The 57,040-nt window shown below is 65.4% G+C and carries 53 protein-coding genes and 1 tRNA gene; 20 read left to right on the top strand and 34 right to left on the bottom strand.

From position 1 onward, the window contains the following. The first annotated feature begins 187 nt into the window (after window positions 1-187). Both HMI58_RS13785 and fdhA read left to right on the top strand, forming a co-directional pair. Window positions 188-661 carry a DUF4383 domain-containing protein gene (locus HMI58_RS13785; protein WP_171620542.1) on the top strand — a complete coding sequence of 158 codons (474 nt, stop codon included), beginning with the start codon at window positions 188-190 and terminating at the stop codon, window positions 659-661. Between the two features lie 191 nt (window positions 662-852). Continuing rightward, window positions 853-2,070 (top strand): formaldehyde dehydrogenase, glutathione-independent, encoded by a 1,218-nt coding sequence (gene fdhA, locus HMI58_RS13780; RefSeq protein ID WP_171620540.1) that lies wholly within the window; start codon window positions 853-855, stop codon window positions 2,068-2,070. A gap of 82 nt (window positions 2,071-2,152) precedes the next feature. On the opposite strand, the gene HMI58_RS13775 is transcribed toward fdhA, so the two are convergent. Continuing rightward, window positions 2,153-2,569: an acyl-CoA thioesterase gene (locus tag HMI58_RS13775; RefSeq protein ID WP_345890625.1), complete on the bottom strand. Its 417-nt coding sequence runs from the start codon at window positions 2,567-2,569 to the stop codon at window positions 2,153-2,155. A 325-nt stretch (window positions 2,570-2,894) separates the two neighbouring features. On the opposite strand from HMI58_RS13775, the gene HMI58_RS13770 reads away from it, so the two are divergent. Continuing rightward, on the top strand, window positions 2,895-3,611 hold the full coding sequence (locus tag HMI58_RS13770) for a transglycosylase family protein (protein WP_171620537.1): 717 nt from the start codon (window positions 2,895-2,897) through the stop codon (window positions 3,609-3,611). 112 nt (window positions 3,612-3,723) lie between these two features. Here HMI58_RS13770 and HMI58_RS13765 read toward each other — a convergent pair whose 3' ends face one another. From HMI58_RS13765 to HMI58_RS13740, 6 genes are all read right to left on the bottom strand, one after another. Further along, window positions 3,724-6,093 (bottom strand): Tex family protein, encoded by a 2,370-nt coding sequence (locus HMI58_RS13765; RefSeq protein WP_171620560.1) that lies wholly within the window; start codon window positions 6,091-6,093, stop codon window positions 3,724-3,726. 40 nt (window positions 6,094-6,133) lie between these two features. Beyond that, window positions 6,134-7,231, bottom strand: a complete 1,098-nt coding sequence (locus HMI58_RS13760; protein WP_171620535.1) for a hypothetical protein — start codon at window positions 7,229-7,231, stop codon at window positions 6,134-6,136. 30 nt (window positions 7,232-7,261) lie between these two features. Next, window positions 7,262-7,564 carry an SHOCT domain-containing protein gene (locus tag HMI58_RS13755; RefSeq protein WP_171620533.1) on the bottom strand — a complete coding sequence of 101 codons (303 nt, stop codon included), beginning with the start codon at window positions 7,562-7,564 and terminating at the stop codon, window positions 7,262-7,264. 11 nt (window positions 7,565-7,575) lie between these two features. Next, window positions 7,576-8,013, bottom strand: coding sequence for a DUF6325 family protein (locus HMI58_RS13750; protein ID WP_171620531.1), 438 nt, complete (start codon window positions 8,011-8,013; stop codon window positions 7,576-7,578). 132 nt (window positions 8,014-8,145) lie between these two features. Continuing rightward, window positions 8,146-8,820: a hypothetical protein gene (locus HMI58_RS13745; protein ID WP_171620529.1), complete on the bottom strand. Its 675-nt coding sequence runs from the start codon at window positions 8,818-8,820 to the stop codon at window positions 8,146-8,148. Window positions 8,821-8,950: 130 nt separating this feature from the next. After that, window positions 8,951-9,985, bottom strand: a complete 1,035-nt coding sequence (locus HMI58_RS13740) for a hypothetical protein (RefSeq protein WP_205208185.1) — start codon at window positions 9,983-9,985, stop codon at window positions 8,951-8,953. A 73-nt stretch (window positions 9,986-10,058) separates the two neighbouring features. Here HMI58_RS13740 and HMI58_RS13735 point away from each other — a divergent pair, with 73 nt between their 5' ends. From HMI58_RS13735 to HMI58_RS13720, 4 genes are read left to right on the top strand one after another with little or no spacing between them, the layout of a single operon-like run. Then, on the top strand, window positions 10,059-10,529 hold the full coding sequence (locus HMI58_RS13735; RefSeq protein WP_171586726.1) for an SRPBCC domain-containing protein: 471 nt from the start codon (window positions 10,059-10,061) through the stop codon (window positions 10,527-10,529). Window positions 10,530-10,581: 52 nt separating this feature from the next. Continuing rightward, on the top strand, window positions 10,582-11,712 hold the full coding sequence (locus tag HMI58_RS13730) for a type III polyketide synthase (protein WP_171620527.1): 1,131 nt from the start codon (window positions 10,582-10,584) through the stop codon (window positions 11,710-11,712). 42 nt (window positions 11,713-11,754) lie between these two features. Next, entirely contained in the window at window positions 11,755-12,408 is a 654-nt protein-coding gene (locus HMI58_RS13725) for a class I SAM-dependent methyltransferase (RefSeq protein ID WP_205208191.1), read from the top strand. Further along, on the top strand, window positions 12,401-13,528 hold the full coding sequence (locus HMI58_RS13720) for an NAD(P)/FAD-dependent oxidoreductase (protein WP_171620523.1): 1,128 nt from the start codon (window positions 12,401-12,403) through the stop codon (window positions 13,526-13,528). Before HMI58_RS13725 ends, HMI58_RS13720 begins: the two co-directional genes overlap by 8 nt. 27 nt (window positions 13,529-13,555) lie before the next feature. Here the strand turns inward: HMI58_RS13720 and HMI58_RS13715 are convergent, their stop codons facing one another. The 3 genes from HMI58_RS13715 to speB form a co-directional block, all read right to left on the bottom strand. Then, a complete protein-coding gene (locus HMI58_RS13715; RefSeq protein WP_225668179.1) occupies window positions 13,556-14,170 on the bottom strand; it encodes an FMN reductase in 615 nt (204 codons plus the stop codon). A 110-nt stretch (window positions 14,171-14,280) separates the two neighbouring features. After that, window positions 14,281-15,954: a thiamine pyrophosphate-binding protein gene (locus tag HMI58_RS13710; RefSeq protein ID WP_171620519.1), complete on the bottom strand. Its 1,674-nt coding sequence runs from the start codon at window positions 15,952-15,954 to the stop codon at window positions 14,281-14,283. Next, window positions 15,955-16,962, bottom strand: a complete 1,008-nt coding sequence (gene speB, locus HMI58_RS13705; RefSeq protein ID WP_171586720.1) for an agmatinase — start codon at window positions 16,960-16,962, stop codon at window positions 15,955-15,957. 352 nt (window positions 16,963-17,314) lie between these two features. Between speB and HMI58_RS13700 the strand changes: the two genes are divergently transcribed. Beyond that, window positions 17,315-19,123 (top strand): amino acid transporter, encoded by a 1,809-nt coding sequence (locus tag HMI58_RS13700; protein ID WP_171620558.1) that lies wholly within the window; start codon window positions 17,315-17,317, stop codon window positions 19,121-19,123. Window positions 19,124-19,127: 4 nt separating this feature from the next. On the opposite strand, the gene HMI58_RS13695 is transcribed toward HMI58_RS13700, so the two are convergent. Beyond that, window positions 19,128-19,706 (bottom strand): helix-turn-helix domain-containing protein, encoded by a 579-nt coding sequence (locus HMI58_RS13695; protein WP_171586719.1) that lies wholly within the window; start codon window positions 19,704-19,706, stop codon window positions 19,128-19,130. 186 nt (window positions 19,707-19,892) lie between these two features. Here HMI58_RS13695 and HMI58_RS13690 point away from each other — a divergent pair, with 186 nt between their 5' ends. Beyond that, window positions 19,893-21,431 (top strand): sodium:solute symporter, encoded by a 1,539-nt coding sequence (locus HMI58_RS13690; protein WP_171586718.1) that lies wholly within the window; start codon window positions 19,893-19,895, stop codon window positions 21,429-21,431. Between the two features lie 80 nt (window positions 21,432-21,511). Here the strand turns inward: HMI58_RS13690 and HMI58_RS13685 are convergent, their stop codons facing one another. Continuing rightward, window positions 21,512-22,174, bottom strand: a complete 663-nt coding sequence (locus HMI58_RS13685; RefSeq protein WP_171620517.1) for a GntR family transcriptional regulator — start codon at window positions 22,172-22,174, stop codon at window positions 21,512-21,514. 144 nt (window positions 22,175-22,318) lie between these two features. Between HMI58_RS13685 and HMI58_RS13680 the strand changes: the two genes are divergently transcribed. Continuing rightward, window positions 22,319-23,671, top strand: coding sequence for an SLC13 family permease (locus tag HMI58_RS13680; RefSeq protein WP_171620515.1), 1,353 nt, complete (start codon window positions 22,319-22,321; stop codon window positions 23,669-23,671). 86 nt (window positions 23,672-23,757) lie between these two features. On the opposite strand, the gene HMI58_RS13675 is transcribed toward HMI58_RS13680, so the two are convergent. From HMI58_RS13675 to HMI58_RS13660, 4 genes are all read right to left on the bottom strand, one after another. Then, window positions 23,758-24,999, bottom strand: a complete 1,242-nt coding sequence (locus HMI58_RS13675) for an AI-2E family transporter (RefSeq protein WP_171620513.1) — start codon at window positions 24,997-24,999, stop codon at window positions 23,758-23,760. Window positions 25,000-25,033: 34 nt separating this feature from the next. Further along, complete coding sequence (locus HMI58_RS13670) at window positions 25,034-26,740, bottom strand: long-chain-fatty-acid--CoA ligase (RefSeq protein ID WP_171620511.1); 1,707 nt, start codon at window positions 26,738-26,740, stop codon at window positions 25,034-25,036. 82 nt (window positions 26,741-26,822) lie between these two features. After that, window positions 26,823-27,167 (bottom strand): DUF202 domain-containing protein, encoded by a 345-nt coding sequence (locus tag HMI58_RS13665; RefSeq protein WP_171620509.1) that lies wholly within the window; start codon window positions 27,165-27,167, stop codon window positions 26,823-26,825. 9 nt (window positions 27,168-27,176) lie between these two features. After that, window positions 27,177-27,572: a DUF202 domain-containing protein gene (locus HMI58_RS13660; RefSeq protein WP_171620507.1), complete on the bottom strand. Its 396-nt coding sequence runs from the start codon at window positions 27,570-27,572 to the stop codon at window positions 27,177-27,179. Between the two features lie 285 nt (window positions 27,573-27,857). Between HMI58_RS13660 and HMI58_RS13655 the strand changes: the two genes are divergently transcribed. Further along, a complete protein-coding gene (locus HMI58_RS13655; protein WP_318779225.1) occupies window positions 27,858-28,955 on the top strand; it encodes a VIT1/CCC1 transporter family protein in 1,098 nt (365 codons plus the stop codon). Window positions 28,956-28,976: 21 nt separating this feature from the next. Here HMI58_RS13655 and HMI58_RS13650 read toward each other — a convergent pair whose 3' ends face one another. The 8 genes from HMI58_RS13650 to HMI58_RS13615 form a co-directional block, all read right to left on the bottom strand. Then, on the bottom strand, window positions 28,977-29,414 hold the full coding sequence (locus HMI58_RS13650; RefSeq protein ID WP_171586711.1) for an SRPBCC family protein: 438 nt from the start codon (window positions 29,412-29,414) through the stop codon (window positions 28,977-28,979). Window positions 29,415-29,418: 4 nt separating this feature from the next. Then, entirely contained in the window at window positions 29,419-30,984 is a 1,566-nt protein-coding gene (locus tag HMI58_RS13645) for an MDR family MFS transporter (protein WP_171620505.1), read from the bottom strand. Beyond that, a complete protein-coding gene (locus tag HMI58_RS13640; RefSeq protein WP_171620503.1) occupies window positions 30,981-31,604 on the bottom strand; it encodes a TetR/AcrR family transcriptional regulator in 624 nt (207 codons plus the stop codon). The genes HMI58_RS13645 and HMI58_RS13640 overlap by 4 nt, the downstream gene beginning before the upstream one ends. A 176-nt stretch (window positions 31,605-31,780) precedes the next feature. Then, complete coding sequence (locus HMI58_RS13635; protein ID WP_171620501.1) at window positions 31,781-32,836, bottom strand: zinc-dependent alcohol dehydrogenase family protein; 1,056 nt, start codon at window positions 32,834-32,836, stop codon at window positions 31,781-31,783. A gap of 112 nt (window positions 32,837-32,948) precedes the next feature. Then, on the bottom strand, window positions 32,949-33,851 hold the full coding sequence (gene sucD / locus HMI58_RS13630; RefSeq protein WP_171620499.1) for a succinate--CoA ligase subunit alpha: 903 nt from the start codon (window positions 33,849-33,851) through the stop codon (window positions 32,949-32,951). Window positions 33,852-33,909: 58 nt separating this feature from the next. Continuing rightward, window positions 33,910-35,079: an ADP-forming succinate--CoA ligase subunit beta gene (sucC, locus tag HMI58_RS13625; protein WP_171586706.1), complete on the bottom strand. Its 1,170-nt coding sequence runs from the start codon at window positions 35,077-35,079 to the stop codon at window positions 33,910-33,912. Between the two features lie 143 nt (window positions 35,080-35,222). Then, window positions 35,223-37,706 carry a DNA helicase PcrA gene (pcrA, locus tag HMI58_RS13620; RefSeq protein ID WP_171620554.1) on the bottom strand — a complete coding sequence of 828 codons (2,484 nt, stop codon included), beginning with the start codon at window positions 37,704-37,706 and terminating at the stop codon, window positions 35,223-35,225. 139 nt (window positions 37,707-37,845) lie between these two features. After that, on the bottom strand, window positions 37,846-39,414 hold the full coding sequence (locus HMI58_RS13615) for an alanine/glycine:cation symporter family protein (protein ID WP_171620495.1): 1,569 nt from the start codon (window positions 39,412-39,414) through the stop codon (window positions 37,846-37,848). A 146-nt stretch (window positions 39,415-39,560) separates the two neighbouring features. On the opposite strand from HMI58_RS13615, the gene HMI58_RS13610 reads away from it, so the two are divergent. The 3 genes from HMI58_RS13610 (at window position 39,561) to HMI58_RS13600 (ending at window position 40,819) form a co-directional block, all read left to right on the top strand. Beyond that, window positions 39,561-40,211 carry a hypothetical protein gene (locus tag HMI58_RS13610; RefSeq protein ID WP_171620494.1) on the top strand — a complete coding sequence of 217 codons (651 nt, stop codon included), beginning with the start codon at window positions 39,561-39,563 and terminating at the stop codon, window positions 40,209-40,211. An 18-nt stretch (window positions 40,212-40,229) separates the two neighbouring features. Continuing rightward, window positions 40,230-40,306: transfer RNA gene (locus HMI58_RS13605), tRNA-Arg, on the top strand. Window positions 40,307-40,324: 18 nt separating this feature from the next. Beyond that, window positions 40,325-40,819: a DUF6314 family protein gene (locus HMI58_RS13600; RefSeq protein WP_171620492.1), complete on the top strand. Its 495-nt coding sequence runs from the start codon at window positions 40,325-40,327 to the stop codon at window positions 40,817-40,819. 21 nt (window positions 40,820-40,840) lie between these two features. On the opposite strand, the gene HMI58_RS13595 is transcribed toward HMI58_RS13600, so the two are convergent. Next, complete coding sequence (locus HMI58_RS13595; RefSeq protein WP_171586702.1) at window positions 40,841-42,256, bottom strand: PLP-dependent aminotransferase family protein; 1,416 nt, start codon at window positions 42,254-42,256, stop codon at window positions 40,841-40,843. 61 nt (window positions 42,257-42,317) lie between these two features. Between HMI58_RS13595 and HMI58_RS13590 the strand changes: the two genes are divergently transcribed. After that, window positions 42,318-42,932 (top strand): hypothetical protein, encoded by a 615-nt coding sequence (locus HMI58_RS13590; protein ID WP_171620490.1) that lies wholly within the window; start codon window positions 42,318-42,320, stop codon window positions 42,930-42,932. A gap of 43 nt (window positions 42,933-42,975) precedes the next feature. On the opposite strand, the gene HMI58_RS13585 is transcribed toward HMI58_RS13590, so the two are convergent. Beyond that, window positions 42,976-44,859: an ABC transporter ATP-binding protein gene (locus HMI58_RS13585; RefSeq protein ID WP_171620488.1), complete on the bottom strand. Its 1,884-nt coding sequence runs from the start codon at window positions 44,857-44,859 to the stop codon at window positions 42,976-42,978. Window positions 44,860-45,064: 205 nt separating this feature from the next. Between HMI58_RS13585 and HMI58_RS13580 the strand changes: the two genes are divergently transcribed. The 4 genes from HMI58_RS13580 to HMI58_RS13565 all read left to right on the top strand — a co-directional run bounded on the left by HMI58_RS13580 (window position 45,065) and on the right by HMI58_RS13565 (window position 48,246). Further along, window positions 45,065-45,889: an amino acid ABC transporter substrate-binding protein gene (locus HMI58_RS13580; RefSeq protein WP_171620486.1), complete on the top strand. Its 825-nt coding sequence runs from the start codon at window positions 45,065-45,067 to the stop codon at window positions 45,887-45,889. A 27-nt stretch (window positions 45,890-45,916) separates the two neighbouring features. Then, window positions 45,917-46,576 (top strand): amino acid ABC transporter permease, encoded by a 660-nt coding sequence (locus HMI58_RS13575; protein WP_171620550.1) that lies wholly within the window; start codon window positions 45,917-45,919, stop codon window positions 46,574-46,576. Continuing rightward, complete coding sequence (locus HMI58_RS13570; protein ID WP_275690918.1) at window positions 46,563-47,357, top strand: amino acid ABC transporter ATP-binding protein; 795 nt, start codon at window positions 46,563-46,565, stop codon at window positions 47,355-47,357. The genes HMI58_RS13575 and HMI58_RS13570 overlap by 14 nt, the downstream gene beginning before the upstream one ends. A gap of 70 nt (window positions 47,358-47,427) precedes the next feature. After that, window positions 47,428-48,246 (top strand): DUF1684 domain-containing protein, encoded by an 819-nt coding sequence (locus HMI58_RS13565; RefSeq protein WP_171620484.1) that lies wholly within the window; start codon window positions 47,428-47,430, stop codon window positions 48,244-48,246. Between the two features lie 151 nt (window positions 48,247-48,397). Here HMI58_RS13565 and HMI58_RS13560 read toward each other — a convergent pair whose 3' ends face one another. Together HMI58_RS13560 and fdhD are read right to left on the bottom strand one after the other, a co-directional pair. Beyond that, window positions 48,398-49,435 carry an LLM class flavin-dependent oxidoreductase gene (locus HMI58_RS13560; protein WP_171620482.1) on the bottom strand — a complete coding sequence of 346 codons (1,038 nt, stop codon included), beginning with the start codon at window positions 49,433-49,435 and terminating at the stop codon, window positions 48,398-48,400. Between the two features lie 33 nt (window positions 49,436-49,468). Then, window positions 49,469-50,308 carry a formate dehydrogenase accessory sulfurtransferase FdhD gene (gene fdhD, locus HMI58_RS13555; RefSeq protein ID WP_171586696.1) on the bottom strand — a complete coding sequence of 280 codons (840 nt, stop codon included), beginning with the start codon at window positions 50,306-50,308 and terminating at the stop codon, window positions 49,469-49,471. A gap of 64 nt (window positions 50,309-50,372) precedes the next feature. On the opposite strand from fdhD, the gene HMI58_RS13550 reads away from it, so the two are divergent. Beyond that, a complete protein-coding gene (locus HMI58_RS13550; RefSeq protein WP_171620480.1) occupies window positions 50,373-52,694 on the top strand; it encodes an FdhF/YdeP family oxidoreductase in 2,322 nt (773 codons plus the stop codon). A 75-nt stretch (window positions 52,695-52,769) separates the two neighbouring features. On the opposite strand, the gene HMI58_RS13545 is transcribed toward HMI58_RS13550, so the two are convergent. From HMI58_RS13545 to HMI58_RS13520, 6 genes are all read right to left on the bottom strand, one after another. Next, window positions 52,770-54,080, bottom strand: a complete 1,311-nt coding sequence (locus HMI58_RS13545) for a molybdopterin molybdotransferase MoeA (protein ID WP_171620478.1) — start codon at window positions 54,078-54,080, stop codon at window positions 52,770-52,772. Continuing rightward, complete coding sequence (locus HMI58_RS13540) at window positions 54,077-54,370, bottom strand: DUF6457 domain-containing protein (RefSeq protein ID WP_171620476.1); 294 nt, start codon at window positions 54,368-54,370, stop codon at window positions 54,077-54,079. The genes HMI58_RS13545 and HMI58_RS13540 overlap by 4 nt, the downstream gene beginning before the upstream one ends. Before the next feature lie 15 nt (window positions 54,371-54,385). Then, window positions 54,386-55,012 (bottom strand): NTP transferase domain-containing protein, encoded by a 627-nt coding sequence (locus HMI58_RS13535; RefSeq protein WP_205208184.1) that lies wholly within the window; start codon window positions 55,010-55,012, stop codon window positions 54,386-54,388. Beyond that, window positions 55,009-55,509: an HNH endonuclease gene (locus tag HMI58_RS13530; RefSeq protein ID WP_171586692.1), complete on the bottom strand. Its 501-nt coding sequence runs from the start codon at window positions 55,507-55,509 to the stop codon at window positions 55,009-55,011. Before HMI58_RS13530 ends, HMI58_RS13535 begins: the two co-directional genes overlap by 4 nt. Window positions 55,510-55,727: 218 nt before the next feature. Continuing rightward, window positions 55,728-56,627 (bottom strand): NlpC/P60 family protein, encoded by a 900-nt coding sequence (locus HMI58_RS13525; protein ID WP_171620474.1) that lies wholly within the window; start codon window positions 56,625-56,627, stop codon window positions 55,728-55,730. A gap of 32 nt (window positions 56,628-56,659) precedes the next feature. Then, a partial coding sequence (locus HMI58_RS13520) for an NlpC/P60 family protein (RefSeq protein ID WP_171620472.1) occupies window positions 56,660-57,040 on the bottom strand: 381 nt, incomplete at its 5' end.

Genomic DNA, 57,040 nt, shown 5'->3' with positions numbered 1-57,040 from the left:
CGGGTGGATATGGTTCACGCGCATTTTCCCGCCCCAGTTCAGGGTCTTTCGTCCTATGCTGGCTGCTCTACCGGCGGTAAAATAAGAGGGCTGGCACGGGCAACGATCCCGCGCCAACGGCCCTGTAAAAGCTCGGCGAATGGTTCCAAATTGTTTGAGGTTGTTTTCTCGTTTTGAGGGAGGGGAGATGACTACCGCATCGCACCATGATGCACGTGACTTTCACGTAACCCGCGAGCTGGTTCGAACGGGCTCGATGGGATTGGGCGTAGTCTTTCTGCTTTTGGGCGTCCTGGCCTTCGTGCCGGGACTGACGACACAATACGGTTCGCTGGCCTTCGCCAGCGGGTCCGAGGCGCTGCTCTTCGGCGTCTTTCAGGTGTCCATCCTGCTCAACATCGTCTATCTGATTGTCGGAGCAGCCGGGATCATTATGAGCAGGGACAGCCGTGGCTCCCGCAATTTCCTGCTGGGAAGCGGCGCATTGTTCCTGATCATGTGGATCTACGGTGTGGTCATCGACCTCGGGTCGACGGCCAACTTCCTGTCGTTCAACGCGGCAGGCAACTGGCTTCATCTGATCCTCGCGCTGGTCGCTGGGGGCATCGCCCTCACGCACATGGCGCGGACTCGTGGAGGTAGCCAATCAACCCACACCTAATCAGCGGCTTACGGCCCAGATCATAAAAGGTGCCTTGAGCCGACTCTCGTCGGTTCAAGGCACCTTGTGTGTGCAACTGCCTCAACTCCGGATGCAACGTGCATGCAACGTTGGTGCAACCCGGATCGCGATACGGTCGCCATGGGCCCCGTCACCGACGACAGGGCTGTTCGGAAACGGAAGGGAAGCTCATGCCTGGAAACAAAGCCGTTGCTTACAAAGGACCCGGGAAAGTGGAGGTCATCGACATCGACTATCCCACCTTCGAGCTCAAGGATGGGCCTGGGGTGAATCCGGCCAATGTGGGCCGTCAGGTGCACCACGGCGTCATCCTCAAGACTGTTACGACGAATATCTGTGGCTCCGACCAACACATGGTGCGGGGCCGCACCACTGCCCCCTCCGATCTGGTGCTCGGCCACGAGATCACCGGCGAGGTGGTCGAGGTGGGCCGCGACGTCGAATTCATCAAGAAGGGCGACATCTGTTCGGTGCCCTTCAACATCGCCTGTGGGCGCTGCCGGAACTGTAAGGAACGCAAGACCGGTATCTGCCTGAACGTGAACCCTGACCGTCCAGGGAGTGCCTACGGGTACGTGGATATGGGTGGCTGGGTCGGTGGACAGGCCGAGTACGTCCTGGTTCCCTACGCCGACTGGAACCTGCTGAAGTTCCCGGACCGGGATCAGGCCCTGGAGAAGATCCTGGACCTGACCATGCTCTCGGACATCTTCCCCACCGGCTTCCATGGTGCGGTCACCTCCGGCGTAGGTGTCGGATCCACCGTGTACGTTGCGGGTGCTGGCCCGGTCGGCCTGGCTGCCGCCGTGTCGGCTCAGCTGCTCGGCGCGGCCGTCGTCATCGTCGGCGACCTGAACGAGGAGCGGCTGGCCCAGGCCCGCAGCTTCGGCTGCGAGACGGTCGACGTGTCGAAGGGTGATCCGAAGGACCAGATCGAGCAGCTGCTCGGCGTTCCGGAAGTGGACTGCGGTGTTGACGCCGTGGGCTTCGAGGCCCGCGGCCATGGTGACGGAGCCGCGCAAGAAGCACCGGCCACGGTGCTGAACTCACTGATGAGCATCACCGCGGCCGGCGGCGCGCTGGGCATTCCAGGCTTGTACGTGACGGGTGACCCGGGTGCTGTGGACGACGCCGCGAAGGTTGGTTCCCTGTCCCTCAGCCTCGGTACCGGCTGGGCCAAGTCGTTGTCCTTCACCACCGGCCAGTGCCCGGTGATGAAATACAACCGGGGCCTGATGATGGCGATCCTGCACGACAAGGTGCAGATCGCCAAGGCCGTCAACGCCAAGGCGATCAGCCTGACCGACGCACCCCGCGGCTACCAGGAATTCGACGCCGGGGCAGCCACGAAGTACGTGCTCGACCCGCACGGCTACGTCGCCGCGTAGCTGACATTGTGCGGTCCGCGGGCGCCACCAGGGTGCCCGCGGTCTGCCAGTGCGGTTCGCTGGCGCGGCCCGCCGGAGGGCCTCAGGCGAACAGGGGGCTGCCCCGGTATGGACTCAGTGCTCGCTTCTGCTCCTCGCTGAGCCGGAGTAGGCTGCCTCCGTTTGTGTCGACAAAGGCGAGGATTGTTTCGGCCTTCACACAGATCGCTGCCGTCGCGGGGTCGTGGATCCGGTAGGCGAGGGTGAAACTGGCGGGCTTCACTGCGCTCACCCACACATCGATGCGCACTGGAACATTCCGGTAATCGAGGGTGTCAACAAACTTCACTCGATGCTCGACGACGAGGGCCTGGGTGCCTGGTTTCACCGAGGAGAACACTGCAACAGGCGGTTGCTCCCCCTCCGCTCCAGTCCCGCCGGGCGGACCAAAAGCGTGGATTCTCGCTTCCTCCAGCAGGCGCAAAACCTGTACATTGTTTATGTGCCCATAGGCGTCCATATCGGACCACCGCATCGGTACCCTGCAGGTCAGTATTTGACCAGCCAAAACCATCCGATTTCCCCTCGTTCGTCAAGCGCCGACACGTCTCGATTTGGCAACGATTGATTTCTGTTCTACCGTAGACGATAACCCGCTCAGGGAAACCCTCCGTTGTTAGGTCTTGCGAGACCTCTGCGGTAAATGCCCGGTGCTGCCACTCCACCCGACGTTGCTCGTCCGGCAGACACCAAAGACCTGACCACTAAACCAGTCGAGGCGAGCAGCGGCGCAAAAATGTCCGGGGACGGAACTAGCGTTGGTGGCCTTTCGGAGCATCTGACCCATGAAGAACCAGAAGATCAGTACAACCGCGCGCCGCGGCGTCGCAGTCATCGCCCTTGCAGGCCTCGGCCTCGGAGCATCGGCCGGAGTTGCCAACGCAGCCCCCGCCAGCACCTGGGACGCCCTCGCTCAGTGCGAGAGTGGCGGCAACTGGGGCATCAACACCGGAAACGGCTTCTCCGGCGGCCTGCAGTTCACCCCTTCCACCTGGGCCGCTTTCGGCGGACAGGGCGCCCCCCAGAACGCCAGCCGGGAACAGCAGATCGCTGTAGCAGAGAACGTGCTGCAGGGTCAGGGCTGGGGCGCATGGCCAGCATGCTCGGCCAAGCTCGGCCTGAGTGGTGGCGCCAACCCATCAGCCCAGCCAATGCAGCAGGCACCTGTTGTCCAGGCACCGGTTCAGGCGCAGGCACAGCAGATCCAGCCTCAGGTTGTCCAGGCACCTGTCGTCCAGGCACCAGTAGCCCAGGCGCCCGTGGCCCAGGCTCCAGTGGCCCAGGCTCCAGTAGCCCAGGCTCCCGTTGCACAGGCACCCGTAGCAGCTCCCGCACTCAGCGGCGACACCTACACGATCCAGTCCGGCGACACCCTCAGCACCATCGCCGAGAAGCTTGGCGTCGTTGGCGGCTGGCAGGCACTGTACGAAGCCAACTCCAGCACCATCATCCACGCTGACCTCATCTTCACCGGTGACGTCCTGCAGCTCCCGGCCAAGTAGCCCCAGGCTGTAACCGGCTTTCACCAGCCGGACTGATAAACGACGACGGCGACCGTCCGGGATTTCCCGGACGGTCGCCGTCGTCGTTGTGCTGTGGTCGTGCTGGAAAGGGTCAGGCAAGCCCTGCACGTCGCAAGGCCTCGGCCATGGCGGAGTTCGCGGGCGGAGCAGGGGTCCGGGCTGCCGGAGTCTTCCCAGCTGCCGGCTTCCCGCCAGACCGGGTCTGGTCCTTGCGGGGTTGGTCGTTGCGCTGACCGGACCGGGGCTGGTCCTTGCGGGGTTGGCGTTGCCCACCACCGGAGGCTGGGGTGGGGTCGTCGTCGAGCCGCAAGGTCAGCGCGATCCGTTTGCGTTCTGGATCTGCCTCGAGCACCTTCACCTTGACCACCTGTCCGGACTTAACCACCTCGTGAGGGTCGCTGATGAAACGGTTCGACATGGCCGAGATATGGACCAGACCGTCCTGGTGGACTCCCACGTCCACAAACGCCCCAAACGCGGCCACGTTGGTCACCACACCGTCCAGGGTCATCCCCGGACGCAGGTCGGAGATCTTCTCGATACCCTCCGAGAAGGAAGCGGTGACAAACTCGGGCCGGGGATCCCTGCCGGGCTTTTCCAGTTCCGCCACAATGTCTTTAAGGGTCGGCAGCCCGAAGCTGTCGTCAACGAATTCCTGCAGGTCCACGTCGCGCAGTGACGCACCGCCCGCGCTCAGGATGCGGCGGGCCACCCCATAGGCCTCCGGGTGGACACTTGACGCGTCCAACGGCTCGGAGCCACCGGAGACCCGCAGGAAGCCAGCGCACTGCTCGAACGCCTTGGCTCCCAGCCGTGGCACCTTCAACAGATCGGCCCGGCGGGCGAAGCGCCCGTTCGCGTTCCGGTGTGCCACGATGTTCTCGCTCAGCAGCGGGCCCACTCCGGCCACGCGGCTGAGGAGCGAGGGTGACGCCGTGTTCACGTCGACGCCGACGGCGTTCACGCAGTCCTCGATCACCGCGTTCAGCGACCGTTCCAGATAGGCCGCCGTGACGTCGTGCTGGTACTGGCCCACCCCGATCGACTTCGGGTCAATCTTCACCAGCTCGGCCAGTGGATCCTGCAAGCGGCGGGCGATGGAGACGGCCCCGCGGAGGGACACGTCGAGATCAGGGAGTTCGGCCGAGGCAAGCGCGGACGCAGAATATACCGAGGCTCCGGCCTCCGAGACCACCAGCTTCTGCAATGCGCGCTCCGGAAGCCGCTTGATCAGTTCGGTGGCGAGCTTGTCGGTCTCCCGCGACGCGGTTCCGTTCCCGATCGCGATCAGTTCCACGTCATGCGTGGTGATGAGGGCGACAAGGGTTGCCAGGGCGGCGTCCCATTTCCTGGCGGGCGCATGCGGGTAAACGGTCTCCGTGGCGACCGCCTGGCCAGTGCCGTCGACCACTGCCACCTTGACGCCGGTGCGCAGTCCGGGGTCCAGTCCGAGGGTGGTTCTGCCGCCCGCCGGGGCGGCGAGGAGGACGTCCCGGAGGTTGGCGGCAAAGACCCGCACCGCCTCCGCCTCGGCGGCAGCAAATAGCCGGACCCGGAGATCGAGGGAGAGCTTGGCCAGGATGCGCCGCCAGGCCTGCCCGACGGTCTGGGTCAGCCACGGGTCGGCGGCCCGGCCGGAGGCCGCAATACCCAGGACCGCTGCCACCGAGTTCTCATACGTCGCACGGATCTTGCCGAATTCGGTGGCATCTGCGGGGTCGGCTTCCGCGATGGCCAGTTCCAATACACCTTCCTTCTCGCCGCGGAACAGCGCCAGGACACGGTGGGAGGGCATGGTGGCGGGCACCTGGGCGAACTGGAAGTAGTCGGCGAACTTCTGTCCGTCCACCTCCTTGCCCGCGCGCACCTTCGACCGCAACTGACCCTGCTTCCACAGTTTCTCCCGTGCCGAGGTCAGGAGGTCAGCGTCCTGGCCAGCGCGTTCGATCAGGATTGAGCGCGCCCCCGCGAGCGCCTCCTCGGCATCGGGCACCGCCTCGCCCACGTAACGGGCCGCCTCGGTAGTCGGATCCAGCGACGGATCCGCCACCAGCGCATCAGCCAGCGGTTCCAATCCGGCTTCCCGGGCGATCTGCGCCTTGGTACGCCGTTTCGTTTTGAACGGCAGGTAGATGTCCTCCAGCCGCGATTTGGTGTCGGCCCCGGCGATGGCCGCCCGCAGTTCGTCGGTGAGCTTCCCCTGGGCCTCGATCGACTCGGTCACAGCCCGACGGCGGTCGCGCAGCTCGCGGAGGTACCCGAGCCGTTCGTCGAGGGTCCTGAGCTGGGCGTCGTCGAGGGATCCGGTGGCCTCCTTGCGGTACCGGGCGACGAACGGCACTGTCGAGCCGCCGTCGAGCAGGTCCACCGCGGCTTTCACCTGCCACGGTTGGACACCGAGTTCGGCGGCGAGTTGGTCAAAGATGGCAGCGTCGGAAGTCAGAGATAACACGTAGGCTATTCTCGCTTACCGCGGGTGGGAGGTTCCACCCGCGGTCCATTCACACCTGCGGGCTCTCCACCCGTTCCGGGCAGCGCGACCCAGTTGAATCCGGGGTGAGGCGACCACGATCGACCTCGACTGCTGCAAGGTTGCGAATCAGGAGGATCAGCCAGGCAAAGATCAGGAAAGCGGCGATAAGTTCCACGACGGTCAGGTTGTAGTAGGCCAAGGGGAAATACAGCACGACGGCGACGGCGATGATCGCAAGGAACACGAAACCAAGTGATCCGAACGTCACTGTGAGCTCCGGCACCAGCTTGCGGATGTTGAAGACGAGGACGCCAAAGACGACAAGCATTCCGGACGCGACGATCACATGGATTACATACTGCTGATGTACGGGGAACAAACCGACGCAGGCGAGGAGGACCCCGAGGAGGGCGATCCCCAGCTGCAACGACCGAACCCGTCGCCCCGCGGGCGGCGGGAGGGAGCTGGCTGTCACCTCTTGGTCTTTGGTCGCAAGGCTGGAGAGGCTGGTCATGACAACCCCGCCAACGATCAAGGTAGCGTTGAACGCGACTCCCGAAAGGTTGGTGCCGGTTCCCAAGGCACTGAGATTTTCTATCCACCAGTTCGGGTCCGCCGCGGTCAGCATGCTCGTGAGGATGCCGCTGGCCAGGAACACAGCGAGGAGAGCGGCCAACCGGTAGGCCGTCATACCGCTCCCGGAGAGGAAGGCGAAGTAGGCGCTTAAAGCTGCGGTTGCGCCCACCAGCGCTGCGCCAGCCAGTGGGTACAGTTCCGCTCCAAGGAAGGCCCGTTGAAAGACCGAGAACAAGCCCAGCCAGAGCAGGAAGGCAAGGAAGGCAACGGCGAGCGCAACCGCCCCCACGTCCAGGGCTGCCCTGATCCGTCCACCACTTCTGGGGGACCCGGCGTCCTGTGCGTGGCCAGACATGACCTGGCCAGCGATATAGGCTCCCGCTCCCAGGAGTGCCGCACCAAGGGCTGCTACTTCTCCGGCGGATTGACGGCCAGCCAACGGAACATCGTTCCAGCCGAAAACCACCAGGCTGACGCATCCCAAGAGGATGAAGGCAAGGGCACCGACCACCACTGCCCGGGATTCGATGGTGATTGCACGGTCGCTCACGGGGCGTTCCTCTCCTGGGATGCCGTGCTGCTAACCGGCGAGGACCCGCGCCTTCTGGGCGGCGAACTCCTCCTCGGTCAGGATGCCCTGGGCCTTGAGCGCCGCGAGTTCCTTGAGCTGCTGGATCGGATCGGCGGCCGCCGGGGCCCGCGGTGGCGCCGGTGGGGCTGGCGGTGCAGCAAATTGTTGATCGTAGGCCCGCTGGCGTTCCGAGATGATCGCTGCGTCACGCTCAGCGAACCGCTCGGCCTGACGCCGTTGTACCCGGCCGCTGACGGCCGTGGCGGTTCCCGAGATGACAGCAGTTCTGGCGATTCCACGGAGTAAACCCATGGTGGTGCTCCTCAGGTGGTGGTGGCGTCCAGGGCGGACATCAGGTCGGCCGCCGGGATCCGGGCGCTGGCAATGAGCTCACCGCCGCTGTTACGGGCAGCGGCGACGAAGGGGATGGCCCAGGTGTTCTCGTAGACGATCAGTGCGGCCACGGTATTGGGCTGGAGTGCGTCGGCGGCCTGGCGCAGATCGTCCTCGTCGAGCAGGTTCGATCGGGCGCCCGCGAAGAAGTCGAACCCGCCAGTGTCGGGAGTCGCCTCGGTGAGGTCCAGCACGGTGACTTCACCGTCTGGGTCTTTGCTGATGACTGTCAGGTCATAGAGACGGATCACCCCGCTGTCCACGAGGTTCCTGAGTGCGTCACTCGTCTCGCCGGTGAACCGGTCATGCGGGAACTCAAGGAGGACATAGTCGACTGGGCCAAGTACTTCTGCCGGTGCTGTGCTCACGTGGGCTCCCTGAGGCAACGGATGTGGATATTCCTACGCCGAGAGTCTCCGCCCTGGGAAGAGTGGCCGCATCACCCGTCGGGGGTGAGCGGTCGGGCAGCCGAAGTGAGTCAGAGGGCATAGGGCAGCGGCCTAGGCGCAGGAGTCACGGTCCATGGTGATGGCGAGGGGGTGCTGGCCGGTGAAGGAGCCGTCGGCGGTCGAGTAGTCGATCTCGATGAACTCTGATGTGCCGCGGTCCACCCCCTCGTCGAGGGAAACCGAAACCACCACGTTGAGATACTCAAGGGTGGAAATTTCGTAGCCGACAGCTGGCACCGGCTCGGTGAAGAACACATTCTCCGGCATGTCCTCCATGTCGGCCATTTCACCGGCGCCGTGTGCTCCGGTGTGCTCGTCGCCGCCCATCACGGTTCCGTCGTCCATCCCGTGGGTGCCATGACCACCGCGGTTGGCGGGGGTGACCTCGGCCGCGTTCAGGGTGACACCGGAGGGTGAGCCCAGGCTGACGTCGTCGACAGTGAACGATTCGAGGGTCTCGTTGTGGATCAGGACCGTGTACTCCTGGTACCCCAGGGCAGGCTGTACCGAGCACAGTTTGGCGCCATTGGCGCCGAGCTGCAGTGGATCCTCGCCCAGGGCTCCCGCGAGCACTCCCGTATCGGGTTCCCCGGCGACGGCGGCGCTCTGGACGGGCTGTGGGGCACTGTTGACGTTAAGCGGGTTCTCTTCCATCCCACCGCACCCGGAGATCAGGGCTGCGGTGATCACTGAAACGCCTAGCATTGCTGCGGTTCTGCTGACCATGGTTCCTCACGCTCGTCGGTGGTGCCGGCCGCGACCGAATTCCGGTCCGCGCTCAGCAGTCATTCGTACCTGACGCCCCAATGGTTTGGTGGTTCCCCTGACTCCAGACCCGTCCCGCCCGTGACGCACCCTATTCGTACAGCACGTAGTCCGGTTTCGGGTCCAGCCCCAGTACCTCCGGTGGGAGCATCAGCGGGCCCAGCACTGCGTCTTCCTCGAAGAAGAGTTTGAATCCCGGGTTCACTGTTGGGGGGAGCTGCAGCATCAGCTGGTTATAGGTCTCGATCTTCGACCCGGGGGCGCCGATCCCGTCGACGCTCTTGATCACTTCGACGCCGTCGTACTCGCGCACCGCTGCCTCGTTGGTTACCACTGAGGGTGCCACCTGGTGGAAGACCAGCGCCTTCTGGGGCAGCTCATGCTCGGTGACCAGATCATCAAGGTAGGTAGCGATCTGGTCGATCTCCTCGCCGGAGGTCTGCCCGTAGGAGACCCCGGGGAGCTGGTCGCCGGTGATGTCCCATTCGGGATCCAGTGCCAGCCCGACATCGGGTTCCAGCAGCCACTTCTCGAGCAGTTCCACCTCGGCGGTCATCGTTGACCGCCCCGGCTGAACGTTGAGCAACAACAGTGCGTCGTGCCGGCGCGCCGCTTCCAGGTAGGAGCTGATGAAGTCATCGTTCGCTGCCGCCCGATACAGGCCATCGGCCCCCGGGGAGGCCTGCACGACGACGGTGATCAGTTCCAGCACCGGCATCACTTTCCGCCCGTCAGCGTACTGTTCGCCGAGCAGCTCCATCTCGTCCACCCGCTCGTCGATGTCACCGATACCTAGCCTGCCCATCCCCTCGGATGTCGGGTGGCCGCTGAATCCGACCAGCCGGTAGTCGGGGAACAGGTCCGTGCCGCCGCGAGGCAGTTCAAGGGGTTCAGGGGTCGGCGTAGGTGACGGGCTCGGAGTCGGAGACACGCTCGGACCGCCGCTGGGGGTGGCACCCGCGGCGGGCGAGGGCGACGCCGTCGTCGTACTGTCGACGGCCTGGCCCCTGGCCCCATCCGCTGCCGGTTCACTGGGAACGCACCCCATGAGCAGGAGGCACAGAGCAGCCGCGAACGGCACCGCGGAGCGGCGGAGGGACTGGCGTGGCTGGCTGGTGTGTCGCATGTCATTCCTCGGCGAGAGTGTCGGTGGATCAAACGCGGGTTTAACGCTACAGGTGCTGGGCTACGCTTTAGCCATGACAGAGCCAGAGTTCGTGCATGAAACCGAAATTGCCACCTCCCCGATCCGACTGTGGGAAGCACTGACCGAAGGCGATGTGACCCGGCGCTACTGGTTCGGACGCCGCCTGGAATCCAGCTGGGTTCCCGGGTCCCCCATCCGCTTCTACGACGGAAGCTCCGAGACCATCACGCATCACGGTGTGGTGTTGGAAGCCGACGAGCCGCGCCACCTGTCCTACTCGTTCCGTGAGGTACCCGAGGGCGAGGATGGCCTCGCCGATCCGCAGGAGGACGCGGCCACCCGGGTGAGCGTTGATCTGGAGCAGATCGACGGCGGCGGGATGCGGTTCCGCCTCACGCACGACCGGTTGGCCTCGCCGTCGGACGTTGAGAGGGTAAGCGCTGAATGGTCGCCGGTGCTGACGAACCTGCAGGCGCTGCTGGAGAACGACAACGCCCAGTATCCCGCCCCCGGCAACAGCTAGCCGAAAGCCGGTCCACGTTGTCTTAACGGGCGCCCACCCCTAAGAATGAACTATGACAGTAATCATGCGGTCCCTTGAAACCGCAGTTCCAGAGACCGTCATGGTGCAATCGGATGTACGGGACGTCTTCGCCGCCCAGCCCGGCCTGAGCCGGCTCGGGACCCGTCTGGTCGGTGCGGCGTTCGATTCCTCAGGGATCGAACGCCGGTACACGGCGGTAAAGGAAATGACGCTGGAAGCCTCCTCCGAAGACCCGGTGTTCTTCGACGCGGCAGACCGGCGTATTCTCTCCCCCAGCACGAAGGTCCGCAATGAGGTGTACGCGGAGGAGGGCACCAAGCTCTTCATCGAGGCGGCCAGCAAGGCACTTGCCGCCGCCGACGGGATCGAAGCGGCCGACATCACCCACGTCATCACCGTGTCCTGCACCGGGTTCTTCAACCCGGGGCCGGACTACAAGGTGGTCCGGGCCCTGGGATTGAGCCCGGCCGCCCAGCGCTACCACCTGGGTTTCATGGGCTGCTACGCTGCGTTCCCAGCCCTGCGCGCCGCCAAATCCTTCTGCGAGGCCGAGCCCGACGCCGTCGTCCTGGTGGTGGCCGCCGAACTCTGCTCACTGCATGTCCGGTCCTCGAACAACCCTGACACCATCGTGGGCTCTTCCCTGTTCGCCGACGGCGCCGCCGCCGCCGTGATCAGCGCCCGCGAGTACACGCCGACGGCACCCGCACTGAGCCTGGACTTCTTCGAGACCGTGCTGACCCCGGTGGGCGAAGAATCGATGGCCTGGAACATCGGTGACGAGGGATTCGAAATGGTGCTCGGCACCTACGTCCCGCACATCATCGACGAACACATCGTGGGTGCGCTGGAACCGCTCCTCGCCCGCGACGAAACCCTCGCGAACCTGCAGTACAAGGACATCGAGCACTGGGCGATCCACCCGGGCGGGCGCAGCATCCTGGACAAGGTCGAGGCCAAGCTGGACCTCAAGGAAGACCAACTGGTCCCGGCGCGGGAAACGCTGCGCGACTACGGCAACATGTCCAGCGCGACAGTGATGTTCGTGCTCAAGCACATCCTTGAGCAGCCCTTCGACGGCCAGGACGAGCGGATCTGCTCCATGGCGTTTGGCCCTGGCCTCACCGTGGAGACCGCCCTGTTCACCAAGGTGGGTCCCTGAGTGCAGTTCCTCACTCACCGCGACCCTCACGCGGTGGAGGAGATGGACAAACCGGACTGCGACCCGGTCTTGCTGGATCGGACCTACGCCCAGTTCGGGCTGATCAACGCCACCGTTGCTGGCTGGCGCCGCACCTGGGCGCAGCAGATCCGGCCGCAGCTGTCGACGTCGCGCCCCTCGACGCTGCTGGACATCGGATCAGGCGGCGGGGACATGCCGCGGGCGTTCGCCCGCTGGGCGGCACGGGACGGGCTGCAGCTGTCTATCCTGGCCATCGACCCCGATGAACGGGCCCACGCCTTCGCCATCGCGCAGCCCCCACTTCCGGGGCTTCGCTTCCGGCGGGCGTTCAGCGCCGAGCTGGTGGCGGAGGGTGAGCGGTTCGACGTCGTCACCTCCAACCACCTGCTGCACCACCTGACCCCTGAGCAGCTGGCCGGGCTGCTGGCCGATTCGGAGCAGCTGACCCGCGGCATCGCGGTGCACAACGATATTGAACGCAGCCGCCTGGGTTACCTGCTCTTCTCCGTGGGTACCCTGCCGCTGCGCCGGTCACTGATCCGGAGGGACGGGCTCACCTCGATCCGCCGCAGCTACAAGGCCGCCGAACTGGCGGCGGTCGTCCCTGCCCACTGGACGGTCAAGGGACGATTCCCGTCGCACACCCTGCTGGTCCACCAGGCGTCCGATGCATGATGTGATCCTGGTCGGGGGAGGTCCGGTGGGCCTGTACGCCGCGATCCTGCTCCGCCAGGCTGGCCTCGACGTGGTGGTCCTGGAGCAGCGGACCACGCGGAGCAGCCATTCGCGGGCCATCGGCATTCACCCTCCCGCGCTGCAGGCGCTGGCGGAGGCGGGGGTCGCCGACGAGCTGATCCTTCGCGGCGTCAAAATCCACGAGGGGGTCGCGCGCAGCGCTGGCCACGAGGTCACCCGGCTATCCTTCACCGGGCTGCCGGGCGACTACCCGTTTGTCCTCGCCGTCCCGCAGGTCCACACGGAGCAGGTTCTTGAGGACCGGCTCGCCGTCGTGGCGCCCGGGGCGTTCCGCCGCGGCGTCGAAGTGACCGGCGTGTTTGATACCGGCCCCTCGATGCTGGTGACCACTGCGTCGGGGGACGTGCTGCAGGCGCGGCTGGTGATCGGGGCCGACGGCGGCAAAAGCACCGTGCGGGACAGCGCCGGCGTGACCTCGTCACTGCAGCGCTACCCTGACACCTACCTGATGGGCGACTTCGCGGACACGTCGGACGAGCGGTCGACGGCCGTGCTGTACCTGGAACCGGGCGGGATCGTCGAGTCCTTCCCTCTCCCGGACGGGGTGCGGCGCTGGGTGGTGCGGACGCCGTCGTTAGTCGATTCCCCCACCACCGGGATGCTGGGGCAGCTCATCCTCGACCGGGCCGGGGTCAGGGTGGACGTTGACAGCAATTCGATGCTCAGCGCGTTCGACGTGCACCGGCGGCTCGCCCGGCGCTTTGTGACGGGCCGGACCGTGCTGATCGGCGATGCCGCGCACCAGGTCAGCCCCATCGGCGGGCAGGGCATGAACCTCGGCTGGCTCGACGTCACTGCTCTGGCGCCGATCATCACCGCCTCATTGATCGGCGGCGAGGACGTAGGACAGGCGCTGGCCGCCTTCGCTACGGGCCGTCGTCGAGCTGCCGTGACCGCAGCGCGGCAGGCCCACCTGAACATGGCGCTGGGACGTCCGCTTCCGGCGCCGGTCCTGACCCTCCGGAACGCGCTCTTCGGCCGGTTCAACCGGGTGCCCGCAGTACATGACACGATCGCCCGCACCTTCACCATGCAGTAGCCCCTTTTATCTGGGGCGTCGCGGGGCTTACCGGGACTGGAGGTTGGCCAGCAGTTGCTCGAACGGCAACGATTCCTCGGCGGCCTGGCCGGTCCGTCGCGGAGTTGCAACCACCAGTGCGGCCAGCTCCCTGCCGGCCTGGGTGATCCGGGCTTCAAGCTGCGAGCCGCCGTCGCCGGCTCCCCAGTCCTCGGTCGCCGCGTAGACGGCTGTGGGGATCACCCGGGCGCGCAGGTAGCTGAACAGCGGGCGCAGCGCATGATCGAGCATCAGCGAGTGGCGGGCGCTGCCGCCGGTGCCACCGATCAGCACGGGCATGCCGTCGAGCGCCTTGGGCTCAATCACGTCGAAGAAGGACTTCAGCAGGCCGCTGTACGAGGCGGAGAATACGGGGCTGACCACCACCAGGGCGTCGGCGTTCACCACCGCGTCGATGGTTTCGGCGAGCCGGGGTGACGCGAAACCGGTGACGAAGTTGTTCGCAATCTCGACCGCCCAGTCGCGCAACTCGATGGTCTGAACCTCGGGCTGGTCACCGAATTCCGCGAGCGCTCGCGCCGCGGATCCACTCAACTGGTCGGCGAGCATCCTGCTGGAGGAGGGAACTGAGAGCCCTGCCGACACCACCACGATTTTGGTCATTCTGACTACCTCTTCTAGATGCGTCTGCATGTAGTACTGGTAACCAGTGGAGGGGCGGAAAAATTTCCACCCCTCCCTGCACTCCGCCTACCCCGGGGAGGCGCCGGACCCTAGAGGTGGGTCGGAGCGAAGAGCCGCAGCAGGGTTTCGACGACGACGACGTTGGGCCCCTCGGCGGCGAAGCTGTCCTGAAGCGCCTGCCGCACATCGCCCGGCGCCACCTTGACCGCCGGTACGCCGAACGCCTCGGCGAGCTTCACGAAGTCGGGGCGGGTCAGCTCGGTGGCGGTGGCTTTCCCGAACGCACCCTCCATGTATTCGCGGAGAATCCCGTACCCGCCGTCATCGACAATCAGCCAGGTGACCGGCAGGTTGTGCTGCTTGGCGGTCGCCAGCTCGGCGATCGAGTACATCGACGAGCCATCACCGGACACCGCGAGGACGCGCTCCCCCAGCCCGACGGCGCCACCAATGGCACCGGGGAATCCGTAGCCCAGCCCACCGGCACCCTGCGCCGAGTGGAACTGGCCGTCCTTGGCATCCCAGCAGCTCCAGGCCCAGTAGGCAGCGATGGTCATGTCCCAGTAGGTCTGGAGCCCGGCAGGTGCTGCGGCACGGATGTCAGCCATGAACTTGCGCTCCATCGCAAGATCCTGCGAGTCCAACCGGCCCTGCACCTTGGCGAGGGTCTCCGCGACCAGAGTGACGGCGTCGTACCCGTCGGTGCGGTCACGGTCGAGCGTGGGCAGCGCCTCGTCAAGCGCGGCGAGCGCCTGGCCGGCGTCGGCGCGGATTCCCAGTGCCGGGCGGTTGGATTCCAGGACGCGGGGTTCGGCGTCGATCTGGATGATGCGACCGCGGGGCTCGAGGGTGAAGTAGTTGCTGGTGACCTCACCGAGGGAGGACCCGACCACGAGGAGCACGTCGGCGTCTTCCAGGACCTCGGTGACGTAGCGGTCCTCGACCCAGGCCTGCAGGGACAGCTCGTGTTCCCAGGGGAACGCACCGTTTCCGCCGGGCGAGCACAGGACGGGGGCGCCGAGCTTCTCGGCGATGGACAGTAACCAGTGCTCGGCGTGGCCGCGGCGCGTGCCTCCGCCGGCAACGATGGCCGGACGCTTCGACTCGGTCAACCACTTCACTGCCTCGCGGACCAGCTCCACCCGGGGCGGGTTGTCGAACGGCTCGGCGAGCGCGTCCTCCACCTGCGGGACCATCACCGGGTCCAGCAGGACATTCTGTGGCACCTCGATCCAGACCGGACCCTGCGGCGACGACACGGCCTCGGTCCAGGCATCCTGGATGGCGGAGGGAATGCCCGAGGCGTGCTGGATCAGGCGTTGGCTCTTGGTGACGTTGGCGGCGGAGGCCTTCTGGTCATCGAGCTGGTGGAGCATACCCTTGCGCCGGGCGCCGAGGCCCTCCAGCGGGATCTGGCTGGCGATGACCACCATCGGCACACCGGTGGCGTAGGCCTCCTGCAGTCCGGCGAGCGCCGTCAGGGCGCCGGGACCGGTGGACAGGAAAAGCACTCCGACCTGTCCGGTGGCACGGGAGAACCCGTCGGCGGCGAACGCCGAGTTGTTCTCCACCCGCGAGGACACGAACCGCAGATCCGAGCGCGACAGCGCGTCGAACAAACCCAGCGCATGCTGGCCGGGGATGCCGAATACCGTAGTGGCGCCCAGCGCACTGAGGGTCTCGACGACGAGGTTCCCACCGTTGCGTTCTCCTCCGGTGAGGGGCTGCGGGGGTGCTGCTGCGACACTGTCGGTGGTGACCATTTAGCGTTCCTCTGTCGTACTGTTCGGGGTGGCGCGGGTGGAGGTTGCCTGGTCGGCCATCAGGCTGACCAGATCATAGGCGACGTGGGAGGCAGCGACGCCGGTGATTTCCGCGTGGTCGTAGGCCGGGGCCACCTCAACGACGTCGGCGCCGACCAGGTTCATCCCGCGCATCCCGCGGAGGATTTCCAGCAGTTCCCGGCTGGTGATGCCGCCAGCCTCGGGGGTTCCCGTACCGGGCGCGTGAGCGGGATCCAGCACGTCGATATCCACTGAGATATAGAGCGGACGGTTGCCGATCCGGTCGCGCAGCTTGGCGACCACCTCGTCCACACCCTGCCGGAACACGTCGGAGGAGGTGACAATGCCGAAGCCGAACCGGCGGTCATCCTCCAGATCCTTTACCCCGTAGAGCGGCCCTCGGGTACCCACGTGGGAGATGGCCTCGGTGTCGAGGATTCCTTCTTCAACGGCACGGCGGAACGGTGTGCCGTGCGTGTACTCGGCGCCGAAGTAGGTGTCCCAGGTGTCCAGGTGCGCGTCGAAGTGCAGCATTGCCACGGGCTGGCCAGCCCGTTCGGCGGCGGCACGCAGCAGCGGCAGCGCGATGGTGTGGTCGCCACCAAGCGTGACCAGCCGTGCGCCGTCGCGCGTCAGGTCCAGCGCATTCTGCTGGATGGTCTCGATCGCCTCGTTGATGTTGAACGGGTTGACCGCCATGTCGCCGGCATCGGCGACCTGCACCCGCTCGAACGGGGAGATATCCAGGGCCGGGTTGTACGGCCGGAGCAGACGGGAGGACTCGCGGATGTGGTTCGAGCCGAACCGCGCCCCGGGGCGGTAGGAAACCCCCGAGTCGAAAGGCACGCCGACGACGGCGATGTCGGCGCGTTCCACCTCATCGAGCCGTGGCAGCCGGGCATAGGTCGCGGCGCCGGCGTACCGGGGAATCCGTGAAGAGTCGATGGGGCCAATATTTCCGTTGGCCGTGACGCGCGGCTGGTCCATGGGTACCTCCGGGTTGGGGCAGGAGCTGCCCGCACAAGTCTTTCGAATGGGTCAGAAGTTGCCATATAAGCATCAACTGTTTTTCATAAGGCTAATTGTGATGTCCGTCTCGGTCAACATTACCCCCGGAAAACAGGCTGAAAACTGCCCCGTAAAGGATCCATAAAAACCATCCCTTCCGCACCACCCGCGGGCCTACAGTCAAGCCGTGACTACAACATTGACCAGCACCCTCCAGAGCATCAGGGAATCCCGCCGCGCCCGGCGGCTGGGCCACTGGCTGCTGGATGACGAGAACCAGCGCAAGCCCAAACGACCCCACCACACCGCCACCCACTCCTGGTGGAAGGTCATGTGCCTGACGGGCGTCGACTACTTCTCCACCCTCGGCTACCAGCCGGCCATCGCCGCCGTCGCCGCGGGCGTGCTCTCCCCCATCGCGACGATCGTCCTGGTCCTGGTCACCCTGCTCGGCGCCCTCCCGGTTTACAAACGGGTCGCCGAGGAGAGCCCCCACGGCGAGGGCTCAATCGCCATGCTGGAACGGCTCCTCCCCCGCTGGAGCGGCAAGCTGTTTGTCCTGGTCCTCCTCGGGTTCGCTGCCACCAGCTTCCTGATCACCATGACGCTGTCCGCGGCCGACGCCAGCGCCCACCTGATTGAAAACCCGTTCGCGCCCGGCTGGATGCACGGCCAGGAGGTCATCATCACGCTGGTCTTCCTGGGACTGCTTTCGGTGGTGTTCCTGAGGGGATTCCGGGAAGCCGTGGGAATCGCCGTCGCGCTGGTCGCCGTGTTCCTGACCCTGAACCTGGTGGTCATCGTCGTGGCCCTGGGCCAGGTGGTCCTTGATCCGCCCCTGGTGCAGGACTGGTGGACCGCACTGAACACCCAGCACGGCAACCCGATGCTAATGGTGGTCGTGGCCCTGCTGATCTTCCCCCGGCTGGCCCTGGGCCTCTCGGGATTCGAAACCGGCGTCGTCGTCATGCCGCTCATCAAGGGACACCCGGGCGACGAACACGAGGACCTCGCGGGGCGCATCGCCGGGGCCAAGAAGCTGCTCACCTCCGCCGCCCTGATCATGAGCGGCTTCCTCATCACCTCAAGCCTCGCCACCACCATACTGATCCCCGCCGCCGAATTCGAGGAGGGGGGCGAGGCCAATGGTCGCGCCCTTGCCTACCTGGCGCACAAGTACCTCGGTGACGGGTTCGGCACCGCCTACGACATCAGCACCATCGCCATCCTCTGGTTCGCTGGCGCGTCGGCAATGACCGGCCTGCTGAACCTGGTCCCCCGCTACCTGCCACGCTACGGAATGGCTCCCGACTGGTCCCGGGCCGTGCGCCCGCTGGTGATCGTGTTCACCGCCGTCGCGTTCCTGGTCACCATCGCCTTCCGGGCCGACGTGGAGGCGCAGGGCGGCGCGTACGCCACCGGTGTCCTGGTGCTGATCACCTCAGCCTCCGTGGCGGTCACCCTGTCCGCCCGACGCCGTCGGCAGCGCCTGGCGACGGTGGGCTTCGGCGTGGTCACGGTTGTCCTGTCCCTGACCACCCTGATCAACATGGTGGAACGGCCCGACGGCGTCCGGATCGCCGGGCTGTTCATCCTCGGGATCGTGGTGGTGTCATTCGCTTCCCGTTTCCGCCGTGCGTTCGAGCTGCGTAGCACCGGGATCAGGCTGGATGACGAAGCGCTGCGGTTCGTGGCCTCCACCGATGACGGCGAAATCCTCCTGATCGCCCACGAGCCGCAGCGGCTCACCGCCGGGGCTTACCGCAGAAAACTGGAACACGCGTGCACGGTCAGCCATCTGACCCCTGCCGACAACCCGCTGTTCATCGAGGTGATCGTCGACGACTCGTCCGAGTTCGCCACCGCCCTCCAGGTGCGCGGTATCACCCGGCACGGGTACCGGATCCTCGAAGTGCACGGGTCGAATGTTCCCACCACGATTGCCGCGGTGATGCTGCACATCCGGGATATCACCGGGCTGATGCCGCACGTGTACTTTCGGTGGACCGAGGGGCACCCGCTCACCAACCTGTTCAAGTTCCTCATCACCGGTGAGGGGGAGATTGCGCCGGTGACCCGTGAGGTGCTGCGCGAGGCGGAGCCCGACGTGAGCCGCAGGCCCTGGGTGCACGTCGGCTAGGGTGCTACCCGCCGGATGCCGCCGGGACCAGGGTCCAGAGCACGATCGCCTCGACGCCGGTGGGGTTGAACCAGGTGTGGGGTTCACGGCCGGGGAACGTCACGGTGTCCCCTGCCTCCAGCTCGTAGCGGTCATTGGAGAAAATGAGCACAAAGCTGCCGGCGATGACGTGGAGGGTTTCCACCTCGCAGTCCACCGAGTACAACTCGGTCTCGCCGCGACCGTGCGGGGCGATCACCGCGCGGATCATCTGCAGCCGGCGCTCCGACCGCGCAGTAATCAGCCGCTCATTGATACCCTCGCCGCCGAGACTGATGTGCGGCGCCTCACCGAGCCGGGTGAGGTGCGTTTCGGGCACCAGGAACAGGTCGCCAATCGACACTGACAGTACCTGGCACAAAGTGACGAGGGAGGCGACCGACGGCGACGTCAGGTCACGCTCCACCCGGCTTAGAAAACCCTTCGTGAGGCCGGTCGCGGCGGCCACCTGCTCGATGGTCATGCGCTGGGACTGCCGCGCGGCACGGATCCTTGATCCAATGGCGACGGGGGCGTTACTGGGTTCTACAGGCAGAGCCTTCACTACGTACCATCTCTCCGCTCTAGGTCGCCTCCCCGGGCTGACACACGACTATGAGCATACCGAGGAATCTGTTTGTAACCTGGTTGGTCCACACTTGACCTGTTAGCAAGGTCACAACTAGCCTATAGCGAAACATAAGTTTTCTATAGGTTACTTTCTAACCGCAACCACCTATTCAGGAGCACCATGGAATTCATCAACATAGCGATCGTGGTGGTCTACCTCGTGGGCATGCTGGCGTTCGGCTGGTGGGGCAAGTCACGCACCAAGAACACCAGCGACTACCTGGTCGCTGGCCGCCGCCTCGGCCCCCTCCTCTACACCGGCACCATGGCGGCAGTTGTTCTCGGTGGCGCCAGCACCGTCGGTGGCGTTGGCCTCGGCTACACCTACGGCATCTCCGGCATGTGGCTCGTCGTCGCGATCGGCCTCGGGGTGCTGCTGCTCAGCCTCCTGTTTGCCCCGACTCTACAGAAGCTGAAGATCTACACGGTCTCGCAGATGCTCACCCTGCGCTACGGCGCCGAGGCCACCAAGGCGTCAGGCATCGTAATGCTGGCCTACACACTGATGCTGTGCGCCACCTCGACCGGGGCATACGCCACTATCTTCGTGGTGTTGTTCGGCTGGGACCGAGCCGTGTCCATCGCTGTCGGCGGCGCGATCGTGCTGATCTACTCGACGATCGGTGGCATGTGGTCCATCACCCTTGCTGACATGGCGCAGTTCATCATCAAGACCGTCGGCGTGTTCGCCCTGATGCTCCCGTTCGCCCTCATCAACGCCGGCGGCTTCAGCGGCATCTCCGAGCGTGCCGGGGACCAGTTCTTCAATATCACCGGCATCGGCGCCCAGACCATCATCACCTACTTCGTGGTCTACACCCTGGGCCTGCTCATCGGTCAGGACATCTGGCAGCGCGTCTTCACCGCCAAGACACCCACCGTCGCCCGCTGGGGCGGCGTCACCGCTGGCGTGTACTGCATCCTCTACGGTGTCGCCGGAGCCGTGATCGGCATGTCGGCCAGCGTCATCCTGCCCAACATTGAGTCGCAGGACGACGTGTACGCGGACATTGCCATCAACGTCCTGCCGATCGGCATCGGTGGGCTGGTGCTCGCTGCAGCCGTCGCAGCCATGATGTCCACCGCTTCCGGTTCACTGATCGCCGCGGCAACCGTGGCACGTGCAGACGTCGTCCCGTTTGTCAGCAGCTGGTTCGGCCGGGGCGGACAGACAAGCATCGACACCACCACCGAGGCCGAGGCCGAGAACCCGGAGCACGACGTGACCGCCAACCGCTGGTGGGTACTCGGCCTGGGCCTGGTCACCATTTCGCTGGCCGTCATCGTCCAGGACGTCGTTGCCGCCCTGACCATTGCCTACGCCATCCTGGTGGGCGGCCTGCTGGTCGCGATCCTCGGCGGGCTGGTCTGGAAGCGGGCCACCGGCGTCGCGGCCGCGGCCTCAATGGCAGCGGGTACGGTCTTCACGCTCGGCACGATGATCTACCTTGAGGTCAACGCCGAGAACCAGTACGACGGTATCTACGCCAATGACCCGATCTACTGGGGTCTCGGCGCGTCGGCCATTGTGTTCGTTATCGTGTCGCTCGCGACCAAGCGCACCGATCCGGCGGTCATGGCCGCCTGGGAGCGCCGCGTGGCAGGTGCTGCCGAGGATGAGGTTCCCGTCGCCGAATCCCGCAGGGCCGCGCGCCGCTAGTAAAAGGCGCCCGGCATAACAAAAGGCCGGCGGCCACTGGATATCAGTGGCCGCCGGCCTTTCTTGTGCCACAGCGAGGTTCAGCCAGCGGGACTGGTGCCCGCCGGGTGTAGTTTGGCGTTCCTGGCGACGCCGGCGCCGGCATCCCTGACGTGCTGGCGCATTGCTTCTTCGGCTGCAACGGCGTCGTTGGTCCGCAGTGCTTCACACACCCTGCGGTGAGCGGCGACGGAGGATGCCTTGACGTCCTCGGTACTCCAATAGTCCTCTTTGTAAGGCAACGGCACCTCCAACAGTCGGCGGGCGATATGGGTGAGCCGATCGTTTCCCACAATGTCGAAAATCAGTCCATGAAAATACTGGTTCTCCTGGTCGCATTCCAAGACAGAGCCAACGGGGAGATTTTCCAGCCGGTCGCAGCTCGATTCCAAAGCTGCCAGATGACTCTTGGAGACGTGCAGTGTGGCCTGTCTCGCCACCATCCCCTCAAGGACGCTGCGAATTTCATGGATCAATTGAACATCTTCGGCCGTAAACAGCCGCACTTTGGCACCCCTGCCAGCCAGCACCTCAATTAGGCCCTCGGTTTCCAATACCCGGAAGGCCTCTCGGACAGGGGTCCGACTGACGCCCAGGCGGACCGCCACTTCGGCCTCCTTGAGCCTCTCGCCCGGGGCATAGCTCCCACTCAGGATGGCCGAACGGATGAATTCGACTGGACCCTCGCCGGGTTGACTGGTCACTGAATTTCTCCTCATAACGCCGACGCTGCCGTAGGTCGCCTGCAACCGGGACTGTGCCCCACGTCACATCCTATGCTACGGTGGCCAGATTGTATGCAATGTATGCAATATCACGTCCCGAATAATTCCTAGGGAAAAGACCTCATGACTCCTGAAATTATCTCGATCATCGTCCTGGCCCTGCTCTTTCTCGTGGCCACGATCCGGTCGGTCAATATGGGCATCCTGGCATTCGTCGCGGCGTTTGCCGTCGGCGTTCCGGTCGCGGGCATGACCACCGAAGACGTTGTCGCTGGCTTCCCCGGAGATCTCTTTCTGGTGCTGATGGGCCTCACCTTCCTGTTCGGCTTCGCCCAGCAAAACGGAAGCATCGATCTGCTGGTGCAGTGGAGTCTCAAGGCAGTTCGCGGCAGGGTCGCTGCAGCACCCTGGATCTTCTTCGCCCTGTCCGCCATGCTTATCTCGGTCGGAGCCCTCTTCGCTGTCGCGGTGGTCGCGCCCCTGGCCATTCCCTTTGCCCGCCGATACGGCATGAATCAGCTCATGATGGGCATGATGGTGGTTCACGGTGCATTGGCGGGAGCGTTCTCGCCTATCAGCGTCTATGGAGCCTTCATCAATGGCTATCTGCAGCAGGAAGGTCTCCCCACCGACCCCCTGGCGCTGTTCCTCGTACCCCTGGTCTTCAACCTGGTGGTTGCGTCGATCGTGTACCTGACAATGGGTGGGCGCCAGCTCCGCGGGTTGAAGATCGATGAGAATGCTGAGGGTCAGGACACCGGCGCACTCTCTACTCCCACCTCCGCGTCAGGCGGACCTGGACTATCCGGCACACCAGGCTCCAAAGGCGTGTCCGCATCAGTGCTCACCAGTCCCAGTGCAGTCGCAGGCACCTCCCGGGCAACCCCCTACCAAAAGCTGACACTGCTGGGTCTTGCCGTATTGGCGCTCGGTACAGCTGTCTTCGGCTTTGACGTCGGCGTTCTGTCCCTGAGCATCGCTTCAGTCCTTGCCATCGCCTCGCCAAAAGCCTCAAAGGAGGCAATGACGAAGATCAGCTGGCCAACCGTCATCCTCGTCGCCGGTGTGCTGACATATGTCAACGTCCTGGAAACCGCGGGCACCATCGCCTACGTCAGCTCCGGCATCTCGGCAATCGGCATTCCCCTCGTCGCGGCCTTGCTGTTGTGCTATCTCGCAGGGATCACATCCGCTATGGCATCCTCGGTTGGCATCATCGGAGTCGCCATTGCCTTGGCTGTGCCATTCCTGCAGTCCGGGGCCATTGACCCGATTGGTTTCGTTGTGGCCCTGGCCATTGCCGCCACCATCGTGGATGTCAGCCCGTTCTCCACCAATGGCGCCCTGGTGCTTGCCAATGTGGATGAGGCGGACCGGGACAAGTTCTACCGCCACATGCTCGTTTACGCGGGAATCGTCGTCGCCGTCGGGCCCGGACTCGCCTGGCTCACAGTTCTTGTTCCTGGCTGGCTCTAGCTTAGGAGCGAAAACCTGCACCCGGCACAACAAAGGCCGGCGTCCACAACATGTCAGTGGACGCCGGCCTTTTGTTATGTCACCGGTTACGGCTTGGCGATCGAGGATCCGATTCTGCGGCCGGGCCTGCTGCTGCGGCCGCGCCCGACGGCGTCGGCCTTCGTATCGATTTCGGCTCGCTTGATCTCAGCAGGAGTGATCGGACCGTCCTCTTCACCGTTCCAGGACTTGATGGCGCTCCAGGTCACTGCCGCGAGGGGCACGGACAGGATCGCTCCGACGATGCCGGCAAGGATCGTGCCGGCGGTCAACGCCACCAGGATGACCAGAGCATGAACGCTCAGGGAGCGGCCCATGACCACCGGCTGGAGGAAGTTGCCTTCGATCTGGTTCACGGCGATGACTACCACAATGACAATCAGCGCGGTGGTGGGCCCGTCGGAGACCAGAGCCACGAGGGCAGCCAGTGCCCCAGCGAACGTCGCGCCGACGATGGGGATGAACGCGCCGACAAAGACGATGACCGCCAGCGGCAGTGCAAGCGGGATGCCCAGCCAAAAGAGTGCGACTCCGATGAACACCGAGTCCACGAGGGCGATGATGGCGGTTCCGCGGACGTAGCCGCCGAGGGTCTCCAGTCCGTGGATTCCGACGCGACGGGCCTTGACCAGCCGCTCACCTTTGAAGGGGCGCAGGATGAAGGCGAAGATCTTGTCGCCGTCCTTGAGGAAAAAGAAGAGGATGACCACCATCAGCACCGCCCCGGTGAGGAACTCGCCCGCAGCAGTAATTCCGGTCACCGCACCGGCGCCCACCGTTGCGCTGGTCGCAAAGTCGATCAACCACTCCTGAGCATCGGCGATCTGTTGCTCATCGACGGGAATCGGGCCGCTGATGATGAAGTCGTAGATCTTGTCGAAGCCCTGTGTCGCGCTGTCGACCAGCTCATCAGCCTGACTCTGAACAGCAAAGACGATGCCGGTAATGACGCCGCCCAGGACGCCCAGCAGCAGGAGGAAGGAGAACGCCGTCGCGAGCGCGCTCGGCCAGCCCTTCCGCCGGAGCCAGTTCACCAGCGGCCCGATAGCGGCCGCCAGGATCAGCGCAATGATCAGCGGGATGACGACGAGCGTGACCTGCAGGAGGCCAAAGATCACTATGGAACCCAGGACGAGGATTAACAGCACCTGCGCCGCACGGGTGCTCGCGCGGCCGAGGGAGTCCTTCCACGGACTGCCAGGTCCCTCCGGCGTATCGGCGCGGACTGCTACCTCACGGTACTCCTCGCCGAGGGGGGCACCCTTGGTGCGCCTGAAAATGTTAAACACTTCTGGTTCTCCTTGCTTCCTCCGGAGGCACAGTTCAGCTGTCCCCGGCAATAAGTTGGTCACGAACCTGGCGTCGCAGCACCTTGCCAATCAGTGACCTTGGCAGTTCGTCTACCTCAACAATACGACGCGGTATTTTGTAGGCGGCGAGGGAACCCCGGCAGAAGGCCTTCAACACGTCGACGCTGAACGGCTGACCATCGCGGACGACGACGGCGGCCACCACCTCTTCGCCGCCTCCGGGCAGGGGCATCCCAACCACAGCCGCGTCGGCGACACTGTCGTGGGCGAGTAGCGCCTCCTCCACTTCGGTGGGGGTGACGTTGAAGCCGCCAGTGACGATGATCTCCTTGATCCGGTCCACTATCGTGACGAACGAGTCCTCATCAACCCGCACGATATCGCCGGTCTTGAACCACCCGTCGGCGGTCAGGACGGCGCGGGTGTCCTCAATGTTCCGCCAGTAGCCCTGGAACACCTGGGGGCCGCGGATGAGGAGTTCCCCCGTTTCGCCGGGTGCTCGGTCGCGGGCCGGGTCGTCCGGGTCGACCACCCGGATCTCCGTGTTGGGGAAGGGCACCCCCACGGTGCCGGGCTTGCGGGTGGGGCCAATGGGGTTGCCCAGGGATATGGGCGAGGTCTCGGTGAGCCCGTACCCTTCCACCAGGTAGCCGCCGGTCACGGATTCCCACAGTTCGATGGTTGCGGGAGGAAGGTTCATCGCACCCGAGAACGCAAAGCGCACACTCTTCAGGCTGATGCCCCGTTCCACGGCCCGTTTGGCCAGCCGCTCATAGATTGGGGGGACGGCGGGCAGGAAGGTTGGCGGGCTTGACTTCACCGCGTCCAGGACCAGATCCTCATCGAACTTCGGGAACAGGACGAGCTTCGCCCCGATGCTCATCGCGAAGGTCAGGCACAGCGTCAGTCCGTATGCATGGAACATCGGCAGGACAGCGTAAATGACCTCTTTGCCGTCCTGCAGCCCGGGAACCCAGGCGCGCCCCTGCGCTGCGTTGACGAGCAGGTTGCGGTGGGTGAGGACCGCGCCCTTCGGGTGGCCGGTGGTGCCGCTGGTGTATTGCAGGGCGGCGACGTCGGTGGCCACCGGCCCGGGGTGCGTTGCGGCGAGGGGCCGGTTGCTGACCAGGTGGTCCCAGCTGGTGACGCTCCGGTTTCCGGACAGTTTGGCGGTAGTAGTCAGGGCTGCCCGCGCCTGCCGGGCCTTCTTGACGGGAAGCCGCAGCGCCGCCCGCTTGGTCCAGGGCATGGCCCGCGTCAGGTCCACCGTCACGATCCGGGAGACCGGAACGTCGGCTGGCAGGTCCTGTACCCGCTGGGCGGCCTTGTCCCAGACGATCGCCACCGTGGCACCATGGTCTTCGAACTGGTGCCTCAGTTCGCGGTCCGTGTAGAGCGGGTTGTGTTCCACCACGATTGCGCCAAGGCGCAGCACCGCGTAGAACGCCACCACATGCTGTTGGCAGTTCGGCAAGACCAGGGCCACCCGGTCGCCGGCGACAACCCCCAGCCGGCGCAGCCCCTCGGCTGCCCGCTGGATCGATTCGCCGAGCTGACGGTAGCTGGTCTCCGCACCGAAGAATTCGAGTGCAACATTCCTACCGTACTGTTTCGCCGCGTCCTCGACGAGGTTGACGAGGGACCCCTCAGGGAGGTCGACGGCAGCCGGCACCCCGGCGCTGTAGTTCCGCACCCACGGGGCGGTGGAATCAAAAGTCATCAGTCTACTTCCTGTCTTGGCCTGTTGAACTCTATCCTGCCTGGCGGGCGGCCGGTCCCCGTGGCCCGCAGGCCCTCCGATCTCACTCGTGTAGCGGGCGGAACAGCACGGCGTAGATCCCCGCGGCACCGACGGCGACCACCACCCCCGCTGTCCAGAGCACCGCCGCCACGTCGGCCTTCCACACCCCGCTACTGATCCCTTTGAGACTGCGGCGGTAGCGAAGCTCCTGGCTCAGATAGATCCCGAGAGCAGCCGCGAAGCACGCCGCCACCAGCGTGAGCGAAAAATCTCCGTGCTGGGGTACCCAGCGAATGAACAACACGCCGCAGATCACCAGGGCGAGCAGTGTCCGCCCCCAGGCCAGCGACGTGCGCTCCGGTTGCAGACCCGGATCAACTGATTTCGTGGGGTTCGATTCAGTCATGGCGCATCATCAGGCCGGACGGAGGATGACAACCACTACGACGACGACTGCCACCATCGTCGCGCCGAGCGCCAGCACCGGAGCCAGGAGGGGCAGCGGCAACGGTAATCCATGCCGCATCGCCCGCTCCACCGTGAGCCACCGTCCGCTGGCGGCAGCAGCGATCAGCATGGCCAGCAGGAGCAGGAGGACCGCGATGGCCTTGCGGAGTAAGGGATCGAAAAGATCCACGGTGAACGCCTCGACTGCAATGCCACCGGCAAGAAGGGCCAGGGACGTGCGGATCCAGGCCAGGAAGGTCCGTTCGTTGGCCAGGGTGAACCGGGGATCCGGATCGGTCCCGCCGCGCAGCAGCCACTGGGACAGTGAGCCGCGGCGGGGCGGCTTTTCGGGTGGTGCGGCCATCGTTTCATCTTAGCGACCCCCTTCCACGCTCCCCTCCCCCGTCCCGGCATGGTGCAGGGTCGAGGACGGGGCGAAGTCGCGCTACGATTGATACCGAGAAGGGGAGTAGCTCCTGTTCGGATCCGGTTTAGCGAATCCTGAGCGGAGGCCTGTCGACACACTGGCTATCGATGATGATGCCCGGCAGTCCACCGGAGAGAGTTTCCGGCGAGCGAGACCTTCGGCCGCGTTAACGACGGCCGGAGCCCCGTCACGGTCCTGGTCGCTATATTCCAGGAGACCGTAGTGACAGCAACCCAGAACAAACCATCCCCGGCAGATATTCGCCGGTGGCGCCAGTACCTGGCCGATGAACGCGCCGAAGCCGCCACCTACCGGTATCTCGCAAGCCGCCGCGAGGGCGAGGAACGCGAAATCCTGCTCGCCCTGGCGAAGGCCGAGGGCCGTCACGAAGCCCACTGGTTGTCCCTGCTCGGCGACCATCAGGGCAAGCCCGCCCGCCCGTCCTTCAGGAATGTGGTGCTCGGGTTCCTGGCCCGGCGGTTCGGGAGCGTCTTTGTGCTGGCCCTCGCGCAGCGCGCCGAAAGCAGGTCGCCGTACTCGTCCGACCCAATGGCTACCCACGCCATGGCAGCCGACGAGCAGATCCATGAAGAAGTTATCCGCGGCCTCGCCACCCGTGGGCGCAACAGGTTGTCTGGCAACTTCAGGGCTGCCGTGTTCGGCGCCAACGATGGGCTGGTCAGCAACCTCGCGCTGGTGCTCGGGGTGGGCGCCACCGGCGTCTCCACCGGATTCGTGTTGTTCAGCGGGATCGCCGGTCTCCTCGCCGGAGCCCTGTCGATGGGCGCCGGGGAGTATGTGTCGGTGCGGTCGCAGCGGGAACTGCTGGCCGCGTCCCGCCCCACCCAGATCACTCTCACCGCCGCGAAGGAACTGGACATCGACGCCAATGAACTGGTGCTCGTGTATCGGGCACGGGGCATGTCCCCGGAAGCGGCCCAGCACCGCGCGGAGGAGCGGTTGGGGCTCCGGGACTGCGACTGCGATCCCAGCCTGTCCCTTCAGCCGGAGACGGATGGGGACCGGGACCATCACGAGCAGATCGGCACCGGCCTCGGCGCCGCGGGGGCGAGCTTTTGCTTCTTCGCGTCGGGCGCCCTGATCCCGATCCTGCCGTATCTGTTTGGTCTCAGCGGAACGACGGCGATCATCGTCGCCTGCATCCTGGTGGGTCTGGCGCTGCTGGGAACTGGCGCCGTCGTCGGGCTGCTTTCCGGAGCCTCACCGCTGAAACTGGCGCTGCGGCAGGTGGCGATCGGTCTGGGTGCGGCCGCCGCGACCTACCTGCTGGGCCTGCTGTTCGGGGTCGGGCTGCTCTAGCCGGTCCGACCCACTAGGCGGTTAGTTCTGGGTGACGTAGTTTTCAAGCTTGGCGAGCGTCTTCTCCATGGCGATGGGGTTCTTGCGCAGGAACCCCATCGGCCGGAGGACAATCTTCCCGGTCACCGAGCGGGCATCCCATTGCTCGGTGACCAGGGTGCCACCGTCGCGCGGCTCCAGCACGTAACTCCAGGTGGCCTTCGTGAAGTGACGCCAGGTGATCCGGCGCCCTTCCTCGAACTCGACCACCTTGTTGAGGATCTTGTATTTCGCCCCGATGCGCATGTCCATTCCGAATTTGGCGCCCTGGTACAGGCGTTGCGGCCCGCCGGGCTGCTCGCCCTGGACGGTGTCCGAGCCGTCGATCACACTGTGGAGCGCCGGGGTGGCCAGGACCTCGAAGATGTCGCTGGCTGGCGCGTTGATGAATCGTTCACGGGTGATCAGGTAGGGGCTCATGATCCTATTCTGCCTTGCTGGCACCGGCAGCCACTTCAGGCTCCGCAGCGATCGACGTCGCCAGGGGTGCTTCCTTGACGAAGTACAGCAGGATCGCCGCGATGATGCCCAGTGGAGCCATGTAGAGGAACAGCGGGGTGAGTGCGTCGTTGTAGGACTCGATCACTGCGTTCCTCGCCGCGTCAGGCAGCGTGTAGACCAGCTCCGGGGTCAACGAGTTGGCGCCGCCCTCGGTGGTGACCGCTCCGCCCGGAAGCCGTTCGGTGAGCAGGTCGGCGACCCGCGCGGTGAAGAGGCTGCCGACGATCGCTGAGCCCAGGGTGGCACCGATCTGGCGGAAGTAGTTGTTGGAGGCGGTTGCGGTGCCCACCATCCGGTTGGGGAACGTGTTCTGGACGATCAGCACCAGGATCTGCATGCTAAGACCCAGCCCCGCGCCGAGCAGACCAATGTAGGTACAGATGATCCACAGGGCGGTGTCCGGCTTGATGGTCGAGAGCAGGAACAGCGCAACGGCGATCATCAACGAACCGGCGATCGGCATCCACTTGTAGCGACCGGTGCGGCTGACCAATACCCCGGATCCGGTGGAGAACAGCAGCAGCGCGCCCATCATCGGGATCATCAGCAGGCCGGCATTGGTGGCGCTCGCGCCGGTGACCATCTGCAGGTAGGTCGGCATGTAACCAACCGCGCCAAACATGGTGACGCCGATCAGCAGTCCGCCGGAGGTGGTGAGGTTGAAGTTGCGTTCCCGGAACAGATGCATCGGGAGGATGGGCTCGTCGGCCCGCCGTTCGACCATCACGAAGGCGACACTGGTAATGATGGCTACCGCGGCCAGTCCGAGGATGGTTACTGAGGTCCAGTCGTACTGGGTGCCACCCCAGGTGCCGACCAGCACAATCGAGGTGGTGGCGATCGCGAGAAGGGCCATGCCGGCGACGTCGGGCTTGGTCCGCTGGCGTTCCTTGCTCGGCAAGTGCAGGAAGAAAACGACGACCAGGAGTGCGAGCACGCCCAGCGGCATGTTGATCCAGAACATCCAGCGCCAGCCAGGGCCCTCGGTGAAGAAGCCGCCCAACAATGGGCCGGCCACCGAGGCGAAAGCGAACACGCCGCCCATAACGCCCATGTACTTGCCGCGCTCCCGGGCGGGGACGACGTCGGCAATGATTGCCTGGGCGAGGATCATCAGCCCACCACCGCCGAGCCCCTGGATCGCGCGGCCGGTGATCAGCCAGGGCATGTCCGGGGCGAGCCCGCCGACAACAGAGCCGGCCATGAAGATGCTGATGGCGATGAGCAGCAGGTTCTTGCGGCCCATCAGGTCACCGAGCTTGCCGTAGATCGGCATCACGATAGTGGCGGTCAGAATGTAGGCGGTGATGACCCAGAGCATCTGGTCGACGCCGTGCAGCTCGCCCACGATGGTGGGAAGCGCCGTACTAAGGATCATCTGGCTGAGGGCAGCCAGGAGCATTGAGAGCATCAGCCCGATGAAGAGCAGCAGCATGCCAGTGGGTTTCTCGACAACGGCTTCGGGGGTGGTTCTGGTATCGGTACTCATTGGATTTCCGGGAGGACCTCTCTGAGGAGTGCGTTGGCGGTACTGAGAGCCGCGAACTGGTTGTCGAGTGTTGGTGCGTGAGCGGATTCCTGCATCGCGTAGCGCATGGGTGCTCCTGCGATCAGCACGATCATGCGGGAGATGTCTTCGGCGCGGTGGTGCTGGGCGACGTCGGCCCATTTGGCGGAGGCAGTAATGCCCTCGGTGACGACATCGCGGACCAGTTGCTCCACCTTCAGGAAGTAGCCGAAACGGCGCTGGCGGAGTTGGGGGAACCGCTGCACCACCTCCATGCGGAGGCTGTCGCCGTCGGCGCCGCCCTCGGTGGAGTGCACCACGTTCACGAGCAGCCGGGACACCTGGTCGAGGAGGTTCGCATCGACGTCGAAGGCTTCCAGCCAGGTGTCATCGATCGAGGGGTCCTGGAGGCCAAGGATCGCGTCCTCCTTGGTGCTGAAGTAGTTGAAGAAGGTCCGGGCCGAGACGTTGGCCTGGGCTGCGATGGCTTCGGTGGTGACGCGGTCCGGCCCGTTCTCGAGGGTGAGCCGGGCGGCGGCATTGTGCAGGGCAGCCCAGGTCTCGGTGCGTTTTCGGTCCCGGAGCGAAAGTAGTTGACTCACCGAACTATTGTGACACCCAGCAACGTTTTACACAACTGCAAAATTGCGGCGCTGCATTATTCTTCTTGGGAGCATCGCGGCGAGCCTGATGGTTAAACGCAAAACGCGCCGGTAGCCGTGTGAACACAGCTACCGGCGCGTCAGTGGGCGTCGCGGGTTTGTGGCGCCCGAGAGCCCTACGGCTTGAGGAGCACCTTGATGGCGCGCCGCTCGTCCATGGCCTTGTACGCCTCGGCAGCGTCCTCGAGGGACATCTCGACGTCGAACACCTTGCCGGGGTTGATCTTTCCGGCGAGGACGTCAGCCAGCAGTTCCGGAATGTAGGTGTGGGCCGGGGCCATGCCGCCGCCGACCGTGATGTTCTTGGAGAACAGCAGCCCGATCGGGAGCTCGGCACCGCCCGCGGGAACACCTACGAACCCGAGGTTGCCGCCGGGCCGGGTGCTGGCGAGGGCCTGCTCCATCGACTCCTTGGTGCCGACGCACTCCAGCACCGAATCGGCGAGCACTCCCCCGAGCAGTTCGCGGACCTTCTCGACGCCGGCGTCACCGCGCTCGGCGACGATATCGGTGGCACCGAACTCGCGGGCCAGTGCCTGCCGGTCCTCGTGCCGGGACATAGCGATGATGCGTTCCGCGCCGAGGCGCTTCGCCGCGAGGACACCGCATAGCCCGACGGCTCCGTCGCCCACCACCACCACGGTGCGGCCCGGCCCCACCCGGGCGCTGACGGCCGCGTGGTGCCCGGTGGACATGACGTCGGAGAGAGTGAGGAGGCTGGCGGTCAGCTCCTTGTCCGGGTCGGTAACCCCGTCGACCCTACGGAGAGTGCCCTCCGCCTGGGGTACGCGGACGGCTTCGCCCTGCGCGCCCTCGACATAATGACCGTTTTCGTCGTCGCCGCCCCAGGAGGTGAGGTGGTCGCAGGCCACTGTCACTCCGTTGAGGCACTGCGGGCACTTGCCGCAGCTGTCGACGAAGGGGGCGATGACGAAGTCGCCGACGGCCAGCTCCGTCACCTCGGAGCCGATGTCCTCGACGACGCCGACAAACTCGTGCCCGATCGCCCGGGTGCCACGGTTCTTGCTGATACCCCGGTAGGGCCAGAGGTCCGATCCGCAGACACAGGAGGCAGTGACCTTCACAACGGCGTCGGTGGGAAGTTTGATCGTGGGGTAGTCGCGGTCCTCAACCTTGATGTCGCCGGGGCCGTGGATGATGGTGGCGCGCATGCGTACTCCTCAAACTGGTGTGGTGGGTGAACTAGTTAGCCTAGCGCGGTCGCCTGACAGAAAAGGCCCCGACCGCTGGACGAATCCAGCTGCCGGGGCCTCCCAGGAAGAGCTACAGTCCTGCGTAGACCTCGCGGAGGAGTTTGGCGGTCTCGGACGGCGTCTTGCCGACCTTGACGCCTGCAGCCTCGAGGGCTTCCTTCTTGGCCTGTGCCGTACCCGCTGAGCCCGACACGATGGCGCCGGCGTGGCCCATGGTCTTGCCCTCGGGTGCGGTGAAGCCTGCCACGTAGCCGACAACCGGCTTGGTGACGTTGGCCTTGATGAACTCGGCGGCACGCTCTTCGGCGTCGCCGCCGATTTCGCCGATCATCACGATAGCCTTGGTTTCGGGGTCCGCCTCGAACGCAGCAAGTGCGTCGATGTGGGTGGTTCCGACGATGGGGTCGCCACCGATGCCGATGGCGGTCGAGAAGCCCAGGTCGCGCAGCTCGAACATCATCTGGTAGGTCAGGGTGCCGGACTTGGACACGAGGCCCACGCCGCCCTTGCCGGTGATGTTGGCAGGGGTGATCCCGACCAGCGACTCGCCCGGCGTGATGATGCCGGGGCAGTTGGGGCCGATGATCCGCGTGACCTGGTTGCCGTCGGCGTCGACCTTGGACTGGGCAAGCGCCCAGAACTCGGCCGAGTCCTGCACGGGGACGCCCTCGGTGATGATGACGACGAGGCCGATGCCGGCCTCGATGGCCTCGATGACCGCGTCCTTGGTGAAGGCCGGTGGGACGAAGACGATCGACACGTCGGCGCCGGTTTCTGTCATGGCTTCGCTGACCTTGCCGAATACCGGCAGGGTGACGTCGCCGTGGGTGACCGTGGTACCGGCCTTGCGGGCGTTAACCCCACCGACCACCTGGGTGCCAGCGGCGAGCATCAAAGCGGTGTGCTTGGTGCCTTCGCCGCCGGTGATGCCCTGCACAATGACCTTGGAGTCTTTGTTGAGAAAAATTGACATACGTTATTCCTTAATCCTTTGGACCCGGCAGCACGTGAGCCGGGAAGTGCAGGCTCGATCAGCGGGCGGCGTAAGCCAGTTCGGCGGCCTTGTCGGCGCCTTCATCCATGGTGTCGGCGAGGGTGACCATTGGGTGGTTCGCCTCGGCGAGGATGCGGCGGCCTTCTTCGACGTTGTTGCCGTCGAGACGCACTACCAGTGGCTTGTTTTCCTTATCGCCCAGGATCTTCAGGGCTTCAACGATGCCGTTGGCAACCGCGTCGCACGCGGTGATGCCGCCGAAGACGTTGACGAACACGCTCTTGACCTGAGGGTCGTTGAGGATGACGTCGAGCCCTGCAGCCATGACGGCCGCTGATGCTCCACCGCCGATGTCAAGGAAGTTGGCGGGACGCACGTTGCCGTGGGCTTCGCCTGCATAGGCGACGACGTCGAGCGTCGACATGACCAGGCCTGCGCCGTTGCCGATGATTCCGACTTCACCGTCGAGCTTGACGTAGTTGAGGTCGTTTTCCTTGGCCTTGGCTTCGAGGGGATCGGTGGAGTCCTGATCCTCAAGCTCGGCGTGGCCGGGCTGACGGAACGCTGCGTTCTCGTCGATGGTGACCTTGCCGTCGAGGGCGATGATGTCACCGGCTCCGGTCTTCACCAGCGGGTTGACCTCAACGAGGGTGGCGTCTTCGGAGACGAAGACGTCCCACAGCTTGATGATCGCGTTGACGACGCCGTCGTGCAGCTCGGGGGCAAACCCCGCCGTCTCGACGATTTCCTTGGCCTTCGCCTGGTCGATACCCACAGCGGGGTCAACGGCAATGCGTGCCAGCGCCTCGGGGCGCTCCACGGCCAGCTGCTCGATCTCCACGCCGCCTTCCACCGAGCACATAGCCAGGTAGTTGCGGTTGGACCGGTCCAGCAGTACCGAGAAGTAGTACTCCTCAGCGATGTCAGCGCCCTGCGCGATCATCACCTTGTGGACGGTGTGACCCTTGATGTCCATGCCCAGGATGTCCGAGGCGTACTTGAATGCCTCGTCGGGGGTCTTGGCGACTTTGACGCCGCCCGCCTTCCCGCGGCCTCCAACTTTGACTTGAGCCTTGACGACGACAACGCCGCCAATCTTCTCGGCTGCCGCCTTTGCTTCCTCGGGGGTGTGCGCCACGATGCCGGCGAGCACGGGTACTCCGTGTGCCTCAAAAAGATCGCGCGCCTGATATTCGAACAGATCCACAGGCCAGTGTCCTTCTACGTCGAAGTAGGTTTACACAGGGAACTTTAGTCCCTTGGCGTTCGGCGCCTTTCACAGACTACCGGTTTAGTGACCAAGGGCACACTTCTATGGTTTGTAGAAAAGTAAGGCGATGAGCTAAGGAACTACCCGGTCTTCGTGAGCGGTGCGTACCTCAGCAGCAGGCGTTTCTCACCGACGTCGAACGACACCTTCGCCACCGTCTTGTCCCCCGCTCCCTCGACGGCCAGGATGGTCCCGTTGCCGAAGCTGGTGTGGTTGACCTTGTCCCCCACCGCGACGGCGAGGACCTCCTTCTGTGGCTGGACGCGCCCGACGACGGTCGCCGAGCGGGTGGGCAGGCCCCGACCGCTGTCGTCGCCGCCGGCACCGGCGCCCCAGTAGGACCCGCTGAACTTGTTGCCCCCACCGATCGCGCCTCCGCCAGCCCACATCGGCCCCGAGGCGCCCTCACGCTTCCAGGTGATGAGCTCGCTGGGCACCTCGCCGACGAACTGCGACGCCGGGTTGTACTGGCTCTGACCCCACATGCTGCGCACCTCGGAGCGGGTGATGTACAGCCGCTTCCGAGCCCGGGTCAACCCGACGTAGGCGAGCCGGCGTTCCTCGGCGAGCTCCTTCGGATCGGTGGCAGAGCGCTGGTGCGGGAAGATTCCCTGCTCCATGCCGGTCAGGAACACCACGGGGAACTCGAGGCCCTTGGCGGTGTGCAGGGTCATCAGGGTGACCACGCCCAGGCGCTTCGCCTCGGCCACGGCCTGTTCCACCTCCGCCGCCGAACCTTCCGGTGCATCGGGGATCTGGTCGGCGTCGGCCACCAGCGAGACCTGTTCAAGGAAGTCACCGAGCGTCCCCTCAGGGTTCTCCTGCTCGTACTCACGCACCACTGCGACCAGCTCGGCGAGGTTCTCCACCCTCGACTCGTCCTGCGGGTCGTTGCTCAACCTCAGCTGCGCCAGGTACCCGGTCTGCTCCAGCACCGCTTCCAGCGCCGCCGCCGCGCCCGACCCGTCGGCCACTTCGGCGAGGTCGTCGATCAGCTTCACGAAACCGTTGACGGCGTTCAGCGACCGGGTAGCCAGCCCGGGTGCGTCGTCCGCACGGCGGAGAGCCGCCATGAAGGACATCCGCTCCCGCTCGGCGAGCGCCGCGACGGCATACTCTGCACGGTCTCCGATCCCCCGCTTGGGTTCGTTGAGGATCCGGCGGAGGTTGACGACGTCGTCCTGGTTGACCAGCACCCGCAAGTAGGCGAGGGCATCCTTGATTTCCTTGCGCTCGTAGAACCGGGTGCCGCCCACCACCTTGTAGGGCAGGCCGACCCGCATCAGGATTTCCTCGATGGATCGGGACTGCGCGTTGGTCCGGTAGAAGATCGCGACGTCGCCGGGGCGCAAATCCTCCTCATCCTGGAGGCGGTCGATCTCCTCGGCGATGAAGCGGGCTTCCTCGTGTTCGTTTTCCCCGACGTACCCGATGATCGGCTCGCCATCGCCCTCGGCAGTCCACAGCTTTTTGTCCGGCCGGTCCGGGTTGCGGGAGATGACAGCGTTGGCGGCGCTGAGGATGGTCTGCGTGGACCGGTAGTTCTGCTCCAGGAGGATGGTGCGCGCGTTGGGGTAGTCGTTTTCGAACTCGACGATGTTCCGGACGTCGGCGCCGCGGAACGCGTAGATGGACTGGTCGGAGTCGCCGACCACCGTCAGTTCGGCGTTCGGGATCAGCTCGGCACCATCGGCGGGGTCCTGGGTGATCCCGACGATCTCGCGGACCAGGGCGTACTGGGCGTGGTTGGTGTCCTGGTATTCATCCACCAGCACGTGCCGGAACCGGCGCCGGTAGTAGTCGGCCACCCCGGGGAAGGCCCTGAACATGTAGACGGTCTGGGCAATCAGGTCATCGAAGTCCATCGCGTTGGCCTGGCGCATCCGCTGCGCGTAACCCTTGTAGACCTCGGCGACTGCCTGCTCGAACGGGTCCGAGTAGTTGGCGGAGCTGGCGTAGCTTTCTTCGTCGATCAGTTCATTCTTCAGCGCTGAAATCTTGTGCTGGATGGACTTGGGGGTGAACCGCTTGGGGTCCAGGTCCAGCCCCTTCGCCACGAGGGTGATCAACCGGAGCGTGTCCGCCGAGTCGTAGATGGAGAAGTTGGAGTTCAGCCCCACCGACGCGGCCTCGCGTCGCAGGATCCGCACGCAGGAAGAGTGGAAGGTGGAGATCCACATGCGCTTCGCGACATCCCCCACCAGGGCTTCGATGCGTTCGCGCATCTCGGCTGCGGCCTTGTTGGTGAACGTGATGGCCAGGATTGCGCCGTGGTGTGCCCGACCCATTGCCATCAGGTAGGCGATCCGGTGGCTGAGGACGCGGGTCTTGCCGGAGCCTGCGCCCGCCACGATCAGCAGGGGGGACCCGCTGTGCCGGACTGCCTCTTCCTGCTGTGGGTTCAGGCCGACCAGCAGTTCCTGTGCCCGTGCGTCGTCCCGGCGTCCGCCCGCGGGGCCCGCCCCCTCCGCAGATTCGGGTCCGGCAGGGCCGGGCCGGGCCGACGACGTCGACCGTTTCCCTGAGCTTGCGGGTGATGAACCGAGGTGTGGGTCGAAAAGCATATCCATGGTGCGATCAAGTCTAGTTGCTGGCTCTGACGAAACAGGTGCAGTCGGGTGCCCCGCGACGCACAGCGCCCGCCGGTTCGGGTGAACCGGCGGGCGCTGTCCGCTTGGTGGTGGGGCTGGCTGGAAGTGCTACCTAGGGCTTGGCTTCTTCGATATCGTCAGCGTCGATACCGAGCTGCAGCAGCTTGCCGCTCTTGCGATCGGCCAGATAGGCCTTCATTTCACGCTTGATGACCGGCAGCAGCATGTACACGCCGAGCAGGTTCACGAATGCACAGATGAACAGGGCGGCATCGGCGAAGTTAAGGACCTGGGTGAAGGTCAGAACGGTGCCGACGACGGTGAAGAAGAGGAACACGCACTTGTAGATGATTTCCGACACCTTGCTGCGGCCGAAGAGGTACTCCCAGGCCTTGAGTCCGTAGTAGGACCAGGTGATCAGGGTGGAGAACGCGAAGAGTGCAACGGCAATCGCCAGCACGATCGGGAACCAGGAGATGACGGTTGCGAAGGCATCCGAGGTGAGGATGACGCCGTCGGGTGCGCCGTCGCCGGCCTGGACCTGGTCGATTCCTGCCTGCAGGCTGGGAGCGCTGGCGATGATGATGGTCAGGGCGGTCATCGTACAGATGACCACGGTGTCAATGAGGGGCTCGAACATCGCCACGAAGCCTTCGCTGACGGGACGCCTGGTCTTGACCGCGGAGTGGGCGATTGCTGCGGAGCCGAGTCCGGCTTCGTTGGAGAATGCTGCACGCTGGAAACCGACGATCATGACACCGATGAAGCCACCAGCCATACCGGCGGGAGCAAACGCACCCTCGATGATGGAGGCGAACGCGGCGGGCACATTGCCGATGTTGACGATGATCACGAAGAGGCAGGCCGTGATGTAAACGGCAGCCATGGCAGGGACGAGCCGGCTGGTGGTGGCACCGATGGACTTGATGCCGCCGAGGATCACCGCGCCGACGAGGGCAGCGAGGACGAGGCCGAAGATGAGGGCTGCACCGGCGCTTCCGAGGAAGCCGTCTGCGCCGCCGGTGACGTTCTGCACCTGGGCGAAAGTCTGGTTGGCCTGGAACATGTTGCCGCCGGCTACACCGAAGATGAGGATGGCGACGGCGAAGATCCCGGTCAGGATTTTCGCTGGCAGACGCCCGAACTTCTCGAAAGCGATGGGGAGGTACTTGAACGGCCCGCCGCTGACGGTGCCGTCGGGGTGCACCTCACGGTATTTCACCCCGAGGGTACACTCGGCGAACTTGGTGGCCATGCCGAGCAGGCCGGCAAGGATCATCCAGAAGGTGGCACCCGGGCCACCGAGCGCCATGGCGGCACCCACGCCGGCAATATTGCCAAGCCCCACCGTGCCGGACAGTGCCGACGTCAGCGCCTGGAAGTGGGGCACCTCGCCCGGATCATCCTTGGAGGAATACCTGCCCCTGACCACTTCGTAGGACACCTTGAGATGCCGGAACTGTGCAAACCCGAAGTAGATCGTGAAGATGATGCCTGCAGCAATGAGCCACGCGACAACTACAGGAAAGCTGACCTCCCCAATGGTGACGGGGAAGAACACGATGCTGGAGAACACCTCGGTGACGGGCGCGAAGACCGAGTCAATCGCGTCCTCGACCGCTGCGAGCCATCCGACTTCATCCGAGACGCTGGTCATTGGTAGTGCTTGGTTAATTGCCATCTCACAAAACAACCGCAAACGGTAGTGTGTTTGCAATCATAGAGGGCATATATGCCGAAATGACATCAAAACGTAACGTGCCTCACAGATGACCTTCAGTTCCTCGTGTGACATCACGCATGGTCCTCGCGGGGGATAATCGAATCATGTCTAAAACCCGCGCCCAGATCGCCCGGAAACACGGCGCCGCCGCAGCCGGCATCCCCGCGGCATCTGCCCCTGCCGCGTCCACCGCGCCCCGCAGCAATGGAAACATGCTGCTGATTGCCGCGGCCGCCACGGCGGTGCTTCTGTTTGGGTACTACCATCTGCTTGCCCTGGGCCAGATGAGCCAGCTCGCCGACGGGTTGACCATGCCCGACATGATGTTCGGCGGCTACGGCACCGCGCACATCGCTGATCTGCGGGCGGCCATGGATGAGGACGCGCTGGGCCAGCTTAGCTACCTACACAAGACCGCTGGCACCCTTTTCCCGTTGATCTTCGGCATCGCCTGGCTGTTGCTGATCCAGCTGAACGTGGACCGGCGCTGGCTCAGGTGGCTGCTCTGGCTGCCGCCACTCGTGTTCGCGGCGGTGGACCTCTGGGAGAACGTCGCGATCGACGCGCTTCTCGCCGGCTCGGCCCCCGACGACGGCCAGGTGGCGCTGGCCTCCGCGCTCACGGTGGCCCGCTGGGTCCTGCTGGGACTCTCCTGCGTCGGTGGCCTGCTGGCCGTGCTGCTCCCGGCCACGGTCCGCGGCAAGGTTCCCGTGCGACCGGTCGGACCGGCTGGGTTGACTGCCGAAAGCAGGTAAGCTGGTACCGCTGTACCCGCCTCTGTAGCTCAGTAGGATAGAGCGTCCCTCTCCTAAAGGGAAGGTCGTCGGTTCGATTCCGGCCAGGGGCACCATCGCACGACGGGTTCCAGATGAATGAATGTGAGCCGTTCCGGCTCGGCGCCGCCACGACCCTCCTCGATCACCTCCGCGGGACCTGGTCGGTGGAACGGACGCTGCAGGACCACACCTCAGGACTGACAGGCGTTTTCACCGGCATCGCCACCTTCGCGGACGACGACGACGCCCTCCGACACCGCGAGTGCGGCTCGCTCGCCTGGGCCGGTGCACTTCCCACGAAGGCCACCCGCGAGTTGCTCTGGCGGGCAACCAGGTCCGCTGCGGCGGCTGAGGTGTTCTTCGCCGACGGCCGCTTCTTCCACGTCCTTGACCTGACCGATGGCCGGGACACACCGGCGCACCCGTGCGCGCCCGACCACTACCTGGGGTCATTCGTCCTGCTGGATCACGATCGCTGGCGGTATACCTGGCGGGTCAGCGGACCGGCCAAGGATCTGACGCTGGACACCCACCTGACCCGGGTGACCCAGCCGCCCCCGGCACCCCTGGTGACCCAGGACAGCTAGTCCACCCTTCGACGGTTCCGACTATACGACGTCGGCCAGTAGACCCGGGTCAGGAGCGAGGCGCCCCTGCCCCACCAGGTCCCAGGCACGCTGGAGCATCCCCACCGCACGGTCGGTGTCCTCGATCGAGTAGCTGAAGGGCAGGCGCAGGAAGCGCTCGAACGCACCGTCAATCCCGAACCGTGGACCCGCCGCAATCAGCAGCCCCTCCTGCCGGGCCGCCAGGGTGAGCTGCGAACTGACGCTGCGCCCCAGATTCGCCCACAGCGAGAGGCCGCCGGCGGCGGACGGCACCGACCAGGCGGGGATCCTGTCACGGAGAGCGGCGACCAGGTGGTCCCGGCCGGCCCGGAGCTGGTTCCGCCGCTCCGCGAGAATCTGGTCGTAGCTGCCCAGCAGCTCCGCGGCGATGAGCTGCTCAAGGATGGGAGTGCCCAGGTCGGAGGCTGCGCGCGCACGAACGAGCTGGTCGATCAGCGGCGTCTCGGCTCTGATCCAGCCGATCCGCAGCCCACCCCAGATGGTCTTGCCCAGCGATCCGATCAGCACCGCGGGCCCATAGGCAGCGAGGGGAAGCGGGAGGTCCAGGGAGTCGATCGCGAGTTCCGCCATGGTCTCATCGGCAATTACCACAGTCCCCTGGCGCTCCGCCGCGGCGAGCACCCGCCGACGCTGGTCCTCCCCCATGACCCGTCCCGTCGGGTTGTGGAAATCCGGCATCAGGTAGGCGATGGCGGGACTGGTTCGCCGGAACGCCTGCTGCAGGGCGTCGTCGTCCCAGCCCTCCTCCGTGGTGACGTTGACCGGCACCAGCCGTCGACCCGCTGCCCGGATTGCCTCATAGGCATGCGGGTAGCTCGGCGATTCCACGATGGCGCTGTCACTGCGGTCCATCAGGTGGCGGGTCAGCAGGGCTATCGCGTGCTGGGCGCCCAGCGTGACCAGGATCTGTTCGGGACCGGTCGGCAGGCCGCGACTTCGGTAGCGGGCGGCGACCGCAGCACGCAGCTGGGGAAGGCCGACCGGATCGTATCCAGCGCCGCCCAGGTACTGCTGCAGTTCCACCGCGGCCTGCATGGCGGCCCCGGCGAGCAGAGGCGAGGCTGGCATCGCTGCCTTGCTGAAGTCGAGCAGCCCGCCGGCGCTGGACTCGGCGGGAGCACCCTGCGACCCGGGCAACTGGGCGACGCTGCCCGATCCCCTGATGCTGCTCAGGTAACCGGACTCCCGCAACCGTGCGTAGGTCGATGACACGGTGGTCCTGCTGACCATGAGCCGGACCGCGAGGTCCCGTTCAGCGGGGAGCCGTGCGCCCACGGGGACGCGGCCGTCGAGGATCAGCAACCGAATGCGGTCAGCCAACGCCGTGTAGGCCGATGACCCATTCCGCCACCCCGTCAGGAGAGAGTCCAATTTAGTAGCCGAGATCACCTGCATCAGACCAGTTTAGGCAAATTGGCGCCTTGTGAGAAGGCCAATATCGGTATTGACTTGGACTATGACCCATCTCTTCGTCCGACGCGTGCCCCAACTGCTGATTGGCCTGTTCTGCTATGGCTTCGCCATCGCCATGATGATCCAGGCTGGGATTGGTGTGTCGCCGTGGGACGTCCTGGGCCAAGGCACGGCCCTGCAAACCGGTCTGCCGTTCGGGGTCGCCACCAACATGATTGGCCTTATGGTCCTGCTGCTGTGGATCCCGATCCGGCAGAAGCCCGGGATCGGGACTGTGCTCAACGTCTTGCTCGTGGGACCCAGCGCCGAAGTGGGGTTGGCGGTCCTGCCCATGCCCACCGAGCTGTGGGCGCAGATCCTCCTCTTCGCCGGGGGCCTAACTCTCCTGGCCGTGGCGACGGGCCTGTACATCGGGGCGCGGATGGGTCCTGGCCCGCGCGACGGGCTGATGACCGGCATTCACCGGAAGTGGGGCTGGAAGATCTGGAAGGTCCGGACGGTGATTGAACTGACAGTCCTGACCATCGGGTGGCTGCTCGGCGGGACAGTCGGCGTTGGCACGGTAGCCTTCGCCCTCCTCATCGGCCCGATGGTCAACGCCGCCCTGCCGCTGCTGCATATCCCGGAACCGCGCGCCCGGGTCGCCAAAACCCTCTAGGTGCCCCGACCCCCTTCGGAAGTTGCCTCACCGTGAACTGGCTCTAAAGGCCGGTGGCGACGTTCTTGCTGACGGCGAACTGGGTGCGGTGCAGCTCAGCGTACCTGCCACTGAGTTCCAGTAGTTCGTCGTGGGTGCCCCGCTCGGCGATCTGACCGTCCTCGATGACCAGGATCTGGTCGGCTGTGCGGATGGTGGACAGCCGGTGGGCGATCACGATGGCGGTCCTCCCCTCCAGGGCCTCCGTCAGTGCCGCCTGGACCGCGGCCTCCGAGGTGGAGTCCAGGGCCGCCGTCGCCTCGTCCAGGATGACCACCCGCGGCTGGGCGAGCAGCAGGCGGGCAATGGTCATCCGCTGACGCTCGCCACCGGAGAGCCGGTAGCCGCGCTCTCCCACCATGGTGTCCAGTTGGTCGGGCAGTGACCGCAGCAGCGGTTCGAGCCGCGCCCTCCGGACGGCGTCCCACAGCTCCTCGGTGGTCGCCTCGGGCCGCGCCAGTAACAGGTTCGATTTGATGGTTTCGTGGAAAAGGTGGCCGTCCTGCGTGACCATGCCCATGGTGTGCCGGAGGGATTCGAAGGTCACGTCCCGCACATCGGTCCCGGCGAGCCGGACCGCACCGCTGTCGACGTCGTACAACCGAGCCAGCAGCTGGGCGATGGTCGATTTTCCGGCGCCCGACGTTCCCACCAGGGCGATGGTCTGCCCCGGTTCCACCCGGAAGGACACCCCGTGCAGCACCTCCTCGCCGCCCCGGGTATCCAGGATGGCGACCTCCTCCAGCGAGGCGAGGGAAACCTTGTCCGCCGAGGGGTAGGCGAACCGGACATCGTCGAATTCAACTGACACCGGACCGTCGGGGATCCTGCCTGCGTCGGGCTTCTCCTTGATCAGTGGATCCAGGTCGAGAACCTCGAAGACACGCTCGAAGCTGACCAGTGCGCTCATGATTTCCACCCGGGCGTTCGCCAGGTTGGTCAGGGGCGCGTAGAGGCGGGTGAGGAGCAACGCGAGGGTGACCACCTCGCCCGTGTTCAGTGCACCGCCCAGGGCAAGTGCACCGCCGAGACCGTACACCAGGGCGAGAGCGAGCGCGGAGACCAGCATCAGCGCGGTGACGAAGACCCACTGGAGCATTGCCATGCGGACGCCAATGTCGCGGACCCGTGCGGCGCGGACAGCGAATTCCCGCGATTCCTCGTCCGGGCGGCCGAACAGTTTGACCAGCGTGGCTCCGGGAGCGGAGAAGCGTTCGGTCATCTGCGTGCTCATGGCCGAGTTGTGGTCGGCTGCCTCGCGGCGCAGGGCGGCGAGGCGGTTGCCCATCCGGCGGGCGGGCAGCAGGAAGATCGGCAGCATGATGACGGCCAGCACGGTGACCAGGACTGATGTCGTCAGCATGACCACCAGGGTCAGGGCGAGCGCCACGATGTTGCTGACCACCCCGGAGAGGGTGCCGCTGAAGGCCTGCTGCGCGCCGATCACGTCATTGTTGAGCCTGCTCACCAGCGCGCCAGTCCGGGTGCGGGTGAAGAAGGCGATCGGCATTTTCTGCACATGGTCGAAGACTGTGGTGCGCAGGTCCAGGATGACTCCCTCACCGATCTTCGAGGAGAACCAGCGGGTCGCCATGGACACCACGGCGTCGGCAACCGCTACGAGCGCGATGACGACGGCGAGCCAGATGACTCTCTCAAGCCCGGTACCGGCGATGATCTCGTTGACCACCTGGCCGGCGAGGACCGGCGTCGCGACCGCGAGGAACGCGGACACCACCGACAGCGCGATGAAGAAGATCAGTTTGGTCCGGTACGGCACAGCAAACCTCAGGATCCGCTTCAGCGTCTCCTTCGAGAACTTGTTGTTGCTGTCCTTGGCGGTGGAAATCCGGTAAAGGGAGTTCCAGGCCGCGCCTTCCATACTCATGTACTGCCTCCATCGCTCAGGTCCTCAGCTTATGCCCGCCCAGCCCCCGCCAATGGGCGAGTTGGGCGGATCACAGGGGCGCCCGGAACTAATTTCGCTGTCGGCTTTGTTGCACTATGTGGCTCCGCACGTTGTGCCGCATAACCCTGCCCTGTACAACGGCAGGAGACCCCTGAACCATCCCCAGTTATTAAGGACCCCCAAAATGCTGACCCGTCGTCTTTCAATCCTTGGTGCAGCCACCGCTCTCACCCTGGGCCTGGCGGCCTGCGGCGGCGGAGAGCCCGCCGGGGAGCCAGCTGACAGCAGCGCCTCCGCGGGACCCACCAGCCTGCAGGAGATCCAGGATGCCGGAGTCATCACGGTCGGCACCGAGGGGACCTACCGTCCCTTCAGCTTCCACGAGGGAGGCGCCGGCGACCTGACCGGGTTCGACGTCGAGGTCATCACCGCTGTCGCCGAGGAACTCGGTGTGGAAGCCGAGTTCGAGGAAACCCAGTGGGACGCGATCTTCGCCGGACTTGATGCCGGCCGGTTCGATGTCATCGCGAACCAGGTATCAATCACCGATGAGCGGCTCGAGACCTATGACTTCTCCGATCCCTACACGGTCAGCACCGGTGTCATCGTGACCACCGCAGACAACACCGAGATCACCTCCTTCGAGGACCTGGAGGGCAAGACTACCGCCCAGTCGCTGACCAGCAACTGGTATGAGCTGGCGCAGGAAAGCGGCGCGGAGATCGAGGCTGTTGAAGGCTGGGCGCAGTCAGTGACCCTGCTGGAGCAGGGCCGGGTCGATGCCACGATCAACGACACGCTGACCTACCTGGACTACCAGCAGACCAATCCGACCGATGCGATCAAGATTGCCGCGGAGACCGATGAAGAGTCGCTCAGCGCCTTCACCTTCGTCAAGGGCAGCGACGACCTAATCGCCGCGGTCAACGAGGCGCTCGCCAGCCTGCGTGCAGACGGTACGCTTGCCGAGATCTCGGAGAAGTACTTCGGCTCCGACGTCACCGAATAGCACCCGCTAGGTACACGGAGGAACACCATCGACTGGACACTGTTCTGGGATTCGCTCGGCCCACTGGTCCTGGCTGGGCTGACTGGCACCATCCCGCTGTCCCTGGCGTCGTTTGTTCTCGGCCTCCTCCTGGCGCTGTTGATTGCCCTGATGCGGTTGAGCAACAATCGGCTCGCCTCCTCAGTGGCCAGGACGTACGTGTCGATCATCAGGGGCACCCCCCTGCTGGTGCAGCTGTTCGTGATCTTCTACGGCCTGCCCTCGATCGGCGTGGTGATTCCTCCCTGGCCGAGCGCGATTATCGCTTTCTCCCTGAACGTGGCGGGCTATGCGGCCGAGATCATTCGGGCAGCCATCCTGTCGGTTCCGAAGGGGCAGTGGGAGGCTGGGCACACCATCGGGATGTCGCGTTCACGCACGATGCGCCGCATCATCCTCCCCCAGGCTGCCCGGGTGTCCGTCCCACCGCTTTCCAACACGTTCATCAGCCTGGTGAAGGACACGTCTCTCGCATCCCTGATCCTGGTGACCGAGCTGTTCCGCCAGGCGGAGGAGATCGCGGCGTTCAGCCAGCAGTTCATGATGTTGTACCTGGAGGCCGCACTGGTCTACTGGGTGTTCTGCCTCGTGCTCTCCAGTGGGCAGTCCTATCTGGAAAAGAGGTTGGATCGCTATGTCGCACACTGAGCCCACACCAGCAGCCGCCGGTCAGGACGGAAACCTGCTGACCGTGACCGGCCTCAGCAAGGCGTTCGGCGAGAACGTTGTGCTGAAGTCAATCGACCTTGCCATCCGGCCCGGTCAGGTGACAGCCCTGATCGGGCCCTCCGGCTCAGGTAAGACCACTGTGTTGCGGTGCCTCAATGGGCTCGAAACCCCGGACGGCGGAATCGTGTCGGTCTCTGGCGGACCCACAGTGGATTTCGGTGGCAAGGTCAGGGCCAAAGACCTCTCGGACCTGCGCGACCAGAGTGCGATGGTCTTCCAGCACTACAACCTCTTCCCCCACATGACGGTCCTCGAGAATGTGATCGAGGGCCCCATCCAGGTGAAGAAGATGCGCCGCGCAGACGCCATCAGGGACGCCGAGTCGCTGCTTGCCCGGGTGGGCCTGGCGGACAAGAAGGACCAGTACCCGTTCGAGCTGTCCGGCGGCCAGCAGCAGCGGGTAGGAATCGTGCGAGCGCTGGCCCTGAAACCGGCGCTGCTGCTCTTCGATGAGCCCACCTCCGCACTCGATCCCGAACTGGTCGGCGAGGTGCTGGGCGTGATCAAGGAACTCGCCGACGAACAGTGGACCATGATGATCGTCACCCATGAGCTGGCCTTCGCCCGCGAGGTCGCCGACGAGGTGGTGTTCATGGACGGCGGCGTGGTGGTGGAACGCGGCCACCCCGACACGGTGCTGCGCAATCCCCGGCAGGAGCGCACCCAGCGGTTCGTCCAACGCCTCCTCCACCCGTTCTGACCCGTGCACCGGGGAGCCCGCGGCACTTTTCCTGATCCCCGCACCACGAACTGATCCGAGGAGACCCATCATGACCCAGCCCACCGACGCCCAGCTCTCCGAGGTCGAGCAGTGGCACCGCTTCCGCGAGCGCCGGGACGCCTCCCTCGCCGTCGGGCACGGCTGGCTCACACTGACCTCCCTCCAGTGGTTGCCTGCCGAGCCTGCGGCGCTGGAACTGGTGCCCGGCCTCTGGAGTGCCAGCGTCCCCGGAGCGGGTCCGGGGGCGGCCACGCTGACCGCCCGCGCGTCGGACTCTCTGACGCTGGTGAGCACCGGCGACCCTGTCGATGGGACGATCACGCTGTCCCTGGCCGACGGCGGCTCCGAGAACTGGGTGCGCTTCCGCGACACGGTAATGGAACTCGCCGTCCGCGGCAACCGGTACGTGGTGCGCACCCGTGACAACTCATCACCCACCCTGACCGGGTTCGACGGCGTTCCCACCTACGCCTATGAGCCGTCCGCCGTGGTCGCGGGTTTCTACACTGCCTACCCGATGCCGGATGCCGTCCCCATCCGGACCGCACACCCCGACGTCGACGACCTGGTTCACGCGACCGGGACCGTGTCATTCACCCTCGGCGGCATCTCCCACACGCTGCGCGCCGAGCAGCAGTCCAATGGGTCTCTGAAGGTGGCGTTCCACGACGAGACAAACGGCCGCTCAACCGCTGGGTGGCGCTTCCTGGTCACCGGCCGGGTGTCGCCCGAGGGACAGGTCACCCTCGACTTCAACCGTTCGCTGAACTACCCGAGCGCCTTCACACCCTTTGGCACCTGCCCCATGCCGGTGGAAGGGAACCGGGTGAGCGTCCCGATACACGCCGGCGAGCGCATCCCCGCCTAGCATCCCCGCCTAGCGTCCCCGCCTAGCGTCACCGTCGTCGTCGCCGTCGTCGTGCCTGCTGACCGCGTTTCGGTGAGGAACCTGGACAACGGTGGGCAACCTTCCGCTCAATAATGTCCAAGTTGACCCGGCCCGTCCAGGTTGCTCACCGCTACGACCCGGCGATGCCCAGTTCGCGACGGACCAGGGGCAGCACCTCGGTGCCGAGCAGTTCGATCGACTCCAGGACCTGCGCCTGCGGCACTGAGGACCAGTCGAGCTGCAGGATGTGCCGGTCATGGCCCATCTGCGAGTGGGCGAGGACGATCTTCTCCGCCACCTCCTCGGCATTCCCCACGAAGATCGCGCCGGAGCGCGCGGCCTGCATGTTGTAGGTGACCTCACTCGGCATCGGGAAGCCCCGCTCCGAGGAGATCCGTTTCATGGTGTCCAGCCAGTACGGCTTGAAGGTGGCTCGGGCGTCCTTCCTCAGCACCATCCCGACGCCGCTCAGCCCCACCTTTAGCGTCGCCGGGTCATGCCCGGCCTGGGCAGCCGTCTCACGGTACAGCTGGGCGTGCTGGGCGAAGTTCCCGACCGCCCCGCCCAGCAGCGCGTAGATGACCGGGGTGCCCAGCCGTGCGGCCCGCACCGACGACGCCGGGGTACCACCGGTCGCGATCCAGATGTCCAGGTGGCCGGATACTGGACGCGGGAGGATCAGGGCGTCGTCCAGCGCCGGCCGAAACTTGCCCCGCCAGGTGATGCGTTCAGCATCGTCGAGCTGCAGCAGTAGCCGGATCTTTTCCTCGTACAACTCCTCGTAGTCCCCGAGGGCCGCACCGAACAATGGGTACGACTCGATGAAGGACCCCCGGCCGGCGGTGAGCTCCGCCCTGCCCCCGGAGAGCAGGTCGAGGGTGGCGAACTGCTGGTAGACCCGGACTGGGTCCTCGGTGCTCAACACGGTGACGGCCGACCCGACCCGGATGGTGGACGTCTGCGCTGCGGCGGCCGCGAGGACGGGCACCACCGATGACACGGCGTAGTCCGGCCGGTGATGCTCACCGATGCCAAAGTAGTCCAGGCCCACCTGGTCCGCGAGCCGCGCCCGCTCCAACAGATCGGTCATGCGCTGCTGCGGCGAGACCCGCTCCCCCGTCACCGGGTTGGGGTGGATGTCCCCGAAGCTGTAGATACCAAGTTCCATGAGCAGCTCCTGTGGCGGGTAGGTCGGTGGACCCTAGGCGGCGATCCGCTGCGGGTGGGTGTAGCAGTTCAGTGAGGTGCCGCGGCTGAAGCCGACCAGCGTGATCCCGGTTTCCTCGGCCAGATCGGCAGCCAACGACGACGGCGCGCTGACGGCCGAGAGGACAGGGATCCCCGCGAGCTGTGCTTTCTGCACCAGCTCGAACGACGCGCGACCGGACACCTGCAGGATGGTGCCCTTCAGCGGCAGCATTCCTTCCCGCAGTGCCCAGCCCACCACCTTGTCGACGGCGTTGTGTCGTCCTACGTCCTCACGAAGGCATAACAATTCGCCCTCACGGGTGAACAGACCCGCAGCGTGCACGCCACCGGTGCTGTCAAAGAGTTTCTGCGATTCGCGCAGCCGGTCGGGCAGGGCGGCGAGGGCCGGCAGGGCGACCTGGGCGTCGTCGTCGTGCACGTCGAAGCGCGATGACTTACGCACTGCATCGATCGACGCGGTCCCGCAGATCCCGCAGGAACTGGAGGTGTAAACGTGGCGTTCCATCGTGGTGTCCGGGAGGACCACGTCGGGCCGGAGCTGGGATTCGACCACGTTGAACGTCTGCTGTCCGGCGTCGTCGACCCCCGCGCAATACCGCAGGCTGATCAACTGACCGCTCTCCCAAACGATGCCTTCGGACACCAGGAACCCGGCTACCAGGTCAAAGTCGTCACCGGGTGTGCGCATGGTCACAGAGAAGGACTTTGACCCCAATCTGATCTCCAGGGGTTCCTCACCGGCGAGCACGTCCTCGCGCCTGCTGGTGCCATTTTCTGTAGCGCCGAGACGGAATCGGGTGATCTGGCGGCGCTGACTGACGCGCTTTTTCAATTTCTACTCCTGCCATTGTCCTAGGATGAGACTAGTGGACTTCTGACACGAGGATGTGATGGCTATGGCGACTCGAGCGCCGAAAGATGGAATCAACGAAGCCGAGATTAAGGTCGGTAAGCCCAAGAGGCAAGCAGTAGGTCTTCCTGCTGTCCTGAACTCCCTGAAAATTTCGCTGGATCAGATGGGTCCAGTGCGTAGCGCGCAGACGCTGCTGGCAGTCAACCAGGTCAAGGGTTTCGACTGCATGGGCTGCGCCTGGCCCGAAGGTGACAAACGACACACGGCCGAATTCTGCGAAAACGGCGCGAAGGCCGTCGCTGAAGAGGCGACCCGCCGGATCGTGACGCCGTCGTTCTTCGAGGAGCACTCGGTCGCCGAACTCAACGAGCGCGACGAGTACTGGCTGGGGCAGCAGGGCCGCATCACCCACCCAATGCTTCTGGACGAGGGCGGCACCCATTACCGCCCGGTCACCTGGGACATGGCATACGACATCATCGTCGAGGAACTGGCAGCACTCGACAGCCCGGACGAGGCGGTGTTTTACACCTCGGGGCGAACCTCCAACGAGGCGGCGTTCCTGTACCAGCTGATGGTCCGCGGGATCGGCACCAACAACCTCCCGGATTGCTCCAACATGTGCCACGAGTCCTCCGGCTCGGCGCTGACCCAGACCATCGGGATCGGCAAGGGAACGGTATCCCTGGAGGACGTCGATAAGGCGCCGCTGATTCTGGTGGCCGGCCAGAACCCGGGCACCAACCACCCCCGGATGCTGACGTCGCTGGAGAAGGCGAAGAAGAACGGCGGCCAGATCGTCGCCATCAACCCGCTGCCCGAGGCAGGGCTCCTGCGGTTCGAGAACCCACAGAAGATCTCCGGCATCCTCGGCACCAAGTTTGGTGGCGGCACCCAGCTGGCCGACGACTTCCTGCAGATCCGCCTCGGCGGGGACCAGGCCCTCTTCCAGGGCCTCGGCAAGTACCTGCTGGAGCAGGAGGAGAAGACCGGCACGGTTTTCGACCACGAGTTCATCAAGGCCCACACCACCGGCCTGGAGGAGTACCTGCAGGAACTGCGGGAGGTCTCCTGGGACGAGATCGTCGAAGCGAGTGGCATCCCGAAGTCGCAGATCACCTCGGTGGGCGACCGGATGATCGCCTCTCCCGGGACAGTCGTCTGCTGGGCGATGGGCCTGACCCAGCACAAGCACTCGGTGAAGACCCTGCGCGACGTCGTCAACGTGCTGCTGCTCCAGGGCAACATCGGCAAGCCGGGCGCAGGCGTCTGCCCTGTCCGCGGGCACTCCAACGTACAGGGTGACCGGACGATGGGGATCTTCGAGCGGATGCCCGACGGCTTCCACGACGCCCTTGACTCCCACTTCAGCTTCGCCTCACCGAGGAAGCACGGCTTCGACACCGTTGCGGCGATCCGGGCGATGCGCGACGGCAAAGCGAAGGTCTTCATGGCGATGGGCGGCAACTTTGTGCGCGCCACCCCGGACTCCGACGTCACCGACAAGGCGCTGCGCAACACGCGCCTCACAGTGCAGGTGTCCACCAAGATGAACCGCTCGCACCTGATCACCGGCCGCCGTGCCCTGATCCTGCCAGCCCTGGGCCGGACGGACAAGGACACCCAGGCCAGCGGTGACCAGCGCGTCACCGTCGAAGACTCAATGAGCGCCGTGCATGCCTCCCGTGGACGGCTGCGTCCCCCGGGACCGGACGTGCGTTCGGAAATCGCGATCGTCTGCGAGCTCAGTGACCGGTTGTTCGCCCGGCCGCAAAGCCCGTTCCGCGATAATGCACCGCAGATCGACTGGGTGGCGGCGCAGGCCGACTACTCGGTGGTCCGCAATCACATCGAGGCTGTGATTCCGGGCTTCGAGAACTACAACACCCGGATTGACACCGGTGGGTTTGTGCTGCCGAACGGCCCCCGCGACGGCCGGAAGTTCACCACGCCCTCCGGCAAGGCGGTCTTCACAGGCAACGCACTGGAGTACCCGAAGATCCCCGAGGGACGGTTGTTGCTGCAGACTCTGCGGTCGCACGACCAGTACAACACCACCATCTACGGCAAGGACGACCGCTACCGCGGCATCCATGGCGGACGACGCGTGGTCATGGTTCACGCTGACGACCTGGCCGCGGCGGGCATTGCCGACGGCGAGATCGTGAACCTGGTGTCGCAGTTCTCGGACGGGGTGGAGCGGCGGGCGGAGAACTTCCGCGCGGTCACCTATCAGACGCCCCGGGGCTGTGCAGCTGCCTACTACCCGGAAACCAATGTGCTGGTGCCGCTGGACTCGACGGCCGATGTCAGCGGAACCCCGACGTCCAAGTCTGTGATCATCCGACTGGAAAAGATCGCGTAACCTTCTCGACGACCTCAATAAAAAGACGCCCCCGTTCCTCGGAACGGGGGCGTCTTGTGTTCAGGAGCGGGTGCGTCAGCTGATCCAGGGCAGGCGCAGGGCTTTGAGGCGGTCCCCGGCGACGCAGCCCTCGGCTGGTACCACCATTACGCCGCTGGCTGAGGCCAGTCCGCGGAGCATGCCCGAACGCTGATGTGTGGCAGCCACGGCACGGCCCTCCTCCAGTTTGTAAGGAACGAGTCGGCTGCGGCCGGGGAGTTCGTCGAAGTCCTCCCCCACGGTGGTTTCTTCGGTCTCGGGGAACGGTGCGCCCCGCAGTCCGGCGAGGAGCGGACCCACGACCGTGAACATGGCCATCATCGCGGCCAGGGGGTTGCCGGGAAGACCCACGAGGAACCGGCCGTCCTGCAGCCGCGCCAGCAGGGTCGGGTGACCCGGTCGCATCGCGATGCCATCAATGATGAACTCCGCCTCGAGGGTCTCCAGGGCCCGCCGGATGTGGTCCGCCGAGGAGCTGCCGGTCCCGCCGGTAGTGATCAACACGTCGCCGGAGGCCCGGGCGAGGGAGAGCTCGTCGAGTGCTTCGGCGCTGATGGCAGCGATGACGTCGTCGAGGTCGTCCTTGGCCCGGCCGGAGGTGTCCACGTGGCCACCCATCAGCTGAACCAGCCCGGGAAGTTGCGGGCCGAAGGTGTCGCGAACCTGTCCCGGTTCGGGGAGGCCCGCTTCGATGACTTCGTCGCCGGTGAGCAGCAGGGACACGCGGGGGGCGCGGAGCACGGGCAGGGTGTCGTACCCGCAGACTGCTGCCAGGGCGATCTGGGCGGGGTTCAGCGTGACGTTCGCGGGGATGGTCACGCTGCCTTCGGGCGCTTCCTCACCCGCTGGCCGGATGTGTTCCTGGGGCCGGGGCTCGTCGGGGCGGGCGGAGTCGTTGCGGTCGAGGACATCGCCGCGCACCATCCCGTGCTCGGTGCGCAGGATCCCGGTCGCACCGTCGGGGACCACGCCCCCGGTGAGGATGAAGGTCGCTTCTCCGGGCGCCAATGGGCCCGCCCCGGAGTCCCGGTGCGGGGAAGGACGCTGCCACGGGTGTTCTTCCTTGGGTGCGTGGCTGACCAGTTTCCAGGGTGGGGCGCCGTTGACTGCCCAGCCATCCATCGCGGAGGAGGCGTAGTGCGGGATGGCCTGCAGCGCGGTGACCGGTTCCGCCAGTGTCTGCCCGAGCGCCTCTGACAGGGGAACCGTCTGGTGTGCCAGCGGGCTGCCAGCATGGAAGGCAGCCCGGCGGGCCTGCTCCCAACTAAGGTTCTGGCCGCTCGGCGGTGCGATCGCCGGCGCTTCGGCCTGGTCTGCTGCTGGTGCCGCCGTCGGGGATTCGCTCACGGGGCGTCCGTCGCCGTGGGGCTTTCGTCCAGGGGCGGGCATTGACGCCGCGCCGCCTCGATGGCCGATTCCATGGCCACCGCTTCGGTGGCCTGCTGGCTGGCCACCGCAAGGCCCGCAGCATAACCGGCGATGAAGGTGGTCAGGGGTGCTGCGGGACGCACGATCGAATGGGCTGCATCCCCTGCCAGGGAGAGGATGGCATCGATATCGATGGTTGTCCCTTCCAGTTCGAACGCCTTGATAAGTTGGGCGCTCCACTCCTGGAGAATCTGATCCTGTTTTTTCATCGCTGCTCCTGAGGTCTAGGTCGGTGTGGCTGAGACACCGAGGGATTGGGCGTCAGCCCAGGTGTCGACGTCGGCGGTACTTCCCGGCGGAACGTCGATTGCTCTCCATTGCACCCTAGCAAGGAGTGCCTTCATCGATAGATTCTGGGCACCGCCGCCCCGGTGGACCGCTGCCACCGCGTCGCGGAGGGAATCCATCCGGTACAACGCTGCCAGCGGCTGGTCCCGCCCGCCGTCGTGGGCCATGGACGAGGAATCGTCGTCGGCCGCCGCGGCCAGCAGGGCGGGAATGGCCTGGTCGACCCGGGGCATGTCGCAGGCCAGGACCAGAAGCCACGGGGTGTCGTCGTCACCCAGATGGTCGACGGCGGCGGCCAGTGCTGCGGCGGGTCCGCCAAAGGGTGGCGACTCACGAACGAATTCACGGGTGTGAGCGCCATGCGCGCCCGGTGGAGCGGCCAGCGGAGGCTCCTCGGGTCCCACTACCACCACGCGGCGAGCGTCGGCTACGGCGAGGCAGGTGAGGTCGAGCAGGCTCCGCCCGTCGAGTTCCAGGCGGGCTTTCGGCGTGCCTCCCAACCGGGAGGAGCGCCCCCCGGACAGCACGACAGCATTGAAGATCGCGGGTGGGGAAAGATTCAAGCGGCCGTCTCCGAGCGAAGGAAGGCGCTCCACTGTGGGGCAGGCTTCTCAATTTCGCGAAGCTGCCAGGGGTTGCCATGGGGAGGCTGCGGGGTCACCCGGAGCTGCCACCCGAGCGAGGCGAGGGTTTTGTCGCCCTTGTCGTTGTTGCAGCGCAGGCAGCAGGCCACCAGGTTCTCCCAGCTGGAGTCCCCGCCGCGGGACCGGGGGAAAACGTGGTCAATGGTGGCGGCAGCCTTGCCGCAGTAGGCGCACAGGTGGTTGTCGCGCCGCAGGACGCCGCGCCGGGTGGCGACGAGGGTGTGGCGGTAGGGAATTTTCACGTACCGGTTCAGCAGGATGACGGAGGGCCGCCCGAGGATCTCGTTGGGTCCGATCACCGGTTCCTCACCCTCCGCTACGACGCTTGCCTTGCCCGCGAGCACAAGGACCAGCGCCCGGCGGAAGGTCACTACCGCCAGTGGCTCATATCCAGCATTCAGAACGAGAGTGCGCATGCACATTCCTCTTTGCCGACCATTGCCCGCGTCCCTGTGGTCCGGGGAAACAGGACTACAACTGACTTATTTTATGTAAGGGTAGTTCGGCTGGCACCTGGTTTGCTAATTCTCTCCAATGGTGGCCGTGCGTGTCGTCCAATGGGGTGGCGGTCCAGGACGCAGAAAGGACCCGGGGATCGAAATCCTCCGGGTCCTTTCTGGTGGTTCGTGGTGTGTCAGCCGCCGACGCGGATGTACACCGGGCCGGAACCGAGATCGGCGGGGGCGACTACCGTCTGGTTGCCGTTGAATCCACCGTGGACGGCCTTGCCGCCGCCGATGTAGACGGCGATGTGGGCAACGCCCGCGCCGCCATCAGCGTAGTAGATGAGGTCGCCGGGGATGGCCTCGCCAGCGCTGACCGTGCGGCCCAGGGAAAGGTATCCGGCTGGCCAGCCGTGGAAGTTGATGCCTGCGGCTGCCAGGGCGTTGCTCGCGAGGCGGGTGCAGTCCTGGGTGACGCCGAGCTGACCCTGGGCTGCGGCAGCAATGGTGGCTGCAACGCCTGAGGATACGGCCGGGGTCTTCTTGGCGGCGGGGGCCTTCGGTGCCGGTGCAGCCTGTGCGGCCGGTGCAGCCTGTGCGGCGGGGGCTGCCTGGGTAGCAGGCGCGGCGGGCTCAGCTACGATAGCTGGTGCCGTCACAGGCTCGGAGACTGCGGGCTCCGCAGCCACAGGCGCTGCTGCCGGTGCCGCTGCGGGGGCTTCCTCAATTTCGGCCACCGTCTCGGACTGAACCGTGACGGCAGGGGCTTCGACTACCTCGGGGGCGGCGACAGCCTTGACCGGTGTGCGGTTGAAGGCGATCTTGGCGTCTGCTGGAGCTTCGACAACTGCCGGTGCAGCCTGGATTTCCAGGGTGGAGGCGATCGTGGCGCGCTCGGCAGCCTGGGGGGACAGATCAGCTGCGTTGGCTGACACTCCGCCGGTCAGTACCAGGCCGGTTGCTGCAGCGAGGACTGCTGCCTGACGGCCCACCCCGCCGGCGTTGTCGGAAACTGCCTTGGAAAGTGCCGAGAGGCTGGCGGTATTGCTCTTAGCGGCACGGTGACGTGCATTAGCTGCGCGTGATGTCATTCTTGCGTACTCCAGAGATTGGGGAAAATGTCTTAGCTGACGCGCACGAAGCTGGCGCCGGGGAGATCCGAGAGGGAATGCAGACCGGTGTTCATGCCGTTGAGGCCGCCGCTGATGACCTGGCCGTTGCCGACGTAGATCGCGACATGGCCACCGGTGATCACCAGGTCGCCGGGAGCTGGGGAGCCCACCACTGAACCGAAGGCGAAGAAGCCGCTGGGAGCGATGTCGCCCACTGACTTGCCGACCGAACGGAGTGCCTTTTCGACCATGGCGGTGCAATCCTGCGCGACGCCGATCTGGGAGTAGGCGGATCCGACCAGACCGGCCGCAATATTGCTGGAGGGAGCTGCCGGGGCTTCTGCCTTCGGGGCTTCTGCCTTGGGAGCTGCCGGGGCTGGGGCTGCTGGTGC

The organism is Arthrobacter sp. 147(2020) (genome assembly GCF_013116715.1).
GTDB lineage: Bacteria > Actinomycetota > Actinomycetes > Actinomycetales > Micrococcaceae > Arthrobacter_D.
The sequence above is the reverse complement of the archived record's forward strand: the minus strand, read 5'-3'. Positions and strand labels throughout refer to the sequence as shown.

Coding starts and splice junctions, on each gene's coding strand:
- HMI58_RS13785 (WP_171620542.1), top strand. CDS start 188: ATGACTACCGCATCGCACCATGATGCACGTGACTTTCACGTAACCCGC.
- fdhA (WP_171620540.1), top strand. CDS start 853: ATGCCTGGAAACAAAGCCGTTGCTTACAAAGGACCCGGGAAAGTGGAG.
- HMI58_RS13775 (WP_345890625.1), bottom strand. CDS start 2,569: ATGGACGCCTATGGGCACATAAACAATGTACAGGTTTTGCGCCTGCTG.
- HMI58_RS13770 (WP_171620537.1), top strand. CDS start 2,895: ATGAAGAACCAGAAGATCAGTACAACCGCGCGCCGCGGCGTCGCAGTC.
- HMI58_RS13755 (WP_171620533.1), bottom strand. CDS start 7,564: ATGGGTTTACTCCGTGGAATCGCCAGAACTGCTGTCATCTCGGGAACC.
- HMI58_RS13745 (WP_171620529.1), bottom strand. CDS start 8,820: ATGGTCAGCAGAACCGCAGCAATGCTAGGCGTTTCAGTGATCACCGCA.
- HMI58_RS13740 (WP_205208185.1), bottom strand. CDS start 9,985: ATGCGACACACCAGCCAGCCACGCCAGTCCCTCCGCCGCTCCGCGGTG.
- HMI58_RS13735 (WP_171586726.1), top strand. CDS start 10,059: ATGACAGAGCCAGAGTTCGTGCATGAAACCGAAATTGCCACCTCCCCG.
- HMI58_RS13730 (WP_171620527.1), top strand. CDS start 10,582: ATGACAGTAATCATGCGGTCCCTTGAAACCGCAGTTCCAGAGACCGTC.
- HMI58_RS13725 (WP_205208191.1), top strand. CDS start 11,755: ATGGACAAACCGGACTGCGACCCGGTCTTGCTGGATCGGACCTACGCC.
- HMI58_RS13720 (WP_171620523.1), top strand. CDS start 12,401: ATGCATGATGTGATCCTGGTCGGGGGAGGTCCGGTGGGCCTGTACGCC.
- HMI58_RS13715 (WP_225668179.1), bottom strand. CDS start 14,170: ATGACCAAAATCGTGGTGGTGTCGGCAGGGCTCTCAGTTCCCTCCTCC.
- HMI58_RS13710 (WP_171620519.1), bottom strand. CDS start 15,954: ATGGTCACCACCGACAGTGTCGCAGCAGCACCCCCGCAGCCCCTCACC.
- speB (WP_171586720.1), bottom strand. CDS start 16,962: ATGGACCAGCCGCGCGTCACGGCCAACGGAAATATTGGCCCCATCGAC.
- HMI58_RS13700 (WP_171620558.1), top strand. CDS start 17,315: ATGTGCCTGACGGGCGTCGACTACTTCTCCACCCTCGGCTACCAGCCG.
- HMI58_RS13690 (WP_171586718.1), top strand. CDS start 19,893: ATGGAATTCATCAACATAGCGATCGTGGTGGTCTACCTCGTGGGCATG.
- HMI58_RS13680 (WP_171620515.1), top strand. CDS start 22,319: ATGACTCCTGAAATTATCTCGATCATCGTCCTGGCCCTGCTCTTTCTC.
- HMI58_RS13670 (WP_171620511.1), bottom strand. CDS start 26,740: ATGACTTTTGATTCCACCGCCCCGTGGGTGCGGAACTACAGCGCCGGG.
- HMI58_RS13665 (WP_171620509.1), bottom strand. CDS start 27,167: ATGACTGAATCGAACCCCACGAAATCAGTTGATCCGGGTCTGCAACCG.
- HMI58_RS13660 (WP_171620507.1), bottom strand. CDS start 27,572: ATGGCCGCACCACCCGAAAAGCCGCCCCGCCGCGGCTCACTGTCCCAG.
- HMI58_RS13650 (WP_171586711.1), bottom strand. CDS start 29,414: ATGAGCCCCTACCTGATCACCCGTGAACGATTCATCAACGCGCCAGCC.
- HMI58_RS13645 (WP_171620505.1), bottom strand. CDS start 30,984: ATGAGTACCGATACCAGAACCACCCCCGAAGCCGTTGTCGAGAAACCC.
- HMI58_RS13635 (WP_171620501.1), bottom strand. CDS start 32,836: ATGCGCGCCACCATCATCCACGGCCCCGGCGACATCAAGGTTGAGGAC.
- sucD (WP_171620499.1), bottom strand. CDS start 33,851: ATGTCAATTTTTCTCAACAAAGACTCCAAGGTCATTGTGCAGGGCATC.
- pcrA (WP_171620554.1), bottom strand. CDS start 37,706: ATGCTTTTCGACCCACACCTCGGTTCATCACCCGCAAGCTCAGGGAAA.
- HMI58_RS13615 (WP_171620495.1), bottom strand. CDS start 39,414: ATGGCAATTAACCAAGCACTACCAATGACCAGCGTCTCGGATGAAGTC.
- HMI58_RS13610 (WP_171620494.1), top strand. CDS start 39,561: ATGTCTAAAACCCGCGCCCAGATCGCCCGGAAACACGGCGCCGCCGCA.
- HMI58_RS13600 (WP_171620492.1), top strand. CDS start 40,325: ATGAATGAATGTGAGCCGTTCCGGCTCGGCGCCGCCACGACCCTCCTC.
- HMI58_RS13595 (WP_171586702.1), bottom strand. CDS start 42,256: ATGCAGGTGATCTCGGCTACTAAATTGGACTCTCTCCTGACGGGGTGG.
- HMI58_RS13590 (WP_171620490.1), top strand. CDS start 42,318: ATGACCCATCTCTTCGTCCGACGCGTGCCCCAACTGCTGATTGGCCTG.
- HMI58_RS13585 (WP_171620488.1), bottom strand. CDS start 44,859: ATGAGTATGGAAGGCGCGGCCTGGAACTCCCTTTACCGGATTTCCACC.
- HMI58_RS13580 (WP_171620486.1), top strand. CDS start 45,065: ATGCTGACCCGTCGTCTTTCAATCCTTGGTGCAGCCACCGCTCTCACC.
- HMI58_RS13570 (WP_275690918.1), top strand. CDS start 46,563: ATGTCGCACACTGAGCCCACACCAGCAGCCGCCGGTCAGGACGGAAAC.
- HMI58_RS13565 (WP_171620484.1), top strand. CDS start 47,428: ATGACCCAGCCCACCGACGCCCAGCTCTCCGAGGTCGAGCAGTGGCAC.
- HMI58_RS13560 (WP_171620482.1), bottom strand. CDS start 49,435: ATGGAACTTGGTATCTACAGCTTCGGGGACATCCACCCCAACCCGGTG.
- HMI58_RS13550 (WP_171620480.1), top strand. CDS start 50,373: ATGGCGACTCGAGCGCCGAAAGATGGAATCAACGAAGCCGAGATTAAG.
- HMI58_RS13540 (WP_171620476.1), bottom strand. CDS start 54,370: ATGAAAAAACAGGATCAGATTCTCCAGGAGTGGAGCGCCCAACTTATC.
- HMI58_RS13530 (WP_171586692.1), bottom strand. CDS start 55,509: ATGCGCACTCTCGTTCTGAATGCTGGATATGAGCCACTGGCGGTAGTG.
- HMI58_RS13525 (WP_171620474.1), bottom strand. CDS start 56,627: ATGACATCACGCGCAGCTAATGCACGTCACCGTGCCGCTAAGAGCAAT.